This window comes from Microbispora sp. NPDC004025 (assembly GCF_053604425.1).
On sequence record NZ_JBSGHN010000003.1, the window covers coordinates 238,406 to 294,747 of the forward strand.

Sequence of the window (56,342 nt, forward strand, 5' to 3'; positions counted from 1 at the left end):
CGCCTTCGGCTCGGAGCCGGGCCGTGCCGGAGGCGCGCAGGTCAGCACCTCGCCAGGCACTGTGCTTATTGATGCGCTCGCTACGCTCGCTCATGCGAAGGACCTCGCCATCCGCCCGGCGGCCGTGTAGGCCAGCGCCAGCGCGCCCCAGCCCAGCAGCGCGAGGAACGTCACCCGCGCGTCGAACAGCGCGGCCGTTACCGAGATCAGCGCCATCCGCTCTCCGATCGGCAGCACGATCATCTTCTTCGCCCAGTACGCCACGCCCCTCACGCCGCTCAGCGCGTCGAGCCGCCGCGACAGCGCCAGCACCGAACCGGTGCCCTTGGCGGCCGCCGCCGCGGGCGCCTCGTCCCACGGCACGGCCATCGAACGCGGGGCGGCCGCCCGCAGGCCCGCCGCCCTGGCCCGGTCGGCCACCGCTCCCGCGTAGGAGAAGTCGACCATGTGGCGGATCGTCTGCAGGACCATCGCGGCCACGGCCAGGCCCCAGATCTCCCACGCCCTGTCCGGCACGGTCACGTATCCGGCCGCCAGCCCCACGTACACCAGGTATTCCTTGAGCCGGTCGCAGATCGCGTCGAGCCAGCCCCCGAGCGGGGAGAACCGGCGCGTGTACCGGGCGAGCTGGCCGTCCAGGCAGTCGAGCACGAACGACAGGTAGAGCGCGACGGCGCCGACCACGAGCCCCGCCCGGTTGCCGTCGGAGAACCAGATCGCGGCGATGGCGGCGAACCCGACCGAGATGCCGGTGACCGTGTTCGGGGTCAGCCCGAGGCGGGCGGCCGGGCGGATGAGGTGACGCGACCACGAGCTGACGCAGTGGGTGGTGAAGAAGCCGTCGCCGCTCTTCACCGCGGCGTCGAGCCTGGCCTGCGCCTCGTCGACGTCGGCGAGCTCGCGCACCGCGCGCTCGGCGGCCGGGCGGGTGCCGGCCCGCCCGCAGTGCAGGGTGCCCAGGGTGACGGCGTGCACCTGCACGCCGGCCCGCACCAGGCCGGTGAGCAGCAGCTCGGCCACCTCGCCGTCGCCGACCCGCCCGAGATGACGGCGCTGGGCCAGGTCGGCCAGGTCCTCGGCGATGTCGGCCAGCCCGGCGAGGTGGGACTCCCCCACCTGCAGGACGCCGCGGAAGGTGCCGTTGGCCCACTCGACCTCGTGGAATGACGTGCCCGCCGACACGACGCGGCCCCACTCGGTCCGTACGGGCGGCCGCAGCGGGGCCGGGTCACCGCTGGCGACGATCGCGCCGGTCGGGCGCGCGGGATGGTCGAGCAGCAGCGACAGCGCCTCGGTGTGCGCGACCACGTCGGCCGCCAGCACGGCGACCGGGGAGGTCGAGGCCCGGGCCGTCTTGGCCACGATCCGCAGGTCCTCGGCGAGCCCGTCGCTGACGCAGATCTGGTGCCGCGGGCCGCTCTCCGCGCCCTTCTCCCACCCTCCTGTCTGCGCGTCCTGGCTCCGCACCACGACCAGCACCTCGCGGACCGGAAGCGTGCGGAGCTGGGCGGTGAGCCGCTCCAGGAGGCTGCCCTCGGACCGGGCGCCGTCGGACCAGGGCAGCCCGGCGGCCGGGGAGGTCGCGAGGACGACCGCCACCGTCTCTGTGTCCCGTGACGTACCGGGCTTGCTCGGATCCGCCCCCATATGGAAACCCGCTTCACGTTGACCCGCACGTGCTCACCTCGCAAAGTAACCGAGTGATCACTAGGTGGCAATCACCTTCTCCGGCTTCCGGCACGGGTATGGTCTCCTCCGGGGAGGACATCATGATCGCCGAATCGCGTCTGCGCAGGGTGGGGGTGGTGCTGGCCGGCGGCGTCGGTCAGCGCGTGGGCCTCAACACCCCGAAACAGCTTCTGAAGATCGCCGGGAAGACGATCCTGGAGCACACCCTCGACGTGTTCGACGGCCATCCGGAGATCGACGAGGTCGTCGTCCTGATGGCCCCCGGCTTCGTCGCCGAGGCCGAGGAGCTCGTCAGGAGGAACGGCTACACCAAGGTCGGCCGGGTGCTCGAAGGAGGCGCGAGCCGTACCGAGACGACCTGGCGGGCGCTGTGCGCGCTGGGCGAGCAGGAGTGCGACGTGCTGCTGCACGACGCGGTGCGGCCGCTGATCGAGCCGCGCATCATCGGCGAGTGCGTGGCCGCCCTCGAACGCTACGAGGCGGTCGAGGTGGCCATCCCGTCCTCCGACACGATCGTGGTGGCCGCGCCGGGCCCGCGTGGCGACATCATCCGCGACATCCCCGACCGCTCGCGCCTGCGCCGCGGGCAGACCCCGCAGTGCTTCCGGCTGTCGGTGATCCGGGCGGCGTACGAGCGCGCCCTGGCCGACCCCGAGTTCCCCTCGCTGCCCACGACGGACGACTGCGGCGTCGTGCTGCGGTACCTGCCCGACGTGCCGATCTACATCGTGCCCGGCAGCGAGCACAACATGAAGGTCACCCATCCGGTCGACGTCTTCATCGCCGACAAGCTCTTCCAGCTCGCCGAGAACACGGCGCCCGCGCTGGACGAGGAGGCCTACCGGGCCGGGCTCGCGGGCCGCACGCTCGTGGTCTTCGGCGGCAGCTACGGCATCGGGGCGGACATCGTCGCGCTGGCCAGGGGCTACGGCGCGAGCGTCCACTCGTTCTCCCGCAGCCAGAACGGCGTGCGCGTCGAGGACGTCGCCGCCGTGGAGGACGCGCTGGCCCGCGTGTACGCCGAGACCGGCCGGATCGACTACGTCGTCAACACCGCGGGCGTGCTGCACATGGGCAAACTCGGCGAGTCCGGGCAGCACACGATCGAGGAGACTATCGGGGTGAACTACCTCGGGCCGGTCAACATCGCCCGCGCGTCCGTGAAATACCTGATGGAGACCCGCGGCCACCTCCTGCTCTACACCTCCTCGTCCTACACCCGGGGCCGGGCCGACTACAGCCTCTACTCCTCCACGAAGGCCGCCGTCGTCAACCTCACCCAGGCCCTCGCCGACGAGTGGGCCTGCCAGGGTGTCCGCGTCAACTGCGTCAACCCCGAGCGCACCGCCACCCCCATGCGGCTGCGCGCGTTCGGCGACGAACCCGCCGGAACGCTTCTCTCCCCCGCCGCCGTCGCCCGCACCAGCCTCGACGTGCTGCTGTCCCGCCTCACGGGACAGGTCGTGGACGTACGGCTCAGCCGATGACCGCAACCATCTACGGAGGGACGGGCGCCCGCCCATGGGGGGAAACATCAGGGGGCGCAGGGCCCCGAACGCACTGGTCAGGCTGGTCCGTCGACCGGCGCTGAGAGGCATGACCGGTGGGCGCAGGGGCGCGTTCACCGCGCTCACGCTCGCGTCGTACCCGGCCATGCTCGCGGCCGCCGTGTGGCCGCTGCCCGCGACCTTCGCGGTGCTCGTGCCGCTGTCGTACGCCGCGGAGATCGCGCTGCCCGGCAGGGCGGCGGGGACGCTCAGCCGGGCCCATCTCGGGGCCACGGTCCGCTTCCTGTCGCGGGAGACGGCCGTCGTCGTGCTGCTGGCGCGGCTGGCCCCGGGGCGGCCGTGGTGGTTCGCGGCGTTCGCGGCCGGGCTGTTCCTCTTCCACGGCCTGCGGGCGGCGCAGACGTGGCTCGCCGAGCACGTCGACCGCCGGCACAACCACATGCCGGTGATGACCCGCAACATCGACCTGCCCGCGCTGCGGATCCCGCCCGCGCCGCCCCGCGCGCTGCTCACCTGGCGGGGCGCCAAGCTGCTCTACCTCGACGCGCTCGCGGTCGTGCCGGCCGCGGCCGGGGCGTCGGCGGGGCTGGGCTGGACGGGCGCGGCGGGCGCCGCCGTGGCCCTGGCGCTGGAGGTCGTCGCGATGGCCGCGCTGCTGGCGCACGCGCGGCGGGCCAGGCACCTGGGCGACCGGCGCCGGGTCCTCGCGGTCGTGGACGAGTGGGTCGCCGCCTACCGGCCCGAGGTCGTCATGTACTTCTCCGGGCCCGTCACGGCGGCCTACCAGGCCACGATGTGGCTCGGGACGCTGGAGCGGATCACGCCGAGGACGCTGGTGGTGCTGCGCGAGCGGGCGCTGGTCACGGCCCTCGGGTCGACGACGCTGCCGGTGGTGTGCGTCCCCGCCTCCGTCGATCTCATGAACTTCCGCGCGCTCGACGGCGTGCGGGTCGCGCTGTTCCCCGCCAACGTCGGCAACAACATCCACATGCTCCGGGTGCCGGGCGTGCGGAGCGTGTTCATCGGCCACGGCGACAGCGACAAGGAGGCGTCCTTCAACCCGTACACCAAGGTGTACGACGAGGTCTGGGTGGCCGGGCCCGCCGGGCGGGACCGCTACCTGCGCGCCCAGGTGGGCGTGCGGGACGAGGCCGTCGAGGAGGTCGGCCGCCCCCAGCTCGCCGGGGTGCGGCGCACCAGCCCGTACGCCGAGGGAGCGGCGCCGTACCGGACCGTCCTGTACGCGCCCACGTGGGAGGGCTGGAGCGACGACCTGTTCCACAGCTCGCTCGTCGCCATGGGCCCCGCGATCGTGCGCGCCCTGCTGAACCGGCCGGTGCGGGTGATCTACAAGCCGCACCCGCTGACCGGCCACCGCTCGCCGGCCGCCCGCCTGGCGCACCGGAAGATCATGACTTTGCTGCAGGAGAGCACCGGCATGCCGCATCTCGTCGTGACCGGCCGCGAGCCGTCGCTGTACGAGTGCTTCAACGAGGCGGACGTGCTGATCTCCGACATCTCCAGCGTGGTGTCGGACTTCGTGGCCAGCGGCAAGCCGTACGTCGTGGCGAACGTGGCGGGCCTGCCGGAGGACCGGTTCCGCGAGCGCTACCCGGCCGCGGGCGCGGCGTACCTGCTCGGCGCCGACCTGGCCGAGCTGCCGGACATCCTGCGCCGTCTCGACGCCCCGGGGGACGACGACATGGCCGCCGCCCGGCGCGCCCTGCGGGCCTACCTGCTCGGCGCCGACCATCCGGACCCGCTGGCCCGCTTCGAGGAGGCCGTACGGCGTGCCGCCGCCCGCGCCGAGGCCCGCGCCCGCTCCCTCGGCCTCGAAGCCCTCGCCCCTGCCGCCCGCGACTGAAATACTGGGCGTATCAACTCAGCGTATCGACGCGGACACGAAGGGATGCACACCCATGGTCGCGACTTCACGCAAGCCCCACGGCCCCGCTCTGGCACCCGTACCCGAGCGGCCACTGCCCGGCACTCCTCGTGAGCTGTTCGATTCGCTGCCCCCACTTCCGGGTCTGCGGACCGAGATCATCGACGGGAGACTGATAGTGAGCCCTGTGGGCACCCCCGAACACGCCCGAGCGGCCATGCACCTGTTCCGCGCGTTCATCCCCCTCATCGACGAGCGAGGGTGGGAGGGTTTCAGCGGCAACGTGGACGTGTGTATCGACGGCAGCCGGGACCCGGTCGAGCCGGACTTCGTCCTCGCCCCCAAGGATTGCCCGCGCTGGGGCAATCGGGAGCTTTTCTCTTCCGGTCTGATGCTGGTCGCCGAGGTGGTGTCGAAGGGGAGCGCGGAGGACGACCGCATCAAGAAGCCGGCGATCTACGCTGGGGGCGGGGTCCCGGTGATGCTCCTCGTGGACCCGCTGACGAGGCCCGCGTCGGTCACGGTCTACAGCGACCCCAAGGAGGGTCAGTACCAGGTGATCTCGACGGTGCCGTTCGGGCGGGAGATCCACGTCCCCCGCCCGATCGGCTTCACGCTGGACACCTCAGTCTTCGAAGAGGTCCTCTAGGCTCGCCCGTTCGGGCTTGGGACGGGGCTTGCTGAGCTTCGGGGGGCTGGTCAGGAAGCCCGTCCCCCACGAGACGTGCATGGTGGCGTACACCAGCGGCAGGCGTACGAGCGCGGCGCCGGACAGCCCGCGGCCGGTGAGCACCGAGCCCGCGAGGATCGCCGCGAGGTAGCCGCCGGGGATGATCAGGCCGGGCCAGAAGAACGGCGAGACCACCAGGCCCAGCGCCATCGCCGCCACCGCGGCGGGCGGGGCCAGGTAGCGCAGGTTGATCGTGCCCTGGTGGGTGCGGGAGACGACCCGCCGCCAGCGGCCGTAGTGGAAGTACTGCTTGGCCAGGGCGCGCACGTTGGGCCGGGGACGGTAGGTGACTCGCATCCTCGGCTGGAACCACACCAGCCCGCCGGTCTCCCGGATGCGGTGGTTCATCTCCCAGTCCTGCGCGCGCAGGAAGTGCTCGTCGTAGCCGCCCACCCGGTCGAGGGCGCTGCGGCGGAAGACGCCCAGGTAGACGGTGTCGGCCGGGCCGGCCTCCCCGCCCGTGTGGAACCGCGCGTTGCCCACACCGATCTTCGAGGTCATGGCGCAGGCCACCGCCTGCTCGAACGGCGTGATCCCCTCGGCGGCCATGATGCCGCCGACGTTGTCGGCCCCGGTCTGCTCCAGCGTCTCCACGGCCGTACGCAGGTAGTCGCGGGGCAGGATGGCGTGCCCGTCGACCCGCGCGATGATGGGGTTGCGGGACGCGGCGATGGCGGCGTTCAGGGCGTTGGGGGTGCGGCCGGTGGGATTCGGCACGACGACGACGCGGGGGTCCGCTGCCGCGATCGCGTCGGCCACCTCCTGCGTGCGGTCGTGGGAGGGGCCCACGCTGATGACGACCTCGAGCGGGCCCTCGTAGTCCTGTTCGAGAACCTGCCGCACGGCGTCGCGCAGGTGCCGTTCCTCGTTGAGCACCGGCATGATCACCGAGATCGGGGGCCAGTTCCGCGCGGGATTCTGGCTCGCCTGTCGCGAGTCGGGAAAGGGCTTCATGGCGGCGCTCACGCTACTGTACGGAGGGGTGGAGAAGGCAACCGGAGGACGGGAATGCCCGGCGACGATGGGGAGGACTCCGGCGTCCGCATAGGGGGCGACGGGTACGGCGGGGTGAAGCTGACGGCGCAACGCGCCCGCCAGCGGAGGTCGAACCTCCGATCGCTGGTCATTTCGGGCTCGCTGTCCGGAGTCGTGCTGATCGGTTCCGGCGTCGCATGGCTGGTGCCGAACTACGCGCTCAACCGGATCGAGTCGGTGGACGCGGGCACGAGCGACGCCGGGTCCCGGGGCGCGATGAACATCCTGCTCGTGGGCGTGGACCGGCGCGACAACCTGAGCAGGCGCCAGCAGAACCAGCTCCACCTCGGCCGCGACGTCGGCGAGCGCACCGACACCATGATGGTGATCCACCTGTCGGAGGACCACGGCAAGGTGACCGTCGTCAGCCTGCCGCGGGACACCTGGACGACGGTTCCCGGCAAGGGCGAGCACAAGATCAACGCCGCGTACCAGTTCGGCGGCGCCAAGCTGGCGGTCAAGACGGTGGAGCAGGCGACGGGGCTGCGCATCAACCACTACGTCGAGGTCAACGTGCTCGGGTTCATCGGCGTGGTGGAGTCGCTGGGCGGGGTGACCGTCTGCACGCCGGTGACCATCGACGACCCGAAAACCAAGCTGAACCTGCAGCCGGGGACGTACACGCTGGACGGCGTCAACGCGCTCGCCTACGCCCGCACGAGGGCCACCGCGCGCTCCGACCTCGACCGCATCGACCGGCAGCAGCAGGTCATCTCCGCGCTGCTCAACAAGGCGCTCAGCGGCGGCACGCTGGCCAACCCGATCAGGCTCAAGGGGTTCCTCGACTCCACCTTCAGGACGATCAAGGTGGACCCGGATCTGCAGAAGAACCTGCTCGGCATGATCGACCAGTTCAAGGCCGTCTCGACCGACGACGTGTCGTTCGCGACCGTGCCGCTGTCCGACGTGAACTACCAGGCGCCGACCGGCGAGTCGGCGGTGCTGTGGGACAAGGCCGCCGCCCGCGACCTGTTCCGGCGGATCGACGCCGACCAGCCCCTCGTCAAGCCGTCGGCGAAGGCCTCGGCGTCTCCTTCGGGCAGCCCCGCGGCCTCGGCGACCCCCACGACCTCGCCGACGGCGCTCACGATCCCGCCCGGCCGGATCTCGGTCAAGGTGCTCAACGGGACGTCCGTCAACGGCCTCGGCGCGACCACTAAGGCCCGCCTCGTCGAAGCGGGCTTCATGGTGCCCTCGACTCCCGGCAACACGGCCCGGCGCGACTTCGCCACCACCGTCGTCCGCTACCCGCCCGGGCGCGAGGACTCGGCGCGTACGGTGGCCGCCGCCATCCCGGGCGCGGAGTTGCGCGAGCAAGCGGACGTGACCGGCATCGAGGTCGTCGTGGGCCAGCAGAACCACGACGTGAAGAAGGTGACCGTGGCCGCGCCGGAGGGCTCCGCGACGCCAGCGGCGCCCTCGCCGCAGGCGACCCCCACCGCCCGCACCGCCACGCAGAACATCTGCAAGAGCTGACCGTCCGGACGCCCGGCCGGCGGTAGGGCGTGCGGCACCACCGCAAGGCGGAGGTGCGGCCGGCCCGAGCGAGCGGTCGTCAGCCGCCGTAGATCTCGTCGAGACCGATGAGACGCAGGCGGTCGTCCGAGGCGGCCGAGGCCCGCAACTCGGCGGTGAAGCCCGCACCGCCGTAGCACGCGAGGATCGTGTCGCGGGTGTCGTAGCCCTTTGCGGCGAGGAAATCGCGGGCCCGGGCGAGCCGCCCCACGTGGTGGTGGCTCATCGTCTCCCCCCACTTCGCCTCCCCCAGGGACAGCAGCCTGCCCGCCCGGCCTCCATCAGGGGGAGAGAAGACCGCCACGTCAATCTCTATCTGGGTGCGGTTCTCCGGGTCGTTCACGGTGCCCGCGCCCACCGTGGCGGGGAAGCCCCCGAACACTTCCTCGCCGGCGCCCATGGCGTAGTCGCGGCACAGAGCCTCGAAGTGCGGGCCCACGATTTGGGCCAGGAAGGTCTCACGTACCGATCCCCACACCGTCTCGCCGCGGTACGCCTCCAGTTCCGGCCAGCGCCGCCGCATCACACCCTCGTAGAAGGTGATCAGGGGCTCGACGATGCGGTAGCGGGAACGGCCCTGGCGGAAGACGTCCGGCTCACGGGCGACCAGCGCGCAGTCCTCGAGGACGTTGAGCGGATGGGTGATCTGATCGGACCTGCGGCCTATGTAGCTCGCGATGCCACCGTTCGTGGTGTTTCCACTCGCGATGGCGGCCAGCACCGAGTGGTACAGCGCCGGATCGCGGATGTCCGATTCCTCCGCGAGGAGATACCGGGCCTCGCGGAAGAGAGGCTTCTGCGGGTTGAGAACGCTCCTGACCACCCAGGCATCGAAATCCGCCAGGCCGGCGGGCGCGTCACCTTGTGTGAACTCGTACCGGTACGCGGGAGTGCCCCCGACGATCGAGTGCACGAGCACGGCCAGGCGCGGATCCGTCAGCCCCCAGAACCGCGCGGCGTCGCGGTAGCCGAAGGGCTGCACGACCAGTTCGAGCCCGGCTCGCCCCCGCAGCGGCGCCTGCCCCGCGAGCAGCCCGCCCATGACCGCCAAGGCGGAGCCGCAGAGGATCAGTCGCGCGGAGCTGTCCCGCCCGCTGCCGCCCGGGCCGAGTTCGCGTTGGATGAGGAGGGAAGGCTCGGCGTGACCCTGGACAGGAAGGGAAACTCGTCCACGACCACCAGGGTCGGCCGGCTCCGGAACCTGCGGAACAGCTCCGCGATCGCGTCGTTCCAGTCGCGGAACGGACGCTCCGGCACCTCCCGCGTATGCCGTACGAGCGCATCCGCGAAGAGCCGGAGCGACTCCGCCTCCGTGGCCTCCGTTGCGGCGAAGTACAGGCCACCGGTCTCCTCCGCCAGGGCCCGCAGGAGGAAGCTCTTGCCTTGCCTGTGTCGTCCGCTGACGATCCCGAGCGTGGCCCCGCTCATCGCACTCCCCGACACGAACGAGGCGAGTCCCTGCCACTCCCGCACTCGGTCGAACATCCGCTCGGGCTTCGGGACCACAGGCACCTCCGGCACAGAAGTGCAGTTCACGGAACCATACTTCTGTGAGACTCATCCGCTGGTTCGCCTCGATGTCGCGGGGGAACCCCTTGTCGATCCTGGACGTGTCAGCGCCGCCAGTGCCCGATGAGCCAGGCGCAGATCTCCGGCTCGGTCATCTCGGGAAACTCCTCGGCGAGCGTGGCGAGCGCGCGCAGCGCCTCGTCCCGGTCCATGCCCCGCGCCGCCGCCTCCTTGAGGTATTCCTGGCGCGCGGCGGTGGGACGTCCGCCGCCGGTACCACGGCCCGGCAGACCGTTGCGCCACTCGGTGATCTCCGTCAGCCGGTCGGGGCGCCAGCCGGGGGTCCCGTCGATCTCGACATCGGGCTCGGGGAACGGGTGCGCCGATTCGGCGGGATAGCGCGAGCGCCACTTGTGCACCGCGTGCCGGCTCACGCCCAGCGCCTCGCCGATGCCGAGAACGCCGAGGTACCGCTCGGTCATGGTTGCACCAACTCTGTCTTCGTGGCTGCGTCTGTACGGCCTCCTCCGCGGGTCCCATTACTACCACGCCCGTCCCGGATCGATGTCCGGCACCTGGGGCCTCACTCGCGGGACGGACGCTCGACCGGCGGGGGCTCTCCCGGCAGGCGGAGGGTGCGGTGGACCATTCGATGCAGGTGCCTGCGGAAGTGCCACAGCGCTCCCGGATGGTCGTGGCCGTAACGCCGGCCCGACCGGTCGTACACGCCGCTCTGCACGAAGCTGTGGACGCACCAGATGACCGAGTTGATCATGTAGTCCACGTCCACGTCCCGGGCGGTCACCAGGGGAGCGATGCTGTCGCTTACGAACTGCGCCGCCGGCGCGGCGTACATCGGCTCCGGCTCGGGGACGTCGCTGGCGTCGGAGAGCCATCTGAAGGTGTAGAGCGCCGGATACTCCGGGTATCGGCAGCAGAAGTCGACATACAGGTCGAGGAGCGCGTGCAGGGCGGCGATCTTGCGTTCGGGCGGTGCGCTGACGAGGTCCTTGACGCCCTTCTCCAGGACGGCGTTGTGGTAGCGGTTCATCCGATCCATGACCGCGAGGTAGAGCGTCCGTTTGTCGCTGAAGTGCCGCTTGAGCATCGTCACGTCGACGCCCGCGGCGTCGGCGATCTGCCGCATGTCCGTACCGTCGTAGCCCAGCCCGGCGAACAGGCGGGTCGCCACCTGGATGATGAGGTCGGACAGGGCCTCGTCGCCCGTACCCGTCATGCGGTAGTCGGTTCCCGCCCGGCCCTCCGCTAATCACGCACGGCCTTCGCGATGACGGAACCCGCCTTCCTCCCTGCGGTGTCCGGGACTGTTCCGGACGCTCACGCACCTTGTGGGAGCCCACACGGACGGCGATCTTCGTTGTGCTTTCCTCAGACGCTCCTCCCGAGACGCCTACGGAGGTCCTTTCGTGCATCGATCACTCGGCTGGGAACCGCCGTCCGCCTCCTCGGGCCCGCGGAGGGCGGGATGAACCTCCGGTTCCGGTTGCTGGGCCCGATCGAGGTCAGGAGGGACGACAGGCCGGTCCCGCTCGGCTCACCCAAGCAGCGCGCCCTGCTGACCGCGCTGCTGCTCGAACCCAACCGGGTCGTGTCGATCGACCGGCTGGTCATGGCCGTGTGGGATGAGGAGCCGCCCCGCTCCGCCGTCGCCAACGTCCGCACCTACGTCAACCGGCTGCGTCGCGCGCTCGAAGACGGCGATCGGCTGACGGCCCGGCCGCCCGGCTACGTCCTCGCCGTGCGGGCCGGCGAGCTCGACGTGACCGACTTCGCCGATGCCCTGCGCCAGGGCAAGAAGGCGCTGTCCGCCGGGCGGCCGGAGGCGGCGCTGCGGCACCTGTCGGCGGCCCTCACGTGCTGGCGGGGCGCGCCGGCCGAGGACGTGCCCAGGACGGCGGCGCTCGGCCCGCGCCTGGACGCGCTCGCCGAGCAGCGCTGCCTGGCCCTGGAAGCGCGGGCCGAGGCCCGTCTCACGCTGGGCGAACACGCCGACGCCGTGCCGGAGCTCCGCGAGATGGTGGCCGCCCATCCCACCAGGGAGCGGTTGTGGGGCACCCTCATGCTCGCGCTGTACCGCACCGGGGACTCCGCGGCGGCGTTGTCCGCCTACGGGCAGGCGCGCACGTTCCTGGCGGAGGAGCTGGGCGTCGAGCCCGGGCCGGAGCTGGCCGGGCTGCACCGGAGCGTACTCAACCGGGACCCGGCGCTCCTGGCGGTCCCCGTGGCTCCCGCTCGCGATCCGTCCCAGCCCGTGCCCGTGCCCAAGGCGGCGCCGGCCTCGGGTCCGGGATGTCTCGTGGGCCGGGACCCGGAGCTGGAGGAGCTCGTGGCCGCGATCGCCGCCTCTCCCCCGCGGCCCGTCGCCGTACACGGCCCCGCGGGAGTGGGGAAGTCGGCCCTGGCCCTGCACGCCGTCCGGGCGGCGGCGCCGGACTTCCCCGGCGGCGTGCTCCACGTCGACCTGCGGTCCCTGCCCAGGCCCGGCGCGTACGAGACGCTGGCGCGGCTGCTGAGCCTGCTGGGACTGCCGGGCGACCGGATCGCCCCGGACCTCGACGACGCGGTGCTCCAGTTCAGGACCGCCACGGAGGCCAAGCGCGTGCTGGTCCTCATCGACAACGCGACCGGCGAAGGGCAGCTGCGCCCTTTGATCGGCGCGTGTCCCGGGTGCCAGTTCGTGATCACCAGCAGGGCCGTGCTCGCGGCGCTCGACGAGGTCGTCCACCTGCCCCTCGCTCCCCTGACCGACGACGCGGCGTACGAGCTGCTGTCCGGGCTCTGCGGCCGGGACCGGGTCGACGCCGAGCAGGTGCGGAGAGTGGCCAGGCTCTGCGACAACCTGCCGCTCGCGCTGCGGATCGCGGGCAAGCGACTGGCTGTGCGGCGGGAGTGGACCCTGGCGGCGTTCGCCGACATGCTGGCCGACGAGGAGCACCGGCTCGACCTGCTGACCTGCGGTGACCTCTCCGTGCGGGGCGCCCTCGACCTCGACTACCAGGCCCTGCGGCAGTGCGAGGGGACGGCGGACGGCAGCGCGCTCGCCCTGTTCCACCGGCTCGGCGAGCGAGGCGTGGCCGACTGCCGGTCGGCGATCGCGGCGGAGCTGCTCGGCTGCGACCGGCGTACGGCGTGGGCGGCGCTCGGCAGACTGGCCGATCTCCGCCTGATGAAGCCGGTGGCCCCCGACCATTATCGGATGAACGATCTCACCCGCCTGTACGCCATGGAGATCGCCCGAACCACCGCGGCCTTCATTTGAGGGGATGAGGGAGGGCGGAGCGCCCCGATTTCACAGGGCGCTCCGCCGTGCTCGTCTAGCAGAGGTACTGCCACGTAGTGCAGTAGCGGCCGCCGGGAATCTCCGACCCGGTGCAGCAGTAGCGCCGGACGCAGGTCGAACCCTCGTACCAGCAGTTGATCGCCTCGGCGCGGGTCGCCGGGACCAGCCGGGCGACCATCCGGTCCGCCAGCCGCTGAATCGTCCGTGTCATTCAGTTCCTCCTTCTTGAAGAACTCCGTTGCCCGGCCGACATTAGGAGCGGCTGCGATCACGGACATACCACTGCGATACATGGAGTCCTGTATTCGGCTCATCTGAATTCCGTGTGCAGCCGCCTGATCACGACACCCGCGATTCTGCTTTCGGGGAGGAGACCCCACTGCCGGGAATCGGTGCTGCGCGACGGGTTGTCCCCGAGGACGAGCAGCCGTCCCGGCGGCACGCGGGCCTCTCCCGATCCCTCGAACTCCGGCGGAACCGGGTCCCCGGCCACGGCCGCGGCCCGCTTGATCACCAGATTCGTGCCGCCGTCGAGCGTGAAGCCCTCTCCCGGGCCCACACGGGAGATGACGACGACGTCCCCGCGCCGGACGCGCCGTCCGGGCCGCAGCCTCCGTACGAGGACCCGGTCACCGGACCGCAGGGCCGGTTCCATGCTCTCCCCATGCACCTCGACGACGTGCAGGGTCCGCCGGATCGCCGTCACGGCGGCGGCCGGGAGCCCCGCCGCGAGAAGGACGAGCAGGACCGGTGTCATCGCGCCCCCGAGAGCCGGTCGTGCGGGGCGCCCGCGTCCCGGTCCTCCGGCTGCCGGTATCCCTCCGCCTGCAGGGTGAACAGGTGGGCGTATATGCCGCCACGCCCCAGCAGCTCGGCGTGCGCGCCCTGCTCGGCGACCTGTCCGCCGTCGAGGACCACGATGTGGTCCGCGTCGCGCACCGCGCCGAGACGATGACTGATCAGCACGCTCGTGCGCCCGCGGCGGTGCTCCCTCAGGCCCTGGTGGATCTCGTGCTCCGCCTCGGCGTCGAGGCCGGAGCTGGGCTCGTCCAGGATCAGCAGGTCCCGCTCGCCCCGCAGGTAAGCGCGGGCGAGGGCGAGCCGCTGCCACTGCCCGCCCGACAGGTGGACGCCCGTCGCGGCACCGCCGTCCTCCGCACCGCCGTCCTCCGCACCGCCGTCCTCCGCACCGCCGTCCTCCACGCCGCCGTCTTCTGCGCCGGCGTCTTCTGCGTCGGCGTCCGGGGGAACGGCGAAGACCCGCGACAGCATGGTGTCGTACCCCCGGGGCAGGCCGCTCACGGCGCCGTGCGCGCCCGCCCGCCGCGCGGCCGCCTCGATCCTCCCCCGGTCGTCGAGCGCGGCGAGATCGCCGAGGCCGATGTTCTCGGCCGCGGTCATGTCGTACTCCATGTAGTCCTGGAACACCGCCCCGATCCGGGCGCGAAGCTCAACCGGGTCCATCTCCCTGAGATCGACCCCGTCCCAGCGAATCGAGCCGCGTTCGGGGTCGTACATCCGGCACAGGAGCTTGACCACGGTGCTCTTGCCCGCGCCGTTCCTCCCGACGAGCGCCACCGCCGTGCCGTACGGGATGGTCAGGTTCACGCCGCGCAGGGCCCAGGGGTGGCCGGGCGAGTAACGGAACCACACGTCGTCCAGCTCGATCCCCCGGCGCAGCGGGCCGCCCCGCCGGGGCCGGACCGGGACCGGCAGGTCCGGCTCGGCGTCCAGGACGGCGAGGTAGTGGCCGAACAGCAGCACCTGCTGGTGCGCGGTGACGAGTTCGACGACGAGACCGCTCACCGCCGCCTGGACTCCGGCGACGGCCGCGACGAACAGCGCCACGTCGCCGACCCCGCCCGTGCCGTTCGCGGCGGAGACGAGAACCCACAGCAGGCCGCCCCCGGCCGCCAGCGCCGCCGTGGTCCCAGTGACGGCCTGGACGCCGAGCTCGCGCCGGTCGGTACGGCTCCGCTCGGCGTTCGCGGCCCGCCTCTGGGCGTTCATCAGCCCGCGCAGGTGCGCCCCGATGCCGAAGAGCCTCAGCTCCTTGGCCGCCCGGACGTTGACGAGAAGCTCGCCGAAGAAGAACTCGCGGCGCTCGACCGGGCCGATGCCCCACAGCATCGCGGCACGCCGCCGGGACAGCCAGAGCTCCGCGGCCAGGGACGGCACCGCCGCCCCCACCACCAGGACGGCCATCCACGGATTTATCGTCACAAGGGAGACGAGGAACCCGGCACCGGTCAGCACCGTCCTGGCGCCGCCCAGGGCGGCGGAGACCACCATGCCCGGGGTCGCTCCGCCGTACTGCTGCGCCATCCGGATCCGGTCGAGGAACGCGGGGTCCTCGAACCTGGAGAGGCCGACGAACCGCTCGGTGGCCCGGAAGAGACGGTCCTGGGCGACGAGGCCGACCCTGCGCCCGCTCTCGTCCCTGACGTACTGGACGACCTGCGGCCCGAGCGCCGTCAGCACCCCGCACCCGGCGAGCGCGGCGCCCAGGGCCGCGGTCACGCCGGTCTCGGCCTGGCCGCCGGCGATCTCGTCGAGCACCAGCTTGGTGCACCACGCGATCGTCACCGGCAGGGCGGCCATGAGCATGCTGAGGACGGCGAAGGCGGTGGTCAGCCCCCTGCTCGCCCGCCAGGCCATGCCGAGAGCGGTGACCACCGCCCGCGCTCCGGCATAGCCCCGCGCCCGCGCCTTCACGCGTGCGCGGGAATCTTGCCGAGGTCGTCGACAGTGGTCCCGCTCGCGACGACCCTCTTGTGCTCGTCGACCAGGGCGAGGGACGGGAAGCCCTTCACCTGCAACGCCCCGGTCAGGCCGGTGCCGTACTCCTCGATCAGCACCAGGGCGACCGGCTCCAGCGTCCGCCGCTGGTCCGCGACCTCCTCCTCCGTGCCGACGAGCACGGCGAGCACGTTGCCGCGTCCTCCCGGGTAGGTCCGCGCGTGCTCGGCGAACTGCGGCAGGCGGTCGTGGCAGGCGGAGCAGTCGGGTGAGAAGACGCCGACGAGGACCGGCTCGGTCAACGTCTCGTCGGAGACGTGGACGCCGTCGGTGCTCACGGCGGAGAAGCCGCCGATCGTCGCACCGGGCGGGAGCACGATCGGCGGGGACGCCACCGGCCGCGCCGACAGCATCGCCTGGTGCTCCCGCAACCGCCGGATCACCCCGACCGTCAGCACCAGGTCGATCAGGCACAGGACGCCGACGCCCAGCACGAGCGCTGTCAGGAACGGCATGAGGGGGTACCTCCGTCAGGGTGTACTGGTGAACAGACCGGCGATCTCACCGGTCGCCGACAGCAGGACCGCCGTGGCTCCGGCCGCGAGCGCGACCGCGGCGAGCCCCGCCGGCCCGATGTCCGTGAGGACGGTTCCGCTCCCGCCCACGACCGCCTCGGTCGCGGACAGGACCGCTCCGGCCGCGGCCGCGACGACGAGCACGGCGTTGCGTGCGAGATGACCGGGACCGACCGGAACGGCGGAGGCGCCGAAGCAGCGGCAGGGGACCCGTCGGCCGCGCCGCAGCGCGACGAGGATGGCCACGCTGAAGGCCGCGAGCAGCCCCAGTGCGACGCAGAAGCCGGCGAGCACGGTGGGCCCCCAGGCCAGCAGCGGCGCGACGGCGGCCTCGGCGGCGGCGACGAGCGCCGCGACGGGCCTGACGCGCCGGGCCGGCAGGCGCGTGAGCGCGCGGGTGGCCGCCGTGAACTCCTCGTACGCCGTCCGCCCACGCAACTTGCTCACGGCGGACATGAGGAAGACGATCCCCGTGAGCAGCCGGCAGAAGGCGAAGAGATAGGCCACGGACGTCCTCATCCCCGGTCGGTCGGGCGGGTCGCCCTCCACGCTAGGAACCGCCGCCGGACGTGGGATATACGACGGCTACACGCCGCGATGTATCGGCCCGCGCGGACTGCCGTTGTCTCCTGCGTGCTTGTGGCCTGGAGCGTTGCGCCGGGCGGAGGGGACGGTGGTCATGGCGTCCACCCCAGGAACGCCTCGCCGGCCGAGAGGCCGCCCACCCATGCGCCGACACCGAGGAGGGGCACCGCCAGGCCCCATGCCGAGCGCCTGCGCACGGCCCACACGGCCACGCCCAGCAGCCCCGCCCACACCACGAGAAGAACGACGATCGCCCAGAGGGGCGCGACCAGCCCGCTCGACAAGTAGAACGGCAACAGGAACAGCTGACCGACCAGTCCCAGCCAGCTGACCACTCGGGATACCAACGCCACCTCCGGCAGCCGGACGCCGTCGCGACTCACCCACCGTACCGATGATCCGGGTGGCAACCGGCGCCACGGCGGAAGTGGCGACCAGCGTGATCCGGCGGGCGAAATTCACCGGCAGGGCACGCGCATGCCGATTTCCGGCGATACCCCCATCCGGAATGCCGCGCGATTCCTGGCGGTTGTCCGCGCTTCGTCGTTTCGACGATGATTCAGAATCGCATCAGGTGTTTGAGGGGGCAACGATGAAGGGGATTCTGGTTTTCCTGGGCATCGCGGCGGTGGGCGCGTTCGCCGCGGTTCTGCTGTTGTTACGTCCGGACGGCGCAGGCGAGCAACCCGTGGCCGCCGGTGCCACCGCCGCGGCATCGAGTTCCACCGCCGTGACCTCCGCTTCCACCGTGGCCTCCGCTTCCGCCGTGGCCTCCGCTTCCGCCGTGGCCCGCAAAAGCGTGCTGCTGGACGCCGAGGGCGTCGTCATCGAGGAGTTGTCCGGCGACTGCGCGGACAGCGGATATCCCTACCTCTGCCGGTACGTCACAAAGCGGCTTCTCGCCGAGGATCCGCGACTGCTCACCCGCGACGGCCTGACGATCCGGACGACGATCGACCGGCGGCTCCAGCGGGCCGCGCAGCGGGCCGTGGACGCCCACGTTCACCGCGAGGACGCACAGATCGCCGCCCAAGTCATGATCGCGCCGGGTGAAGGCGCCATCAGGGCCATGGCCGCCAGCCGCGACCCTGTCGACGGGCCGGGATTCCAACAGGGCACGACGGCGATGCCCTACACCCTGGCCGCCGCGCTCGCCGCCGGCTTCCGATTTGACGACGGCTTCCACGTCGGCGACGAACACCGCGCCCAGAGCCTTTCGAGGTTCAAAGACTGTGCGGGCAACGCTGTCGGCGATACGCATGTCGCCGTCCATAACCGGAAGAAGGGCGGAAACCGGCTCGTCACCCTGCGATCCGGCACCCGAGACGCGGTGAACACCTTCTACATGAAATTGGAGGAGCAGGTCGGCCTGTGTGAGACCGTCAAGATGGCCCAGCGGCTCGGGTTGCGGAGCGCCGATGGGAAGCCATTTCGTGAGTTCGAGACGTTCACGATCGGCATCACCGAGGCCGATCCCGTCTCGGTGGCCAACTCCTACGCGAGCCTCGCCGCCCGCGGCCGCTACTGCGAGCCAGGCGTGATCACGGAGATCCGGGACGGGTCGGGCGTCCTGCGCACCTTCCCCCCGCACTGCGAGCAGGTCCTCGACCCGGCGGTCGCCGACGCGGTCACCGCAGTGCTGTCGGACGTCCTGGCGAAGAGCACGCTCAAGGGCATCGGCCGCGACGCGGCGGGCATGCCCGGCGAGGGGGACGCCCACCGAACCGCCTGGTACGCCGGTTACACCCCTGACCTGGCCTCGGCCGTCAGCCTCGGCGACACGCGCGGCGCGCCCCGGCACCCGATGATCGACGTCACCATCGGCGGCCGTCACTACGCCCGCGTGGGCGGAACGTCGATTCCCGGCCTCATCTGGAAAAAGGCGATGACCGAGGCGGTGCGGGGGACGCAGGAGAGCCGCTTCACCCCACCGGACACCGGGCGCTTCGGCGGCTGCCACGACGCCTGCCCGAACTGACCGCGTCCCAGACATCGCGGAAATACCGCCGCCGGCGTTTCGGCCGTTGAAGCCAGCGAATCACGGCGGCGGAGTTTTCGCAGCGATCTTGGCAAAGCGCGAAAAATTCGCAGAAGATGGCATTCTTGTCCGCGAGCGTGAGGAGCATGCGGTGGCCGACCGTTTCCGGCCTTCCGAGGACAGGCCCGTACGCATTCACGCCATCGGAATCGGCGAACGGTCTCCCGCCCCGGGCGGTTGGGGTGCGGTGCTGACGTACGGCAGACACAAACGGGAGCTCCACGGTTCCGAGATGGAGACCACACAGGACCGCATGGACCTTCTCGCGGCCGTCCAGGCATTGGAATGCCTCACCCGGCCCGTGCCCGTCCAGCTGGTCGTCGACGACGATCTGCGGCAGCGGGTCGCCCGCTGGTCCCCGCACTGGCGGCGCGACGGATGGACGCCGCCGGAGGAGGCCCCGGACCGTGAGTTGTGGACGCGCCTCGCGGCGGCGAGCCGTCGCCACCGGATCGCCTGGCACGAGCTGGACGGCGAGATCGTCGATCCCGACGGCGACCTCGCCCATGAGCTGGCGGCGAAAGGGCTGGACGACGCCGAGGAACAGCGCGCGCGGCGCGAACGCGAGCGCGAGGAGGAGGCCCGCAACGCTCCCTGCGACGGACCCTCGATCGACAGCGTTCTCACGGAGTTCCTCACGGACCGCCGTGAGCTTTGCTCCCCCCGCTCCTTCAGGCAGTACGAGAAAACGGTCGGCACACTCCGGTGGAGCATCGGCTGGTACGGCGACAGGAACATCGGCTCCATTCCGGCCAGGGAGATCGCCCGGCAACTTCCCGGCCTTTTCGAGACCCTTGTGCACAAGAAATTCGCGAGCGCCGACGAGCTGGGGAAGGTCAGGAGGGCCCTGCCGGAGCTGCTCGGATGGTTTCAGGCTCAGGGCCACATCGACGCCGAGGAAGCGGCGGCAGAGGTCGCCTACCACACCCGCAGGATCGACGGCTATATCGCGGTTCGGAAATTCGTGAACGTGCTCAAGGCGTACGCCGAGGACGAACCACTCCTCGACGCGCAGTCTGTCGACGAACGGGTGCAGGACGAATACCTGGAAATCATCGAAGTGTCCGGGGAGTCGATCACCTTCCGGCATCCGGACGAGTCGCAGGTTGTTTCCATCGCCGTTCCTCCCGATGTCGCCCGGATGGCCCGCCCGGGCTGGGAGATCCTCCTTACGGCCGTTCGTCACGAGGGCCGGTGGCACGTCGAGCACGTCGTCAACGGCGAACCATGAGCCGCTTCCGGCGGAGCAGGCGCCGGCCTCAGCCGCGCATGCTCTCGTCGCTCAGCTCGTTCAGCGGGGTCAGCGCGGCCGAGGCCTCGTCGTGACCCATCCCGGTCGCCTCCAGGAGGTCGACGGCGATGGAGCGCAGCTGCGCGAGGATGACGTTCGCCGAGAAGCCCAGGTTCTTGGGCCGCTCCCGTGCGGCGACGGCGAGCAGCGCCTGCCTGGCCAGCATCGGTTCGCGCCCGGCCCCCAGTTCGAGCTGGAGCAGCAGCGCCGCCTCCGAGACTTCGCGCAGCACCTCGGCCAGCGCGACCGGCGGCGGGCTGGGCTCCCCCATCGCCGCGAGCGTACGGCGGACCAGCACCCGTGCGTTGCGCAGCGCCAGGTCCACCGGTACGGCGGCGGTCTGATACCCGGCCAGCCTGGCCCGGTGATGCCACCGCAGCGGTGAGATCCTGATGATCTCCTTGCTGTTCTCCAGCGCCGCCGCGAACTCCTCGACCGCGGTCTGGGTCCTGCGTCCGCACTCCAGTGCCTCGGCGGCCAGGTCCGCATCGCCCTTCTCGATCGCCTCAGCCGCCTGTTCCAGCACGGTGGAGAACGCGTCCAGCACGCCGGACAGGTGTTTGCCCGCGATGGTGAGCGGGCTGGCGGGCAACAGGGCGACCGCGACGATGCCGACGATGCCGCCGGTGAGCGCGTCGGCCATCCGGTCGAGCCCGCCGACGTCCGCGCCCGGCACCAGCATGGCGACCAGCACCGCGGACGAGCCGACCTGCGACACGAACAGTTCGCTGCTGTTCAACAGCCACGCGACCGTCATCGCCAGCGCGATCACGAGCGCCAGCTGCCAGGGGCCCGAGCCGATCCAGGACACCAGCAGGTCGCCGACGCCCACGCCCAGGCTGACGCCGATCACCAGCTCGGCCAGCCTGCGCAGCCGCTGACCGAGCCCTATGCCGACACAGATCATCACGGAGATGGGCGCGAAGAGGGGGTGGGCGTGGCCGAGCAGATGAACGGCGACGAGCCAGGCCAGCGCGGCGCCCACGGCGCACTGCGCGATGGAGGGCCCGATCAGATTGAACGTGCCCAGCCGTTTCCTCACCTGATCACCGAGCCACGTTCGCACTCCTCCCACGATGGCGGATCTTTATGACATTGGGATCACATTTGCCCCGGATTCTTCTGATTCGGCCCGGTTCGGCCGAGATCGAGCAGCGACGCCGCATAGGCACCCGCGAGCCGATCGATCAGGAGTGCCGGCCGACGACGAGACGGCCGGGCTTATAGCGGACGAAGGCGGCCCCGCCGAGGTTCAGCGACAGAGCGGAGCGCTGCAGGACGGCGGGCTCGGCGACGTCACCCCAGCGGCCGGTCGTGACCCGCCTGTCGATCGCCCGCACACCCGCGACGATCTCCGCGGTGGTGAAGGCGCAGTGGCCCTGGCGCGCGACGTACGCCTGCCGGAGCAGCCGATCGTCACCTGCCGCCCGGACCCGTTCGGCGAACGCCGCCTCCTGCTGCACCGGGACGAGCTCGTCGGCGATGGTGTGCAGGTTGAGCAGCGGCACCGCGAGGCTCTGACCGGCGGTGGAGGACGCCTGCAGCCTGCGCCGCGCCCCCGGGTCGGCGCGCAGGCGAGCGCCGCGGGTCAGGGTGGCCAGGTCGGCGCGCAGGTCGAGGCCGGCCTTGCGATACAGCGCCCGCACCTGGCCGGCGTGCTCGGAGTCGCGCAGCAGCGCCGCGTAGTCGAGCCCGGCGTTCCAGGACGTGTTGCCCCCGGCGGACTGCTCGATCGACCAGCGGCCGTGCTCGATGAACCCCAGCACCCCTTGGGAGAGCCAGGCGAACTGCTGGGCTTCCTGCCCCTCAGGATCGCCGGCCGCCGGCGGGTCCTGGCCGGGCGCCCAGTCGCTCTGGTTGAGATAGGCGGCGGCGAGCGCGATCCTGGCCCGTCCCTGTGGGGTGGCCTGCGCGGCGATAACGGCGTCGGTCAGCCGCTGCGCCGTCGCGGCGGCGTCCGCGGCGTCGGCGAACCCGGTGAGCCGTACGTCCTGGCCCGGCAGCAGCAGCGAGGCGATCGTGTACTCGGCGTCGTACTGGTAGTCGTCCAGGTCGACGCCCCCCGCGACAAGGGCGCACAGCCCGAGGGCCCCGTCGACGCGGCCGGCTCCGTCGCGGGCGATCTGGGCGTTGACCAGGCCGCCCATGGACAGCCCGACCGACAGGGTGCGGGACGGCCGGCGGACCGTACGGGCGAAGGCGTCGAGGGTGGCGAACTGGTCGCGTTCGGCGCTGTTCAGCGCCCACCACGAGCCCTGGGGGTCGAACGAGGAACCGGCGAGCGCGTAACCCTCCGCGAGGAGGGCCGTACGGGCCTCGTCGGAGGGCGCGTTCTGCGCGACGAGCGGACCATAGCCGTGGCTGAACAGCAGGAGCGTGCCGTTCCAGTCGGCGGGCACGTCGGCGATCCAGGTGGCGCCGTCCGCGAGGGTGCCGGACAGGTGCGAGGGGGTGGCGGCCGCAGCGGTGGTGCCGGTCCGAGTGTCCGTCGCGGCCCCGGCGGGTCCGGTCAGCGTGGCCGCAACGAGGGCGAGAGAGCCGGCGACGGCGGCGGGAATGCGAAGGAGGCGTCGAGGCACGAAGGCGCTCCGTTCCCGGGAAAGGAGGGTGTCCCTGTGAGTGCGGAACCCCCTGAAACTAGGGCAATATTTTGACCACCGTCAAGAGCATGCCGAACGTCCGTTGAAGTTGAGCGGATTGGGTGAACCGCACCAAGTTTCGGCCGCCCCGGAGAATACGGACGGCACCGACCTACCCAATCGGAAGGGCCTTTTCCTACTGAAAGGTCCGTGGCCGATGGGGGTGAGCGGTGGGTGCGCAGCCGCGCACACCTATGCCAGGCGTCGGCGATTCGGCCAATTAATTGGAGGTTTTCTCGCTCACCGATTTCCCACTTCTCCGCGCCTCGCCGCGCAAGCACACAAGGGACTTCGGCTGGAAATAGCAGTAGCACTGTTTATGCGATTAATGTGACATTAGCGTCCCTCTTCGGTATGCGAATCAGGAGAGGCCTATGACAGAGCGGGAAGATCTCCTGCAAGCGCTACAGGAGCGGCTGCAACGGGTCACCGCCAGACGGAGCCTGTCTCCGGTGCTGGAAAAGGCCGCTGTCGCGCAGGCCGAGCAACTCGTCGCGACCCTCCGCGGCGACGCGACCGATCTGCAGGCGATGCATCTGCTCGGCTGGCTGAACTGGTACCGCTACCTGGCCCTGCCCAAAGGACGGGAGCGTGCGGCTCTGGAGGCCTCGATCGATCTGTTCACCCCTTGCTTCATGAACGGTATCGAGACGTTCGCTCCCCGATTCAGGCACGGCAGCGAACTCCTGCCCGAACCGCTGCTGCCCATCCTGGCCGAACAAGCGGTTCCCACCGCGACAGAACTCCTCGGGTGGGTACGCGGCACGACTGATCCGGAAATGCTGTCGGCCACGATTCAGCTATGGCGGCGCATCCTGAGCGCCACTCCCGCCGATCACTCCAATCGTGCCGTGCGCGTATCCAATCTGGGGATCGCGCTGCAAATTCGGTTCGAGTGCACCGGAGCCGTCACGGACCTGAACGAGGCGATTCAGTATCTCCAGCAGGCGGTCCGAAGCACCCCCGTCGACCACCCCGTCCGCGCCATGTACCTGTTCAACCTGGGGACCATGCTGCAGACCCGGTTCGAGCGCACCGGAGCGATGACGGACCTGGACGAGGCGATCCGACGACTCCAGCAGGCGGTCCGAACCGCCACCGCCGACGATCCCAACCGCACCACCTACTTGGACAACCTGGGAACGGCGCTGCAGACCCGGTACGAGCGCACCGGAGACATCACCGATCTGGACGAGGCGATCCGACAACGCCGGCAGGCCGAGCAGGCCATCCCCGCCGACCACCCCGACCGCGCCACGTACCTGCACGCCCTGGGAAACATGCTGCAGATTCGATTCGAGCGCACCGGAGCGTTCTCCGACCTGGAGGAGGCGATCCGATGGGGGCACCAAGCCGTTCAGGCCGCCCCCGCCGACCACCCCGCCCGTGCCGCGATACTCAACGATCTGGGGATCGCGCTACGGCTCCGGTTTGACCGCACCGGAGTGATGGCGGACCTGGACGAGGTGATCCGACAACTCCGGCAGGCGGTCCGGACCATCCCCGCCGACCACCCCGGCAGCGCCATGTACCTGTCCAATCTGGGGGGCGCGCTGCAGAGTCGGTTCGAACGCACCGGAACGACGGCGGACCTGGACGAGGCGATCCAACTACTCCGGCAGGCGGTCCGGATCACCCCCGCCGACCACCCCAGCCGCCGCATATATCTGAACAATCTGGACACTGTGCTGCAGATCCGGCGGGAGATCTGAGTCCGCTGGTGCTGATACGCCTCCCGTGCCCGACGACCACTCAGTCCGCCGAGAACCCCGCCCGCCGAATCGGTCAGGCGAGGTTCTCGCACGTCAGGGGTTACTTGAGGAGCTGGCGCGCCATGACCATGCGCTGGATCTGGTTGGTGCCCTCGTAGATCTGGGTGATCTTGGCGTCGCGCATCATGCGCTCGACCGGGAACTCGCGCGTGTACCCGTACCCGCCGAGGAGCTGGACGGCGTCGACGGTGATCTCCATGGCGGCGTCGGAGGCGGCGCACTTGGCGGCGCTGGAGAAGAACGTGAGGTCCTTGACCGGGGTGCCGTTCATGGCGAGCTCCGACTTGGCCGCGGCGGCGTAGGTGAGCTGCCGTGCGGCCTCCAGCTTCATGGCCATGTCGGCGAGCATGAACTGCAGGCCCTGGAAGTCGGCGATCGGCTTGCCGAACTGCTTGCGCTCCTTGACGTACCCGACCGCGTAGTCGAGCGCGCCCTGGGCGATGCCGAGCGCCTGCGCGGCGATCGTGACGCGGGTGTGGTCGAGCGTGGCCAGCGCGGTTTTGAACCCGGTGCCCGGCTCGCCGATCATCCGCGAGGCCGGGATGCGGACGTTCTCGAGGATGACCTGACGGGTGGGCGAGCCCTTGATGCCCAGCTTCTTCTCCTTGGGGCCGAACGACACGCCCTCGTCGTCCTTCTCCACCACGAACGCGGAGATGCCCCGGGCGCCGGCCGAGGGGTCGGTCACGGCCATGACCGTGTAGTACTCCGACACGCCGGCGTTGGTGATCCACATCTTGGTGCCGTTGAGCACGTAGTGGTCGCCGTCGCGCTGGGCCCTCGTCTTCATCGAGGCGGCGTCCGAGCCCGCCTCCGGCTCGCTCAGGGCGTAGGAGAACATGGCCTCCCCGCGCGCGACCGGCGTCAGGTAGCGCTGCTTGAGCTCCTCGGACGCCGACAGCAGCAGGGGGACGGTGCCCAGCTTGTTGACGGCCGGGATCAGCGACGACGAGGCGCACGCGCGGGCGACCTCCTCGATCACGATCACGGTCGCGAGCGCGTCCGCACCCGCCCCGCCGTACGCCTCGGGGATGTGGACGGCATGCAGGTCGGCGGCGACGAGGTCCTTGTAGACCTCCCAGGGGAACTCCTCGTTCTCGTCGGCCGCCGCGGCACGCGGGGCGATCTTCTCGTCGGCGAGGGCCCGGACCGTCTCGCGGAGCATGTCGTGCTCCTCAGCGGGCGCGTAGAGAGGGAAGCTCATAGCGCGATACTAGGACGTCCGACTAGAAAGTTACCAGTCAGTACGGCAGCCTTCCTGACAGAACTCCCTGACAGGGGCGGGGAACCGGATCGCCTGGCGTCGACCGGGCGAGCCGAGAGCCGTACCGTGGGGGCCAAGGCGCCGGTTTGCCCAGGTGGCTCACAGGGCAGTTGACTGGGCCGGTACCATGCCAGATCACAAAGAGTCGGTAAGAGGGGAGCATGCCGTGCCGTACCGCCTCACTGTGCTGGGGACCGGATACCTGGGTGCTACGCACGCGGCGTGCATGGCCGAACTGGGCTTCGAAGTGCTCGGTCTGGATGTGGACCAGAGCAAGGTCGAACGGCTGCAGCGCGGTGAGCTGCCGATCCACGAGCCCGGCCTTGAGGAGCTGCTCCGCCGCAACCTCGACTCGGGCAGGCTGCGCTTCACCAACTCGTACGAGGAGGCGGCGAGGTTCGGCGACGTCCACTTCATCTGTGTGGGCACTCCCCAGAAGAAGGGCGAGTACGCCGCCGACGTCTCCTACCTCGACGCGGTGGTCGAGTCGCTGGCCCCCTACCTCGACCGCGAGTGCTTGGTCGTGGGCAAGTCCACGGTGCCCGTCGGCACCGCCGAGCGCCTCGCGGACAAGCTCGTACGGCTCTCGCCCGCCGGCATGCAGGTGGAGCTGGCCTGGAACCCCGAGTTCCTGCGTGAGGGCTTCGCGGTGCAGGACACGCTCCGCCCCGACCGGATCGTCCTCGGGGTCGCCTCCGAGCGGGCCGAGAAGGTGCTGCGGGACGTCTACGCGCCCCTGGGCGAGGTCCCGATCGTGGTGACCGACTTCGCCACGGCCGAGCTGGTGAAGTCGGCCGCCAACGCGTTCCTGGCCACGAAGATCTCGTTCATCAACGCCATGGCCGAGGTCTGCGAGGCCGCCGGCGGCGACGTCACGCAGCTGGCGCAGGCGCTGTCGTACGACGAGCGGATCGGTGGCAGGTACCTCGCCCCCGGCCTCGGCTTCGGCGGCGGCTGCCTGCCGAAGGACATCAGGGCGTTCACGGCCAGAGCCGACGAGCTGGGCGCCGCGCAGGCGCTCGCCTTCCTCCGCGAGGTCGACGAGATCAACCTGCGGCGCCGCACCCGGACGGTCGACCTCACCCGGGAGGTCCTGGGTGGGGCGTTCGACGGCCGCAGGGTCGCGGTGCTGGGAGCGGCGTTCAAGCCCAACTCCGACGACATCCGCGACTCGCCGGCGCTCGACGTGGCCGTGAAGATCGCCGAGCAGGGCGGGCAGGTCACGGTCTACGACCCGGTGGCCCTGCCGAACGCGCGGGCGGCCCATCCCCACCTCGGGTACACCGAATCGGCCATGGAGGCCGCCCGGGGGGCCGAGGTCGTGCTCCTGCTCACCGAGTGGCAGGAGTTCGTCAGCCTCGACCCCGAGGAGCTGGGAGCGATTGTCGCGGCACGCGTCGTGGTCGACGGCCGCAACGCGCTCGACGCGGAGACCTGGCGGGACGCCGGCTGGGAATACCGCGCCCTCGGCCGCCCCTGACCGAGTCCCCCTACTGACTGACCCCGGGCCGCCTACCGGCCGCGCCGCCTACCGACCGAGCTGGGCCGCCTCGGCGCGCAGCCGCTCGCCCTTGGCGTGCGCCTGGTCCCGGAGGGCGGCCTGGAACTCCTCCATCCGCCGCCGCAACCCCTCGTCCGACGCCGCCAGGATCCGTACGGCGAGCAGTCCCGCGTTGCGGGCCCCGCCGACGGCGACGGTGGCCACGGGCACCCCGGCCGGCATCTGGACGATCGACAGCAGCGAGTCCATGCCGTCCAGGTATTTGAGCGGCACCGGGACGCCGATCACGGGCAGCGGAGTGACCGAGGCCAGCATGCCCGGCAGGTGGGCCGCGCCGCCCGCGCCCGCGATGATCACCTTCAGCCCGCGACCGGCGGCGCGGGAGCCGTACTCGATCATTTCGGCGGGCATGCGGTGCGCCGACACCACGTCGGCCTCGAAGGACACGCCGAACTCCGCGACCGCCTCGGCCGCCTGACGCATCACCGGCCAGTCCGAGTCGCTCCCCATGACGATCCCGACGTCAGGCATCCTCAGGTCCTCTCAGGCAGGTGACGGCGTGGTGAGCGCGGGCCCGCACCTCGTCGAGGTCGGTCCCGAGGGCGGTGACGTGCCCGATCTTGCGGCCGGGCCGGACGTCCTTGCCGTAGAAATGGATCTTGATGCCCGGGTCGTTGGCCATCACGTGCTCGTACCGGGAGTACACGTCAGGGTCGGGTCCGCCGAGCAGGTTGGCCATGACGACGACCGGCGCGGCCATCGACGGCGACCCGAGTGGCAGGTTGAGCACGGCCCGCAGGTGCTGCTCGAACTGCGAGGTGCGGGCGCCCTCGATCGTCCAGTGGCCGCTGTTGTGCGGGCGCATGGCCAGTTCGTTGACGATGAGCCCGGTTTTCGTGACGAACATCTCGACCGCGAGCAGCCCGGTCACGCCGAGGTCGCGGGCGATCGTGAGCGCTACGCGCTGGGCGTCGGCCGCCTCCTCCTCGCTCATGTCCGGCGCGGGCGCGATGACCTCGACGCAGATGCCGTCCTTCTGGACGGTCTCGACCACGGGATAGCTGACGCCCTGACCGTGCGGGGACCGGGCGACCAGCACGGCGACCTCACGCTCGAACGGGACGAACGCCTCGGCCAGCATCTCGACACCGGTGGCGAGCGCCTCGCGCGCCTCCTCGGGCGAGGCGCAGACCCACACGCCCCGGCCGTCGTAGCCGCCGCGTACGGCCTTCAGCACCACCGGCCAGCCGTGCTCCGCGGCGAACGCCTCGACGCCGGCCACGTCGCTCACCCGGGCCCAGGCCGGGCAGGGCGCGCCGATCGCGGTGAGCCGCTCCCGCATGACCGCCTTGTCCTGCGCGTGGACCAGGGCGTCGGCCCCGGGATGCACGGCGTACCCGTCGGCGGCCAGGGCCCGGATGTGCTCGGTCGGCACGTGCTCGTGGTCGAAGGTGACGGCGTCGCACCCCTTGGCGAACTCCCGGAGGTCGGCCAGGTCGCGGTAGTCGCCGAGCCGGGTGTCCACGATCACCTTGGCGGCGCTCTCGTCACGGGTGTTCGCGAGCACGCGCAGGTCGACGCCGAGCGCGATGGCCGCCTGCTGCGTCATCCTCGCGAGCTGGCCCGCGCCGACCATGCCCACCACGGGCGCGGTCACGGGCTTCGAAGGGGGAACGTTCGGGCTGTTCACGACACGTCAGCCTACCTATTGTGCGCGAAGAACCGTCAGCCGGAGCCTCCCTCGCGAATCGAACCCTCGTCGGCCACACTGACTCCATGGAATACGTCGGCCGGGTGCCCGCGCCGCCGCTCGACCGGTTCATCGACGACATCTACTGCCTGAGCGGGGTGCCGCGACACCGCCTGATGAACGTCCCGCCGATGCCGTCGGCACACCTGTTCGTCAATCTGGGCGTACCCGTCCGCCTGTGGGATTCCGACCCTTCGGTGCCGCCGGCAGTGCTCACCGACGGGTGGTTCATGGGCGTATGGACTAGACGTTTCCTCTTCGAGTACCCCACACGGGTGCGGCTCGTCGGGGTGCATTTCAAGCCATGGGGGATGTCCCCGTTCATCGGCATGCCGGCGATCGAGCTGCGGAACCGGTGGGTGCCGGTCGACGCCGTCTGGCAACGGTCCGTGGACCGGATTCGCAACCAGGTCGGCGACATCGCATCGGCCACCGAGACACTGCGGGTCGTGGAGGAGGAGCTGCGATCGCGATTCGCCGAGGCGCCATGGGGCGGTCTCGACCTGGTCCAGCGGACAGGCGAGCGTTTGGCGACCTCCCACGGCGCGGTCCCGGTCGGCGCGCTGGCCGATGCCGCGGGGGTGAGCGGCAACCACCTGGCCACGCAGTTCAAGTCTCACGTCGGGGTCACCCCGAAGCGGGTGGCGCGGATCTATCGCTTCGCGCGGCTGATCCTGTCCGTAGACGCCCTGCGTCCGGTCGACTGGTCACAGCTCGCCCAGACGGCGGGCTATTTCGACCAGGCCCACTTCAGCAGGGAGTTCAAGGACTTCACCGGACACACCCCGACGGGATACCTGGCCCTGCGGCGCCGGTTCCCCCCCGAGCAGGCGTTTCCCCCGGACAACGGTCCGATGCCGGCTGATTGATTTTCTACAAGCCCGGTCGCCCCCGGGGCGGCAAGATCGGGGGAACGCGCAGGGCGACTCCAGGAGAACTCATGGGTACGGTGATCATGCACGACGTGGTGTCGGTGGACGGCTTCATCGCCGACAAGAACGACGACGTCGGACCACTGCACGATTGGTACTTCAACGGGGACACCCCGATCACCGAAGGCGGCGACCGGCAGTACGACCATTCCGGAGGAGCCGGAAGCGGCTTCAAGGTCTCACGTGCGTCGGCGGAGTACGTCCGGTCGACGTGGGAGGCGATCGGCACTGTCGTGATGGGCCGCCACCTGTTCGACCTGGTGAACGGCTGGGAGGGGCAGCCGCCCGCGGGTGACCACGTGGTCGTGGTGTCCCACCGGCCCAAGCCCGAGGGCTGGCACCCCGAGGCGTCGTACCATTTCGTCGACGGCGTGACGGCCGCGATCGACAAGGCCCAGGAGCTCGCCGGAGAGCGCATCGTCGCTGTGAACGCCGGCGAAGTGGGCAGCCAGATCCTCGCGGCCGGTCTCGTGGACGAGGTGGCGATGGACGTGGTGCCGGTGGTGTTCGGGTCGGGCAAACGCTACTTCGGCGACATTTACGGTCAGCATCTGCTGGAGGATCCCCACGTGGTCATCCAGGGCGACGGAGTGCTACATCTGAGGTTCAAGGTACGCCGCTAGCTGGAGCCCTCGGCGAGATCGGCGAGGACCCGCCGCATGCCGACCGTCGTCATCGTGTTGTCCTTCGCCACCTTGGTGGCCAGCACGAGGATCTCACTGCCAGTGACGGACGTGGACGTGCCGCCCGTGAAGGCGCGTACGTCGGCGCTCCGATAGCGGGGATGGGCCAGGGAGGAACGGCCGGAGCCGGGCTTCTGCGTGAAGACGACGCGCAACGCGTGGAACACCAGCGACCCGCCGCCGGGCAGCGCGAGCGCGCGGGCCGGCCCCTCGATGCGCACGTCCGTGGACAGGTGATCGGGGCGGACCCTGCCGGGGGCCCGGACCAGTTCCGCGAGCAGGCCGCGCATGGGGTCGCCGGAGGCGAAGCGCACCCCGCTGACCCCCTTTCCGCTCACCCCCGCGGGATCGGTCAGGAACGCCACGTGCCGGGTGGGCGCGAGCCGCGCGCCGACGGCCGCGTCCGGGTCGGCTATGGCGTCGGTCACCTCGCCCTCGACGCCGTCCTCCACCACCTGGGGAGCCTTCCCCACGACCGGGATCGGCCCGGCGCCGAGCCGCCATCGGCCGTCCGCCCGGACGAAGACCAGGTAGACGGGCTGGGGCTTCCTGGCGAGCACGGCGAACCAGGCGCCGTCCTCGCCGTCCTGCCGGGCGGGCAGCAGGAACTCCGGATCCCGGTAGCCGGGCGGACCGGGCACGGCGAGGCCCTCGCGCGCGGCCGCGCAGACACGGCCGCCGATGGTGCTCTCCACGCCGGTCGTGAGGTGCTCGATCTTGGCGCAGTCCTCGTCCTTCCAGGCCTCGGACAGGTCGCCGAGGCCGTCGAAGGCCGCCTGCGCCTCGGCCATGGTGACCTCGACGGTCGCCGGAGACGTGTCACCGGGCACGGCCGGGGTCTCGCGCACGCCCTCGGTCCCACACCCCGCGAGCAGGACGAGGCCGAGACCGAGGGTCGTGATTGTCCGCAACACGATGAAAGGCCACCCCTCCAGAACGCGCGCGCCCCCGAACGAAGTGATCCTGGTCGGGCGAGAGCGTAGTGCGAAGAGCGCCCAGTCATCCCAGATAGCAGGATTTTTCTTGAAATGTTCTTTGGTGACCTGGGACGAAGCGGGCCACGGTTGCGGCAAGACCCCGATTTGTGCCTCCTACCGGTAGCCTGAGAAGACCTCGCCGCCGACCATGGCCGCTGAACAGGAAGGACCGTACGGGACGTGCAGTTTCTTCGAAGCGCCTACGAGCGGTTCGCCGCGCTCATCCACGAGTTGCTCAAGTTCGGCATGGTGGGCGCGATCGCGTTCGTCATCGACTTCGGCGGCACCAACCTGCTGCGGTTCGGCGTCGGCCTGGGCCCGCTGTCGTCGAAGGTCGTGGCCACGATCGTCGCCGCCACGTTCGCGTACATGGGCAACCGCTTTTGGACCTACCGCCATCGGGAGCAGAGCGGCCTGGCGCGCGAGTACGTGCTGTTCTTCCTGCTGAACGGCATCGGGCTGCTGCCCCCGCTGCTCACCATCGGCTTCGTGACGTACTCGCTGGGCCTGCACGACGCGCTGAGCTACAACATCGCCCAGTTCGTCGGCATCGGGTTGGGCACGTTGTTCCGCTTCTGGTCCTACAAGAAGTGGGTGTTCCTGGCCGCCCCCGCGCTGGCGGACGAGAGCGTGGGGAGGGCCGGCGTCCGGCCCCACCCCGAGGTGAAGGCACAGGCCGACCCCCTCACCACCCGCTGAAACCCCGTCACGCGGGGCCGCTCACCACCCGGTGACGGTCGTTGTCGCGGGTGTGCCGTAAGAAGATGGCGAAGGTCGCCGGGCGGCGCTTGACGAGCTCCAGCCGCCCGCCGTCGGCCGCGACCAGCGCGCGGGCGAGGGTGAGCCCCAGGCCCGTGCCGCCTCCTCCGCTCACGCTCCGCTCGAACACCCGGTGGCCGAGGGCCTCCGGGATGCCCGGGCCCTCGTCGGCCACCTCGATCACCACAGACCTGCCCGTACTCGATGTGTTGATCGTCAGTACGCCGTCGCCGTGCTTGAGGGAGTTCTCCAGCAGGGTGGACAGCACCTGGCTGAGCCCGCCGGTCGTGCCGAGGGCGCGCAGGCCGCGGTCGCCCGCGAGCACCAGCGACCGATGGGCCCGGCGGAACGCGGGCTCCCACTCGACGATCTGCTGCCCCACCACGTCGTCCACGTCGATCGGCTCCGCCTGGGCGTGCCGCTGCCTGCGGGCGGCGGCCAGCAGTTCGTCGATCACCGCCGTCAGCCGCTCGACCTGCACCACGGCCGCCTCGCCCTCCTCGCGGACCACCTCGGGCTGGTCGGCCGCCGCGACGATCTCCTCCAGGCGCATGCTCAGCCCGGTCAGCGGCGTACGCAGCTGGTGGGAGGCGTCGGTCGCGAACTCGCGCTCCCGCGCGAGCAGGTCGGAGATCCGCAGCGCGCTGCGGTCCAGCACCTCGGCAACGAGATCCAGCTCCGGGATGCCGTAGCGGTGCCTGCTCGGCCTGGCGTCGCCCGAGCCCAGCCGCTCCGCGATCCTGGTGAGATCTTGGAGCGGCAGGCTCAGGCGACGCGAGGTGACGGTGGCCAGACCGATCGCGGCCCCGAGGGCCACGACGGCGAGCGCCATGATGAGCACCAGCCGTGCCTGGGTGTCCTGTTGAATCTGGGCCGCGTCACGGCTGACGCGTACGTATCCGTTCTCGGAACGCGCCTCCTCGGTCAGGTCGCGGCCAGCCGGAGGAGGCGCCCCCACGACGATCGGCGGGTTCCCGCGGACGAACACCTGGAGGTACCGGTCCGGGTAGTTCCGCGCGAGCTGGTCGGGACTGATCTCCTGCCGCTGGCTGACGGAGTACTCCACTCCGAGCAGCAGCCGGTTCGCGTCCGTCCTGAGCTCCTGGGCGACCTCGTCGTTGATCAGACGCACGACGACCACGCCCAGGGGCACGCCTAACAGCAGTACCGCGATGACCGCGACGAGCAGCATGGAGGAAAGCAGGCGCCGGCGCACGTGCTAGCCCCTCCCCCGCAACCGCCCCACGGCGGCTACTCGCGCTCGAAACGGAAGCCGACCCCTCGGACTGTCGTTATGTACCGCGGCTTCGCCGCGTCGTCGCCGAGCTTGCGGCGCAGCCACGAGATGTGCATGTCCAGTGTCTTCGTCGACCCCCACCAGTTCGTGTCCCACACCTCGCGCATGATCTGCTCACGGGTGACGACCTTGCCGGCGTCCCGTACGAGCACGCGCAGCAGGTCGAACTCCTTGGTGGTCAGGTGCAGTTCCTTGTCTCCCATCCAGGCCCGGCGCGAGTCGGCGTCGATGCGGACGCCTTGCACCACCGGGGTCTCCGAGGTTCCGCGCCGGAGCAGGGCCCGCACGCGGGCGAGCAACTCCGCCAGGCGGAACGGCTTGGTCACGTAGTCGTCGGCCCCGGCATCGAGACCGACGACGGTGTCGACTTCGTCGACGCGGGCGGTGAGGATCAGGACCGGAGTCCCGTGCCCCTCCGCGCGAATGCGGCGCGCGACCTCCAGCCCGTCCATCTCTGGAAGGCCGAGGTCGAGAACAATCAGGTCGACGCCCCCCGACAAGGCCCTCTCCAGGGCCTGCGGGCCATCCGGGCTCACCTCCACCTGATAGCCCTCCCGGCGCAGGGCACGCGCCAGTGGCTCGGATATCGAGGTGTCATCCTCGGCGAGAAGTACGCAGGTCATGGTGCGATCGTAGGACCTTAAGCGATCGTTTCCCGGCTACAGCGCGCCTTTTGACTTGTCGTTGACCCATCAATTGACCTGGGCAAACACTGATAAATCCGGGATAGTCAGCACGCAAGCGACGCGATCTTCTACCCTATTCTCGACCATTTAGAACATCGTCGCAGGAAATCGGATGAGGGTATGAAAAACGCCCGCCGAAACGATGACGGCGGGCGTTGTCCATCTGAATTCCCGTGCAGCCCCGGGTATGACGGCTCAGGAGGACGACGGCGGCTCGGCGTACCGCTGAAGGTACAGCTGCTCGCCCAGGCTCTCCAGGAGGCCGAGCTCGGTCTCCAGATAGTCGATGTGGTGCTCCTCGTCGGCCAGGATGCGCTCGAAGAGCGCCGCCGAGGTGATGTCTCCCCGCTCCCGCATGAGGGCGCTCCCCGGCCGCAGCCGCCTGACCACGCCCAGCTCCAGCTCGAGGTCCGCCTCAAGCTGCTCCCTGACCGTCTGGCCGATGTGCAGGGTGTTGAGCTTCTGGTAGTTCGGCAGACCCTCCAGGAACAGAATCCGGTCGGTGAGTTCCTCCGCGTGCCGCATCTCGTCGATGGACTCCGCCCGCGTGATGGCGGCGAGCTTCGTATATCCCCAGTTCTCCTGCAGCTTCGCGTGCAGGAAGTACTGGTTGATGGCGGTCAGCTCGGAGGTGAGCTGCTCGTTGAGCAGCGCGATGATCTCTTTGTCGCCCTGCATAAGCTTCCTCGATCTATGCGCTGGTTACCAGGTCCTCTGACCGTTTCAGGATCGCACAGATCTTCCGGACACAAGACGCGCAGTCCCCCCCTGCCCCTGTGGCATCCCGCACCTGGCGGGCCGTCCTCGCCCCGTCGGCGATGCAGTCGTGCACCTCGCTCTCGGTGACGGCGCGGCAGATGCAGACGTACATGGGTCGCCTCTCAGAGGATCATTAGGAAGGTTAGGCATACCTAAGATAACTCACTTTGGTAAGGCTTGCCTACGTGACCCGGAGCACAAAAAGAGGGCGGCGCCGCTCCACACGGCACCGCCCCCTTCCGGGACCGGCTCCCCCGGAACCCGATCAGAGCACCACGACCGACCGCAGCACCTCCCCGCGGTGCATCTTGCCGAAGGCCTCCTCGACCTGGTCGAGGCCGATGGTCTCGGTGACGAACCCGTCGAGGTCGAGCCGGCCCTGCAGATAGAGGTCGATCAGCATGGGGAAGTCCCGGCTGGGCAGGCAGTCGCCGTACCAGGAGGACTTCAGCGCTCCGCCGCGCCCGAAGACGTCGAGCAGCGGCAGTTCGAGCTGCATCTCCGGGGTCGGCACGCCGACCAGCACGACCGTCCCGGCGAGGTCGCGCGCGTAGAAGGCCTGCTTGTAGGTCTCGGGGCGGCCCACCGCCTCGATCACGACGTCCGCGCCGAACCCGCCGGTCAGGTCGCGGATCGCCTCCACCGGGTCGGTGTCCCGGGAGTTGACGGTGTGCGTGGCGCCGAAGCCGCGGGCCCAGTCGAGCTTGCGTTCGTCCACGTCCACGGCGATGATCGTCCGCGCTCCGGCGAGGTGCGCGCCCGCGATGGCCGCGTTGCCGACGCCGCCGCAGCCGATCACCGCGACCGTGTCGCCCCGTGTGACACCGCCGGTGTTGATCGCGGCCCCGAGGCCGGCCATCACGCCGCAGCCGAGCAGGCCGGCGACGGCCGGCTTGGCCGCCGGGTTGACCTTCGTGCACTGCCCGGCCGCCACGAGGGTCTTCTCCAGGAAGGCCCCGATGCCGAGCGCCGGGCTGAGCGCGGTGCCGTCGGCCAGGGTCATCTTCTGCGCGGCGTTGTGGGTGTTGAAGCAGTACCACGGCCGGCCACGCAGGCAGGCGCGGCACTGCCCGCACACCGCCCGCCAGTTCAGGATCACGTAGTCGCCGGGCTCGACCTCGGTCACGCCCTCGCCGACCGCCTCGACGACTCCCGCGGCCTCGTGGCCGAGCAGGAACGGGAAGTCGTCGTTGATGCCGCCCTCCCGGTAGTGGAGGTCGGTGTGGCAGACGCCGCAGGCCTGCACGTTGACGACCGCCTCGCCGGGTCCGGGGTCCGGCACGACGACCGTCTCCAGCGTCACCGCCTCTCCCTTGCCGCGCGCCACGACGCCCTGGACTTCGTACGGCATGTCCCGCACCTCAACTTTCTCGGCTGGATCTCCTCAGAACATACGGCTCCACCACGCCGAGCCCGCGCGCGGGACGGCGGCGGAGTTTGACCAGGTCGACGCCGGACGCCCCGGCGAGGCCCGCGGCCAGCTCGCTGTCGGCCAGGATCGTGCCCGGCCGCGCGATGGCCGTCAGCCGCGCCGCCAGGTTGACCGTCGTGCCGAACACGTCACCCATGGCCGGCAGCACCGGCCCGTACGCCAGCCCGACCCGCACGTCCGGCCCCTCGGCGTCCCGTTTGAGCTCGTCGAGCAGGTCGAGCGCGATGAGGGCCGCGGTCCGCGGGTCGCCGGCGGTGAAGAGCACCTCGTCGCCGAGTGTCTTGACCAGCCGCCCGTCGTGCGCCGCGATCACGTCGGAGGCCCGCGACTCGAACCCCTCGACCAGGTCGGCCAGTGCCAGCTCGTCCAGCTCGCGCGACACGCGGGTGAAGGCGACGAGGTCGGCGAACCCGACGGCGAGCCTCGGGCGGGTCGGCGAGACGTCCTCGCCGGGCTCGGCCAGGGAGACCAGCCGGCTCGCGGTCGCGGCGAGCTGGGAGCGCCATACGTGCACCAGCGTCTGCTCGAAGTCCGGCAGCAGGCGGCTGACGGTGTCCATCACCTGCCGCAGCGCGTCCTCCCCCGGCCTCGCGCCGGGCTCCATCAGCGCGTCCACCATGATCTCGGCCTGCCACTGGGCGAGGCGCGCGGTCGTACGGCCGAGGGCCCGCGCCATGCGGATGACGGTCCGCTCGTCCAGCATCTCCGCGTCGAGCAGGTCGCGGATGCGGTGCAGGGCCGCCAGGTCGGCCTCGGTGAACGCGACGGCCTCGTCGGCGAACGTGGCGAAGCCGAGGGCCCGCCAGATCCGCGCCGCCAGGTCCTGCGGAATGCCGGCCGCTTCGGCCACCTGCCGTCGCGTGTAGGCCGGCGGCGGCCCCAGGAACAGCCGCCGCATGTCGTCGGCGCCGGGGCGCCCCCCTGTCTCCACGTCCCCCTCCCCCGTGTCCTGCCTGTCTGTCTCGTCCGAGCCCGCTACGCCGGCCCGTGGGCCGCGCCGCACTCAGTCCCCGTCGATGTTCCCGTCCGCGGCGTCCTCCACCAGCCGGAACAGCTCGTGCCGTACGCGCTGGATCTGGGGGATGTCCCGGTAGTCGATGTCGCCCTTCTCCGACGCCGACTCGACCCGGAGCGTGCCGCAGCCGAGGATTCGCTCCATGAGCCGCTGGTCGGAGCTCACGCTGCTGACCTTGGCCAGCGGGATGTCGTCCTCCGACTTGTTCAGCACGCCCGTGCTGATCGCGAAGCGGTGCGAGGTCAGCGTGTAGGAGGTCGTCACCCAGCGCAGGTAGGGGATGAGCGTCCACAGGACCAGCGCCACGAAGGCGACCACGGCCACCGTGCCGCGGGCGTACCCCGCGTACTCGTAGTCGCCGGGGATGAAGACGAAGGCCGCGACGACGGCGGCGAGCACGACGAGGAAGGCGAGGAACGGCAGGATCAGCCGCTTCCAGTGTGGATGGAACGATAGAACGATCCGCTCGCCGTCGGCCAGGTATTGATCAGGGAGACCCATGGCGCAAATCGTGACACGATCGCCGGTCGATTGCATGCGTTGAGAGTGTCTGACGAATGCTGCCCGTCGCGAGCATGGATCCAGGTGGATGCATCGCAAGGCGGAGGAGCTCGGAGCGGAGCCTCCGGCCCACGACGACAACGCGGCGAGGCGCCGCCTGGGCCACGCGCAGCAGGGCCATGATTTGTCGGGCACGACCTTGGGTCAGCCCGCGGCGCGGTTCCCCCCGGAGGTGTCACTGTTCTCCCCGGAAGTGTCACGGCTCCCCCCGGACGTGTCGCGGCGGACGTGGACGACGTCGCCCGCGCTGAGCGCTTGGTCCCCGTCCTTGCCGCGTACGAGCAGGTGACCGGACGCGTCGACGCCGGTCGCGAGGCCGGTCAGCACCCGTTCGCCGGGCAGCTCGACCCTGACCTCCTGCCCCACGGTGGACGACCAGGCGAGGTAGGCGGAACGCAGGCCCGAGGCGTCCGGGTCGCCGTCGGCGGCCACCCAGTCGCGGTAGTGCGACTCGATCTCCCGCAGGATCGCACGCAGCAGCGGGTCGCGGTCGGTGCAGGCGGCGTCCTCGATCGCGAGGGACGTGGCCCGGTCCACGGGCAGTTCCTCCCGCCGCAGTGAGACGTTGAGCCCCATGCCGACGACCACCGCGTGGTCGACCCGCTCGGCCAGGATGCCGGCGAGCTTGCGCTCCCCCACCATCAGGTCGTTGGGCCACTTGAGCCGCACGTCGACCTCCGCGAGCCGCCGTACCGCCGAGGCGGCGGCGAGGCCGACCAGCAGCGCCAGCCAGCCCTGCCGGGCGAGCGGCACCTCCGGCCGCAGCAGCATCGAGAACGTCAGTCCCGAGCGCGACGGCGCGGTCCACGGCCGCCCGAGCCTGCCCCGGCCGGCCGCCTGCTCCTCCGCGACCAGCACGGCGCCCTCGGCCGGATTCTCGCGCACGGTCCTGGCCAGGTCGGCGTTGGTGGAGCCGGTCCGCTCGACGACGCGTACGGACGACCACAGCGAGCCGGGGCGCACCAGCGCCCTGGTCAGCGCGGTCTCGGACAGCGGAGGACGGTCGAGATCGGCGTACGGCGAGTTGGGCACCCGCCCAGGCTATCGGCCTCCGGGGCCGCCTCCGCCGCTGCCCGGTGCCCGTTCTCATCGGCCGGGCTGGGCCGCTGTGGCGGACTCCAGCGCGCGCATGCGCCGGAGCCGGGCGGCGAGCCGGGGTCCGCATGTCCCGGTCCGCCCGCCATGGCCAGGCCGGCTGCCGCGGTCCGCCGGCAGGTAGCCGAAGACGGCCATCTCGGGGGCGGCGACCTCGGCGACGAGCGCGGCCTCGGCCGGAGTGAGCACGCCGCGCCACAGGTCGCGCCGCTCCGGCGTCACCGGTTCGAGCGCGCGGGCCTTCCACCACTCCCAGGGGTGCACGATCGGCGGCGGCGGTCTGTTTCCCGCCGGTCCGGCCGGTCCGGCGGGCGGTACGCCGAGGAAGTCCGCGAGCCGGGCACGGCAGGCGGCCGGATCGGCGACGAGGTCCTCGTATCGCACCACCAGGCATCGCCGTGGCCCGAGCCGGTGCCGGGCCGCGCGCAGCGACCGCTGGTCGAAGGCCCACTCCTCGGCGAGCTCGCCCGGGTCGCGGATCCCCCAGGGCACACCCCGGTGCGAGGCGGCCACGGCACGCGGGTCACGCACCACCCCGACGATCTTCAGGGCGGGGTCGGCCGACGTCGCGGCCCGCCACCACAGCAGGTGTTCCGGCGTCTTCTCGCCGTACCGCACGGGGGGTGGGCCCGCTGGACACGGAGGACACAGTGCCACGACAAGCGCGGAGAACAGGTCGATCAGACGATCGCAGCGCGGCCCGATCAGATCGGACATCCGGCCGCGATCCAGGCGCAGGCCCGTCGAGGTGGGCAGCGCCTCGAACCGGCTCAGCTCGTCCGCGACCTCCGGCCATGTGAGAGGGAAACTGCGTCTGGCCAGCAGGCCGGGCGCGAACAGGTGCAGGAAGTGGGTCTCGGGCGGCATCACCACGCCCGGCAGTTCGCAGCACAGCCGCTGGGTCACGGTGGTGCCCGACCTCGGGGTGCCGACCACGAGGAACGACAGACGCGGCGCCGTGTCCCGTGTCGCGATCCGCGCCGTCTCCCGCGTCGCGTCCCGCACCGGTGCCGGCGCCTCGGGCCGCAGCACGTCCGGCACGGTGTCCGGCACGGTGTCCGGCACGGTGTCCGGCACGGTGTCCGGCACGGTGTCCGGCGTCGCGGCCAGCACCGTGCCCGGCGGGGTGGTCGGCGTCGCGGTCGGCACCGTGCCCGGCGGGGTAGTCGGCGCGGGGTGAGGCACCGTGATCACCGCAGCGCTCTCGCGGGCGACGGCACCGCCGTCCGCCGGGCCCGGTCCCTCCACCGGCTCATTGCGCGTCCCGCGTCCCCGCCGGGGTCCGCCACCAGGGGCCGCCGCGCTCGTCGGCCAGGCGCAACGCCTCGGCGGCGACCTGCTCCGGAGGGATGTCGAGGCAGTCGAGGGCGAAGGGACAGGCGAACTGGCGGCAGGGGGAGCACGCCGTGGGCACCGTGAGGATCGAGGCCGGGCCGAACCGCGGCCGGTACTGCTCCACCTGCTCGGTGCCGGCGAACAGCACGACCACGGGCGTGCCGAGCGCGCTGGCCAGATGCGCCCCGCCGCTGTTGTTGCACACGACCACGTCGACGGCGTCGATGAGCGCCGCCAGGACCGGCACGTCGAGCCTGCCGGGCAACAGGAGCGCGCCGGGCACGCCGGCGCCGGTGAGCTCGACGAGCGGCCTCTCCCTGGCCGTGCCCGCCACGACGACCCGAAGCCCCGCGGCGGTGAGCAGCCCGGCCACCCGGGCGAACCGGTCGGCCGGGTACCGCCGCGCGGAGCAGGATGCCCCGGGCAGGATCAGCGCGCAGGGTCGCCTCCCGCGGCCGTCGCGGTGACCGCGGCCGTCCCCGTCACCGCGGCCGTCCTTGTGACCGTCCCCGGCGGACCGGCCGCCCGCGGCGGCGCCGAGCAGGCGGCGGGCCGTGCGGGCCGCCTCCGCGGGCACCCGCACGCGCAGCCTGCCCTCGACCGGAGGGACACCCGCCCGTTCGAGCAGGTGCAGCGCGCGATCCACCTGGTGGGTCTCGTCCGGCGGTGACGGCACCCAGTGGGTCAGCCCCGCCCCGCCGAACTCCTTGGACATGCCGACTCGTACGGGCACCCCGGCGAGCCGGCAGAAGTACGCGGCCGGCCAGGGGGCCTGGGAGAACGAGGTCAGGATCACCGCCGCCTCGTAGCCGCCCCACCCGATCCGCTCGACGAGGTCCAGGTCGTCGGTGACCGGGACGTCCTCTCCGCCGGTCTTCTGCCACGAGACCGAGGCCGTGAGCACGCCGTCGACCTCGGGAAGCAGCGCGGCGGCGGCGGCGCCGGCGGGGGCCGCCAGCAGGTCCAGCCGGGCCCGGGGAGCGGCCCGCCGGAGCGCCCGCAGCGCCGGGCCCGCCATCACGACGTCGCCGAGGTTGTCGGGGCGGATCACGAGCACGCGGGCGAGCCCCCGCCACGGGACCGGCGGGCCAGCGAGCGCCGCGGGATGCTCCATTTCCTGCGCGTACCCCCCGAAAAAGGCGCATAAAGCCCCATAAATGCATGGTTTGCCACGAAAGTCCCTCGGGCACCTTCCCGAGCGCCGCGGCCGCCGGCCGTGGCAGGGCGCACGCATGCGGGGTGGGCAGGGCGCCCTCTTCAGCGGGACCGGACGCCGGGGTCGTGGACGCGCGGACACGACGTCGCCGCGACAGGCTCCGGCCTCCCACAACGACTCGTGAGCCGCCGGTCGCCCCGGCGAGCCTGACCTGGCCCACGCCGAGCCGGTACCTGCCGCGGTTGCTGTCCTGCTCGACCAGATCGAGGCTCTTCAGCATCGCCACCAGGGGGAAGACAGCCGACGAGGGGAGGCGGCCGTGACGGAGGGTGGCCGGATCCGCGTCGCCATGGTCCATGGTCCCGGGCACGCCGATCACGACGGCGTCGGCGACTACGTCGAACGGCTCGTCGGCGCGCTCGGCGAGGCCGGGGTCGAGGCGGTGGGGGTGCCCGTGGGATCACCGGAGGCCCGCTCCCCCCGGCACTGGCTGCCCGCCACGCTCGACGCCGCCCGGCGAGTGCGACGGCTGCGCCCCGACGTGGTCCATGTGCAGTTCGCCCCGTCCGCCTACCGGTTCTCGGGGCTGCCCGGGCTGCTGCCGCCCCTGCTGCCGCCCGGCGCGCCGCTGGTGACCACCCTGCACGAGTACGGCTGGTGGGCGGCCCCCGGCTGGGTGCCCGGCCCCGTCTGGCGGCCCCTGGAACGCGCCCGCCTGTGGGACCGGGAGACCGGGCGGCTGGTGCCCGCCAGCGCCCTCGTGGTCGTGACCAACGCCTCCCATGCCCGGCAGGTCCGAAAGCGCGTCGGGACGGCCGCCGTGGAGGTGCCCCTGGCGCCGAACGTCGTGGATCACGGCGGCGGACGGCAGGCGCGCGTGCGGGTGCGAGACACGCTCGGCCTGGGCCCGGACGATCCGCTGCTCGCCTTCTTCGGGTTCGTGCATCCCGTGAAGGGCGTGCGGCAGCTCGTCGAGGCGCTGCCCGCGCTGCGCGCGGCCCGCCCCCGCCTGCGGCTGCTGGTCGTGGGCGGCTTCACCTCCCAGGCGCTGCCGGAGGCCGAGGCCCGGGCCTTCCGCGCGGAGCTCGGGGCACTGGCCGCGCGGCACGGGGTCGCGGACGCGGTGACGTTCACCGGGCACCTGCCCGCCGCCCGGGTGTCGGAGCTCCTGCACGCGGCGGACGTGGGCGTCCTGCCCTTCACGGCCGGGGTGACGACCAAGAGCGGCGCCCTGCTGACGATGCTGGCCCACGGACTGCCGACCGCGGTCACCGTGCCGGACGAGCCCGACCCCCGCCTTCCGCTCGGGGAGGCCGTCGCCGTGATCGGGGCCCGCCGCGACCCCGCCGCCATCGCGGACGCCGTCGGGCCGCTGCTCGGCGACCGTGAGGCGCGGCGGCGCCTCGGCGCGGCCGCCCGGCGGCTCGCCGCCCGGCACTCCTGGTCGCGGGTCGCCTCCGCCCACCGGGCGCTGTACGAGACCCTGGCCGGCCCTGGCCGGCCGCTCGGCCGCCGGGATGCGTGAGCCGTACCGGGAGATCCTGGTCGTCGACCTGCTCGGCGGGATCGGCGACCTGGTCATGCTCCTGCCCGCCGTGCACGGCCTGGCCCTGCGCAACCCGGGCGCGTCGCTGCGCGTGCTCACCCATGAGCCCGGCGCCGCCCTCCTGCGCGGCGACCCCGCCGTCGCACGGGTGCTCACCCCCCGCCACGGCGGCGCGGGCGCCGAGCGGGAGGCCGTGGCCGAAGCACTGGCCGCCCGCCGCCCGGACCTCGCGATCACCACCACCCGCTATGACGGCATCCCCGATCTCCTCGCCGCGTCGGGCGCGCGGTGCGTCACCGACCTGTGGCGCCGTCCGCCCCCGGACGAGCCGGTCGGCGAGCGCTACCTGCGCATCCTGGTCGCCGAGGGGCTGCTCCGGCCCGAGGACGCCCTCGCCCGTCCGGCCGTGCGCCTGACGCCGGACGAGATCGCGTACGGCGAGAGCGCGCTCGCCCGCCGCCTCCCGGCCGTCACCCCGGCAGGTACGGCGCGGCCCCCGGTCGTGCTGGTCGCCGACGCGGGCATGGACGTGAAGCGGTGGCCCGCCGGGCGCTGGCGCGAACTCGCCGCGCTGCTGGCCCGGCGCGGCCATCCCCTGCTCACGCCCGACGCGCCGCCCAAGCGCGCCGGCGCCGCGCACTCGGCGTTCGGCCCGGAGGTGGCGGCGCTGCCGCGGTGCGGCCTGCGCGGGCTCGCCGCGTGCTTCGCCGCCGTGGCGCGGCGCGGCGGTGTGGTCGTCGGCGGCGACACCGGGCCGTTGCGGGTGGCCGCCGCGGCCGGAGCGGCCACCGTCGGGCTTTTCGGCCCCACCTGGGCCCGCAGGTACGGCATCGGCGCCTCCGCGGGCCCAGGCGGCGCCGTCGACCTGCAGGGACAGCCCGGATGCCCGCACCGCCGGCCCACCGCCATCACCGAGCAACCGTGCTGGTGGACGGCCGAATGCCCGCTGTCTCCGGCGGGGGCCGCCTGCATGACCGACATCGGCGTGTCCTCCGTCGCCCGCGCCGTGACGCGCCTGTGCGCCGATTCCTCCGCGCGCCACCCGGCGGACGACGCCTGAGACGCGGCGTGGCAGGCTGCGTACCGGAAACAACGGCAGCCATGCCCTGGAGGAGACGGCACATGGAACGGGACGGCGCGGCGCGGCCCACGGCTCGGCTGGGGCCCGTCACACGCGCACGCGTCCGGAGGGTGTCCGGGTCGTCCGTACGCGACCGGCGGGACGATCTCGCCACCGAGGAGCCGCTGGAGATCCGGCTCCTCGCCGGCGGCGAGAGCCGTACGGTGGCGATCACGATGCGGACGCCGGGCGCGGACTTCGAGCTCGCGGCGGGCTTCCTGCACGGCGAGGGGATCACCGGTCCCGGCGACATCGCCGCCATCGGCTACTGCACCGACGAGGACCTGGACCCCGAGGCGCGCTACAACACCGTGACCGTGCGGCTCACCACCCCGCACCTGCCCGACCTCGGCGCCCGGGCGCGCAACTTCCTCACGTCGAGCGCGTGCGGCGTCTGCGGCACGGCGAGCCTCGACGCGTTGCGCGACCGGTGCGCCGTGCCGGCCGTGCGCCCGCCGGTCGGCGTGTCCGCCACGACCCTGTACGGCCTGCCGGACCGGCTGCGGGAGGCCCAGGGGGTCTTCGGCAGGACGGGCGGGCTGCACGCCGCCGGGCTGTTCACCCCCGACGGCACGCCCGTGGCCGTACGGGAGGACGTGGGGCGGCACAACGCCGTCGACAAGCTGGTCGGCTGGGCGCTGCTCGGCGGCCGGAGCCCCCTCGACCGGCACGTCCTGCTGGTGAGCGGCCGGGTCAGCTACGAGATCATGCAGAAGGCGGCGAGCGCGGGCATCCAGATCGTGTGCGCCGTGTCCGCGCCCTCCTCGCTCGCCGTCGACCTGGCGCGGGAGTTCGGCATCACGCTGGTGGGGTTCCTGCGCGAGGAGCGCTTCAACATCTACGCCTGCCCGGAACGCGTCGACGTCGGACAGCCCTGAAAGTGCCCGGCCGGGCGCCCGGAGCCCGGGCGTCCGGCCGGTGCGCTCGCGGCGTCAGCCGGTGTTCTGCAGGCCGGCCGCCACGCCGTTCACGCTGAGCAGCAGCAGGGTGGACAGGCGCTCGCGCTCCTTGTCCGAAAGGTCGCCCGACGTCCGCAGCGCCGTCAGCGCCCGCAGCTGCAGGTGGCTGAGCGCGTCCACGTAGGGGTCGCGCAGCTGCACGGCCCGCGACAGGACCCGCCTGTTCTCCAGCAGCCGGGTGTGCCCGGTCACCTCCAGCACCAGCCGCCTCGTCAGGTCGTACTCCTCCAGGACCTGCTCGGCGAAGTCGGCCCGGCCGCCCAGGGCCAGGTAGCGGGACGCGATGGACCGGTCGGTCTTGGCCAGCGACATCTCGGCGTTGTCCAGCATCGCGGCGAACAACGCCCACTCCTGGTACGCCGACCGCAGTTCGGCCATGCCGCCGTCGGTGACCACGGCCGCCAGGCCGCTGCCCAGGCCGTACCAGCCGGGGAGGTTGACCCGCGTCTGGGCCCACGAGAACACCCACGGGATGGCCCGCAGGTCGTCCAGCGAGCGGGGCGCGCCGAGGCCGCGCCGCGCCGGCCGGGAGCCGAGCCGCAGCGAGCCGAGCTCCTCCAGCGGGCTGACCAGCGCGAACCACTCGGGGAAGCCCTGAGCCTCGGTCAGCGCCCGGTAGGCGCGCTCGGAGGCCGCCGCCACGGTGTCGGCCAGCCGGCGGAACTTCTCCGCCGCCGCGGCGGTGCCCGACTCCACAGCGGAGGTGGACGCGAGCAGCACGGCGTTGGTGACCTGCTCGATGTGCCGCTTGGCGATCGCCGAGTGGCCGTACCGCGCGAAGATGACCTCGCCCTGCTCGGTGACCTTGAACCGGCCGGCGACCGAGCCGGGGGCCTGGGCGAGCACGGCGCGGTTGGCCGGTCCGCCGCCCCGGCCGAGCGCGCCGCCGCGGCCGTGGAAGAGCGTGAGCGTGATGTCGTTGGCCGCGGCCCACGCGGTCAGCGCGGCCTGCGCGTCGTACAGCCGCAGGGTGGCCGCCGCCGGGCCGAGTTCCTTGGCCGAGTCGGAGTAGCCGAGCATGACCTCCATGCGCCGCCCGTTCGCGGCGAGCCGCCGGCGCACGGGCTCTAGCTTGCTCATGCCCTCCAGCACGGCGGAGGAGTTGTCCAGGTCCTCGCCCGACTCGAACAGGGGGACCACGTCGAGCACCGGGGCGCGCTCGCCCAGGGCGTGCCTGGCCAGCTCGTACACCGCCGCGATGTCGTCGGCGGAGCGGGTGAACGAGACGACGTACCGGGAGCAGGCGGTCACGCCGAAGCGCTCCTGGATCCAGGCGATCACCCGGATCGTGGCCAGGACCTCCTCGGTGCGCTCCGACAGCGCGCCGGAGGCGATCTCCTCGAGCGCCGCCGCGTGGACCGCGGAGTGCTGGCGCACCTCCAGCTCGGCCAGGTGGAAGCCGAAGGTCTCGACCTGCCAGATCAGGTGCTGCAGCTCGCCGTAGGCCTGCCGTACGGCGCCGGCGCCGCGCAGGGAGTCCTGCGCTAGCCGCAGGTCGGTCAGCAGCTCCGACGGCGCGCGGTAGGCGAGGTCGAGGTCGCGGCGGCGGGTCGCGGCGATCCTGGCCGCCACGAACATCAGCCACTGGCGGTGCGGCTCCCGCGGCGATCGGGTGGCCATCTCCGACACCAGGTCGGGGTGGTCGTGCTCGGCCTGCGCGAGCGCGGAGCGCAGCTCGGCGGACGGCGGGGTGAAGACCTCGGCCAGGGTGAGCGACCTGCCGATTCGGGTGGTCGCGTTCTCCAGGGCGATCAGCACGTGCTCGGCCTGGATCTGCATGGCCTCCCTGGTCACCCTGGCGGTGACGTTGGGGTTGCCGTCGCGGTCCCCGCCGATCCAGCTGCCGTAGCGGATGTACGCCTTGGCGAGCGGCTCCCGCGTGCCGGTGCCGGGGCCGAGCGCCGCGTCGAGCGACCGGTAGATCTGCGGCACCGTGCGGAACAGCGTCTCGTCGAAGGCCGCCATCGCCGTACGGACCTCGTCCAGCGGGTCGAGCTTCGTGTGGCGGAGCTGATTGGCCCGCCAGAGGATGTCGATCTCCTCCAGCAGCCGCCGATGGGCCTCCTCGCGCTCGGCCGCGCCTCGCCCGGGGGCGTTGTAGGCGTCGAGCTGGGCGCTGATCCGCTGGATGGCGGTGACGATCGCACGCCGCCGCGCCTCCGTGGGATGGGCGGTCAGCACGGGCCGGAACTCCAGCCCGTCGATCAGTTCCTGGAGCCGGTCGTCCCCGCGCAGCCCCTGCACGGCCTCGGCCAGGGACTCGCGCAGTGGCACGTCGTCCTTGTCACGCTGCCGCAGGGTGCGGATCCGGTAGTGCTCCTCGGCGAGGTTGGCGAGATGGAAGTAGCAGGTGAAGGCCCGGGCGATCTGCACTGCGCGGTCGACGGGCCACTCGGCCACCAAGGCCGCGACCTCGTCGGCCGTCGTCTCCTGACGCCGGGCCGCGATCACCGCCTTGCGGAGCCGTTCCACGTCGGCGAGGAGGTCGGGACCGCCGTGTTCGGCGATCACCTGACCCAGGAGTCCACCCAATAGGCGCACGTCAGCGCGGAGTTCGTCCGGCATCTCCGCTACGGCGTTGTGTCGTTCGGCAGGAGCGATGGCGGCCATGCTTCGAAGGCTAGCGAATCCCGCTCGGTGGCCCGAGGGCGGTCTCACCAATTGGACTAGACCACTGATCCATGCAGCTCAGGCCGGTCGTGCGTCCGTGGTCCCGAGCGCCTCCGCCCGGGTCGCGGGGAGCGCCCTGAAACGGCGGGTGAGGTACTGGGCGAGCAGGCCGTGCGCCACGACGATCGCGCCGAACCCGACGAGCAGCATGGAGATCGTCGTCAACTGGCTGTCGTCGGCCAGCAGGATGGTCTTCGCGTCGCCGAGCCCCGTCGCCGCGACCTGCTGCCCCGCCACCAGGGCGGTCACCCAGCGACCGGCGCGCATGATCACCGGACGTGCGGTCGCGGTCACCGCGGCGGGCAGGGCCAGCACGCCGAAGGCGACGATGATGATCGCCGTGCCCGCCGGGGAGATGTCGGTCGGCCCTTCGATGGCCAGTTTGATCCCGCGCATCAGGAGGCGCGCCAGCGCTCCGATGACCAGGCCGCTCAGCGCCGCCGCGACCAGCGGCGCCCAGATCGCACGGCCCGTCAGGCCACGTTCGCGCATATCGCCTCTCCCTTTTAAGAACGGTCCAAACGGTTATAGAGCCGGGCCGAATCGCCCGCAACGCCGCATGGACTTCGGGACCGCTCTGTTACCTCTCAGGAGGGGCGGGAGACGGCGGCGAGGAGTTCGGGGAGGCGGGCGAAGCCGATGCCGGCGGCGATGCGGCGTCCCGCCCAGGCGACCGCCATGCCGTACGGCACGGCGAGCACGGCCCACCAGGTCAGGCCGAGGAGGACCGGCAGCACGATCGGCAGGGCGAGCACGCCGGTGACGAGCATCGTGGCGAAGGAGGCGGCGAACGCCTGCCCGCCCTGCCCGGGGGCGGCGCCGGTGAAGGCGTTCATCCGGTCGGGATAGGTGTACGGGGCGGTCACGCTGGTGATCGAGCCGATTCCCATGGCGGTGCCGAGCACGCCCCACGCGGTGAGCGCGGCGACGACGGCCCACGCGGCGTTCCCCGCCACGAGGGCGGCGGCCAGCGACGCCAGCGCCAGCAGCGGCACCGCGACGACCGCCATGGCCAGGTGCCGCCCGGCCAGGTCGGTGCGCAGGTCGCGCGGGGTCGCGACGGCCACCGCGTTCATCCACAGCGACCTGCCGTCGATGCCGAAGGAGTTGGCCGCCTGCAGCCCGATCACCACGGCCGCCAGGCAGGCGGGACCGATCGCCGTCCACTGTCCCGTCGAGCCGCCGGGACCCCGCAGGGAGAACATGACGACCGCGCTCACGAAGATCGCGCTGATCCAGTTCACCCGGGCCCGCGGTTCCCGCCTCGCGTACTTCAGCTCCTTGGCGACGACGGCGCCGAGCATGCCGCCGGGCAGGAACCGGCCTGTCCGGGAACGGCCTGTCCGGGAACGGCGGACGGAGCCGCCACCCCGGTTGGAGGAGTCGGGCCGCACCAGCGCGTACCGCAGCGCCGCGATCCACAGCCATCCCATGACGACCACCGACATCGCGACGACGACCAGTTCGGCGACGCCGATGAGCCCGCCGTCGGCGATCGCGTGCGCGGCCAGCCCCGGCGGCGTCCACCGCAGGACGTCCCCGGCGGACGCCAGGATCCGCGTGGGGTCGCCCGTCAGCCCGCGGTTCAGCAGCAGGTTCGGCACCTGGACGAGCAGCACGCCGATGATCGCGACCACCGCGAGCAGGTCACGTCCCCTGCGCGTGCGCAGCACCCCGGACAACGCGGTGGTCACCAGGCGGGAGGCCGTGAGACAGAAGGCGAACTGGAGGACCACCGCGGGCACCCCGATGAGCACCCCGCCGGGTCCGTGGGCGAGCGCGACCACCCCTCCGCACAGCGCGGCCAGCGAGGCCATCGGCCACGGCCCGGCGGCCGACGCCGCGAACATGCCGGTCGCGAGCTGCCGGGTGGTGAGCGGGAACAGGGCGAGCCGGGCCGGGTCGAGCGTCTCGTCCAGCCCGAAGGCCATGAGCGGCACGACGACCCACCCGGCGGCGAACATCGCGAACGCCGCCGACACGAGGTCGAGGCCGACGTCGGCCGGCGCGAGCCGGATGAGGGACAGCAGCCCGAACCCCGCGACGGCGGTGAGGAACGCGGCGGCCAGCGAGAAGGCGAAGCCGGCCTGCTTGCCCACGCTCCCGCGCAGGCCCCCGCGGACCAGGCTGAGCTTGAGCCGGACGAACAGCCACGTCATCGTCACGGCGTGCTCCCGGAGCCGAGCCACGACAGCCCCTCGTCCCCGTTGCCGCGCACGCCGACCAGGTCGAGGAACGCCTCGTTGAGCGTGCGGCCCCGCCGTACGTCGTCGAGCGGGCCCTGCGCGACGACGAGGCCGCGGTTCATCACCGACACCCAGTCGCACAGCCGCTCGACCAGGTCCATCACGTGGCTGGAGAACACGACGGTGGAGCCCGAGGCGGTGAACCTGCGCAGCACCTCGGTCAGCGTGTTGGCGGAGACGGGGTCGACGCCCTCGAACGGCTCGTCGAGGAACAGCACGCGCGGGTTGTGCAGCAGCGCCGCCGCGAGGCCGATCTTCTTGCGCATGCCGGTGGAGTAGTCGACCACCAGCTTGTCCTGCGCCTCGACCAGGTCCATGACCTTGAGCAGTTCGTCGGCGCGCCGGCCGACCTCGTCCAGGGGGATGCCGCGCAACTGGCCGCCGTACATGAGCAGCTCACGGCCGGACAGCCGTTCGAACAGCCGCAGGCCCTCGGGCAGCACGCCGATGTGCGCCTTGACGCTGACCGGGTCGGCCCACACGTCGTGGCCGTCGATCTCGATCCGCCCGCCGTCCGGGCGCAGCAGCCCGGTGGCCATGCTCAGGGTCGTCGTCTTGCCGGCGCCGTTGGGACCGACCAGGCCGGCGAAGCTGCCTCTCGGCACGACCAGATCGACCCCGCCGACCGCCACCTGCTGTCCGAAGCGCTTGTACAACCCCTGCGTGCGTACGGCGTCCGTCATGGAGCCCCCATCTGTCTCAAGCCGTCGTCGATTCGAACGAACGGGACGTGAACCCCGTTCCTCACCTGATGCAAGGAGCAGCCCGGTGAGCGCGACCCGGCGCGACCGGGCGGCCCCCGGCTGGTTAACCTGTCGACCATGGATTCGACGCGACCCGGAGCGGCGTTCGGGACCCGAGGGCCGCTGAGCATACGAGGAACGGTGAGCGGGCGATGAGCGCCGAACGCGTCCCCGAGATCGACATCCACACCACCGCCGGCAAGATCGCGGACCTGGAGCGCCGCCGGAGCGAGGCGGCCCACGCCGGGTCCCAGCGAGCGGTGGAGAAGCAGCACGCCAAGGGCAAGATGACGGCCCGCGAGCGGCTGGCGGCCTTCCTCGACGAGGGCTCATTCGTGGAGTTCGACGAGCTGGCCCGGCACCGGGCGACCGCCTTCGGCCTCGACCGCGAGCGCCCGTACGGCGACGGGGTCGTGACCGGGTACGGCACGGTGGACGGCCGGCCGGTCGCGGTGTTCGCGCAGGACTTCACCGTGTTCGGCGGCTCGCTGGGCGAGGTCTTCGGCGAGAAGATCGTGAAGGTCATGGACCACGCGCTCAAGACCGGCTGCCCGGTGATCGGCATCAACGACTCGGGCGGGGCGCGCATCCAGGAGGGCGTGGTCTCCCTCGGCCTCTACGCCGAGATCTTCAAGCGCAACGTGCACGCCTCCGGCGTCGTGCCGCAGATCTCGCTGATCATGGGCCCGTGCGCGGGCGGCGCCGTGTACTCCCCCGCGCTGACCGACTTCGTCCTGATGGTGCAGGAGAAGTCGCACATGTTCATCACCGGGCCCGATGTCATCAAGACCGTGACCGGCGAGGAGGTGACGTTCGAGGAGCTGGGCGGCGCGCACACGCACAACTCGAAGAGCGGCGTCGCCCACTACGAGGCGTCCGACGAGCAGGACTGCCTCGACTTCGCCAGGGCGCTGCTGTCGTACCTGCCGTCCAACAACATGGACGACCCGCCCGCCTTCGACGTCGAGGCGGACCTGGAGACGACCGACGAGGACCGCGAGCTCGACACGCTGATCCCCGACTCGGCCAACCAGCCGTACGACATGCACACGGTCATCGAGCACGTCCTCGACGACGGCGAGTTCCTGGAGATCCACGCGGGCTTCGCGCCGAACATCCTCGTGGGCTTCGGCCGGGTCGAGGGGCGTTCTGTGGGCGTCGTCGCCAACCAGCCGTTGAGCTTCGCCGGCACGCTCGACATCGCCGCGAGTGAGAAGGCCGCCCGGTTCGTGCGCACCTGCGACGCCTTCAACATTCCGGTGCTGACCTTCGTCGACGTGCCGGGCTTCCTCCCGGGCACCGACCAGGAGTGGAACGGCATCATCCGGCGCGGCGCCAAGCTGCTGTACGCCTACGCCGAGGCGACCGTGCCGCTGGTCACCGTCATCACCCGTAAGGCGTACGGCGGCGCGTACGACGTCATGGGGTCCAAGCACCTCGGCGCGGACATCAACCTGGCCTGGCCCACCGCCCAGATCGCCGTCATGGGGGCGCAGGGCGCGGTCAACATCCTCTACCGCCGCGAGCTGGCCGCCGCCGACGACCCGGACGCCGCGCGGGCCCGTTTCGTCGGCGAGTACGAGGACACGCTGGCCAATCCGTATCTCGCGGCCGAGCGCGGCTACGTCGACGCGGTCATCCGGCCCTCGGACACCCGGGTCCAGGTCGTCCGCGCGCTGCGCGCCCTCCGCTCCAAGCGGGCCGCGCTGCCGCCGAAGAAGCATGGGAACATCCCGCTGTGAGCAGCAGCGAGCCGTATCTCAGCATCGTCCGGGGGGACGCCACCCCCGAGGAGACCGTCGCCCTCGTCGCCGCGCTGGCGGCCCAGATGGCGGCAGGGTCGGCGGCAGGGGCGACGGCCGGCGGCGCCCGGCCCACGCCGCCGCCGGCGACGGGAAACTGGAGGAACCCGGCGCATCGGCTGCGCCCGGGGCTCCCGCACGGACCGGGAGCCTGGCGCCGGGCCTTCTTCCCCGGCGGCTGACGCCGTCTACCCTGCCATCCGCGACGACCACGGTCCGATTACATCGACGGAACAGGGTGTCAACTGGCTCAAGAGTTGGGACTATCTAGAAAGCGGGGGAATATAGTCAGCCGATCATCTAGTGACGAGTCCAGGAGGACACCATGGCCATCCCGGACTTCAGCGCACATGGCATTTCCGCCAAGTATGCCGTTCTCGTGGACGTCGGTTACCTTTACGCGGCCGCCGGTGAGGTTCTCTTAGGCGCCAAGGAGCGTAAGGAGTACCGCGTCGCCGCGGACGAGCTGATCCAGGCGCTGCAGAAGCACGCGGTCGACCGCATCCAGGGCGAGTTGTTGCGCGTCTACTGGTACGACGCCGCCCGGGACCGTGTGCCCACCGTGGACCAGCGGGTGATCGCCCAGCTGCCCTGGGTCAAGGTCAGGCTGGGCAACCTGAACGCCCGTGGCCAGCAGAAGGGCGTGGACGCGCAGATCCGCAGCGATCTCGAGGCCCTGGCCCGGCACCACGCCGTGAGCGACACCGTGCTGATCGCCGGAGATGAGGACATGGTGCCCGCCGTGGAGGCCGCGCAGGCGTACGGCGTGCGCGTCCACCTGTGGGGGGTCGAGCCGCCGTTCGGCACCAACCAGGCCGAACGGCTCGTCTGGGAGTCGGACACTGTCGAGATCCTGAGCGCCGACTTCCTGCGTCCGTTCTTCACCCGCGCCCCGGTGCCCGTTCCCGTGCCGCCCACGCCGTCGCCCGCCCAGGTCTTCGCGGGCCGTACGGTCAAGCCGATGCCGCCGAAGGCGCCCGCCGGTCAGGTCGCCAAGCTCGGCCCGGGCCGGCCCCGGGTGGAGGAGGTCGGCGAACACGTGGCGCAGAAGTGGATACTGACCCGCGGCCGGGACAACATCCGCGACCTGCTGCCGGGCCCGCTGCTGCCCACGGTGATCGACACCGAGCTGCTCATCGAGGCCGAGAAGGAGCTCGGCCACTCTCTCCGGCCCTATCCGGAGGCACGCGTGTGGCTGCGCGACGGCTTCTGGGCCCGGGTCTACCGGGAGTTCGACCTCGGGGTCGGCATCTCCAGCAAGTGACGCCGGCGCCCGAACCCGCGCGGGCGCACTCCCGGCTCACGCGAGGCACTTCGCTCAGCGCCCGGTCCGGCGCGAGGCACTCCCGGCGTCAGCGCCCGGCTCGCGCGAAGCCGCCGCGACGGCGGCGTCCGATTTCCGCCAGCCCGCCGCGGTGGCCAGCGCATAACGTCATGTGCGTGACCAGACGACAGCTCGACTTCGACGCGTGCTACCTCGCCGTGTCCGCACGGGACTCCCGCTTCGACGGGCGTTTCTACACGGCTGTCACCACCACCGGCATCTACTGCCGCCCGATCTGCCCCGCCCGCACCCCCGCGCGGTCCAACGTGCGCTTCTACCGCCACGCCGCCGCGGCCGAGGCGGCCGGGTTCCGTCCCTGCCGCCGCTGCCGTCCGGAGCTCAGCCCCGGCGACCCCGGCTGGGACGTCCGGGCCGACCTGGTCGGACGCGCGCTGCGGCTGATCGACGACGGGGTGGCCGACGAGTCCGGCGTCGCCGGGCTGGCCCGCCGGCTGCACGTGACCGAGCGGCACCTGCACCGCCTGTTCGCCGCCGAACTCGGCACCGGCCCGCTCGCCGTCGCCCGCACCCGGCGGCTGCTGCTCGCCAAGCAACTGCTCACCGAGACCACCCTGCCGATCACGGACGTCGCGTTCGCCGCCGGGTTCGGCAGCGTGCGGCAGTTCAACGCGGCCATGAAGGAGTCGTACGGCTTCGCCCCGGGTGAGCTGCGCAGGGCCGGCGGGCCGGTGCGGGGGGCGCACGGTCCGGTCGCCCTCACGACCGGCCTCACCCTGCGGCTCGGTCACCGGGAGCCCTACGACGCGCAGGCGGTGCTGCGTTTCCTCGCCGCCCGGGCGATCCCCTCGGTGGAGGCCGTCTGCCGGTCGGGGCCCGACGTGACGGCCTACACGCGCGCCGTCCCCGGCGGCTCGATCACGCTGCGGCCCGCCGCCGGGCACATCCGGCTCACCGTGCGGACCACCGAGACGCACCGGCTCTCCCGGCTGGTGGCGCGCTGCCGCCGCCTGCTCGATCTCGACGCCGACCCCGGGGCGGTGCGGGAGATCCTCGGCGGGACGTCGCTCGCGCCGCTGGTCGCCGCCCGTCCCGGGCTGCGGGTTCCGGGGGCGTACGACGGGTTCGAGCTGGCGGTCCGGGCGGTGGTCGGGCAGCAGATCTCGGTCGCCGGGGCCCGCACCCTGCTCGGCCGCATCGCCGCCCGGGCCGGTCTGCCCGCCGTTCCGGACGGGGCGGGCGGCGACCGCGCACCCGAGGCGGACCAGGTGCCGTTGCTGTTCCCCACGGCCGACCGGCTCGCCGCCGCCGACCTCGACGGGCTCGGGCTCACCACCCGCAGGGTCGCCACGATCAGGGCGCTGGCCGAGGCCGTGGCCTCCGGCGCGATCGACCTCGACGGCGCCGGCGACCCCGCCGACACCGTCGCCGGGCTGCTGGAGATCCCCGGCATCGGCCCGTGGACGGCCGGTTACATCGCGCTGCGCGCGCTGCGCGACCCGGACGCGTGGCCCGAGGGCGATCTCGTGCTGCGCAAGACCATGGAACGGCTCGGCATCGCCCCGGACGAGACCGAGCGGTGGCGGCCCTGGCGCGCGTACGCCGCGCTGCACCTGTGGAGCCACGCATCTGACACTTCGGAAGGACGCGACAAATCATGATTGTCACGCAGACCCTGCCCACCCCCGTGGGTCCCCTCGCCATCCTCGCCCGTGACGGCGTGCTCGTCGCCGCCGGCTTCACCGCCGACCCCCGGGAGATGTTCGCCCGGCTCTCGCCGTCCCTGCGGGCGCTTCCCCTGCGGGAGGGAGACCTCGGCGACGTGGCCGAGGCCGTACGGGACTACCTCGACGGGAAGGTCGACGCGCTCGACCGGATCCCGGCCGAGCAGCCCGGCACCCCGACGAGGCAGCGCCTGTACGAGGCGCTGCGCGCCGTGCCCGCCGGGACGACCGTGTCGT

52 protein-coding genes (1 of these 52 cut by a window edge) are annotated in these 56,342 nt (G+C 71.8%); 20 read left to right on the forward strand and 32 right to left on the reverse strand.

Annotation, left to right across the window (positions count from 1 at the left end; translation table 11 throughout):
* Positions 1 to 90 precede the first annotated feature (90 nt).
* Positions 91 to 1,599 (reverse strand): CDP-alcohol phosphatidyltransferase family protein, encoded by a 1,509-nt coding sequence (locus ACWEQG_RS09280; RefSeq protein ID WP_452283230.1) that lies wholly within the window; start codon positions 1,597 to 1,599, stop codon positions 91 to 93.
* A gap of 170 nt (positions 1,600 to 1,769) precedes the next feature.
* Between ACWEQG_RS09280 and ACWEQG_RS09285 the strand changes: the two genes are divergently transcribed.
* From ACWEQG_RS09285 to ACWEQG_RS09295, 3 genes are all read left to right on the forward strand, one after another.
* Positions 1,770 to 3,176, forward strand: a complete 1,407-nt coding sequence (locus ACWEQG_RS09285) for a bifunctional cytidylyltransferase/SDR family oxidoreductase (protein WP_363464385.1) — start codon at positions 1,770 to 1,772, stop codon at positions 3,174 to 3,176.
* Positions 3,177 to 3,285: 109 nt separating this feature from the next.
* On the forward strand, positions 3,286 to 5,061 hold the full coding sequence (locus tag ACWEQG_RS09290) for a CDP-glycerol glycerophosphotransferase family protein (RefSeq protein WP_452283232.1): 1,776 nt from the start codon (positions 3,286 to 3,288) through the stop codon (positions 5,059 to 5,061).
* A gap of 55 nt (positions 5,062 to 5,116) precedes the next feature.
* A complete protein-coding gene (locus ACWEQG_RS09295) occupies positions 5,117 to 5,731 on the forward strand; it encodes a Uma2 family endonuclease (protein ID WP_452283234.1) in 615 nt (204 codons plus the stop codon).
* Here the strand turns inward: ACWEQG_RS09295 and ACWEQG_RS09300 are convergent.
* Entirely contained in the window at positions 5,708 to 6,766 is a 1,059-nt protein-coding gene (locus tag ACWEQG_RS09300) for an ExoA family glycosyltransferase (RefSeq protein ID WP_452283236.1), read from the reverse strand. The genes ACWEQG_RS09295 and ACWEQG_RS09300 overlap by 24 nt on opposite strands.
* Before the next feature lie 54 nt (positions 6,767 to 6,820).
* On the opposite strand from ACWEQG_RS09300, the gene ACWEQG_RS09305 reads away from it, so the two are divergent.
* Positions 6,821 to 8,323: an LCP family protein gene (locus ACWEQG_RS09305; RefSeq protein WP_452283238.1), complete on the forward strand. Its 1,503-nt coding sequence runs from the start codon at positions 6,821 to 6,823 to the stop codon at positions 8,321 to 8,323.
* Between the two features lie 79 nt (positions 8,324 to 8,402).
* Here the strand turns inward: ACWEQG_RS09305 and ACWEQG_RS09310 are convergent, their stop codons facing one another.
* The 4 genes from ACWEQG_RS09310 to ACWEQG_RS09325 all read right to left on the reverse strand — a co-directional run bounded on the left by ACWEQG_RS09310 (position 8,403) and on the right by ACWEQG_RS09325 (position 11,108).
* A complete protein-coding gene (locus ACWEQG_RS09310; protein WP_452283240.1) occupies positions 8,403 to 9,404 on the reverse strand; it encodes an AAA family ATPase in 1,002 nt (333 codons plus the stop codon).
* A 26-nt stretch (positions 9,405 to 9,430) separates the two neighbouring features.
* Entirely contained in the window at positions 9,431 to 9,898 is a 468-nt protein-coding gene (locus ACWEQG_RS09315) for an AAA family ATPase (RefSeq protein ID WP_452283242.1), read from the reverse strand.
* A gap of 77 nt (positions 9,899 to 9,975) precedes the next feature.
* Positions 9,976 to 10,353, reverse strand: a complete 378-nt coding sequence (locus tag ACWEQG_RS09320; RefSeq protein ID WP_363464405.1) for a hypothetical protein — start codon at positions 10,351 to 10,353, stop codon at positions 9,976 to 9,978.
* Between the two features lie 101 nt (positions 10,354 to 10,454).
* Positions 10,455 to 11,108 carry a TetR/AcrR family transcriptional regulator gene (locus ACWEQG_RS09325; protein WP_452283244.1) on the reverse strand — a complete coding sequence of 218 codons (654 nt, stop codon included), beginning with the start codon at positions 11,106 to 11,108 and terminating at the stop codon, positions 10,455 to 10,457.
* Positions 11,109 to 11,357: 249 nt separating this feature from the next.
* Here ACWEQG_RS09325 and ACWEQG_RS09330 point away from each other — a divergent pair, with 249 nt between their 5' ends.
* Positions 11,358 to 13,151 carry a BTAD domain-containing putative transcriptional regulator gene (locus ACWEQG_RS09330; RefSeq protein WP_452283246.1) on the forward strand — a complete coding sequence of 598 codons (1,794 nt, stop codon included), beginning with the start codon at positions 11,358 to 11,360 and terminating at the stop codon, positions 13,149 to 13,151.
* Between the two features lie 55 nt (positions 13,152 to 13,206).
* Here ACWEQG_RS09330 and ACWEQG_RS09335 read toward each other — a convergent pair whose 3' ends face one another.
* From ACWEQG_RS09335 to ACWEQG_RS09360, 6 genes are all read right to left on the reverse strand, one after another.
* Entirely contained in the window at positions 13,207 to 13,383 is a 177-nt protein-coding gene (locus ACWEQG_RS09335) for a hypothetical protein (RefSeq protein ID WP_363464411.1), read from the reverse strand.
* 99 nt (positions 13,384 to 13,482) lie between these two features.
* Positions 13,483 to 13,929 (reverse strand): S26 family signal peptidase, encoded by a 447-nt coding sequence (locus ACWEQG_RS09340; RefSeq protein ID WP_452283248.1) that lies wholly within the window; start codon positions 13,927 to 13,929, stop codon positions 13,483 to 13,485.
* A complete protein-coding gene (locus tag ACWEQG_RS09345; RefSeq protein ID WP_452283250.1) occupies positions 13,926 to 15,887 on the reverse strand; it encodes an ABC transporter ATP-binding protein in 1,962 nt (653 codons plus the stop codon). The genes ACWEQG_RS09340 and ACWEQG_RS09345 overlap by 4 nt, the downstream gene beginning before the upstream one ends.
* Positions 15,884 to 16,426, reverse strand: coding sequence for a hypothetical protein (locus tag ACWEQG_RS09350; protein ID WP_452283252.1), 543 nt, complete (start codon positions 16,424 to 16,426; stop codon positions 15,884 to 15,886). The genes ACWEQG_RS09345 and ACWEQG_RS09350 overlap by 4 nt, the downstream gene beginning before the upstream one ends.
* A gap of 15 nt (positions 16,427 to 16,441) precedes the next feature.
* Entirely contained in the window at positions 16,442 to 17,005 is a 564-nt protein-coding gene (locus ACWEQG_RS09355) for a MauE/DoxX family redox-associated membrane protein (protein WP_452283254.1), read from the reverse strand.
* Positions 17,006 to 17,163: 158 nt separating this feature from the next.
* Entirely contained in the window at positions 17,164 to 17,454 is a 291-nt protein-coding gene (locus tag ACWEQG_RS09360) for a hypothetical protein (protein WP_452283256.1), read from the reverse strand.
* An 11-nt stretch (positions 17,455 to 17,465) separates the two neighbouring features.
* Here ACWEQG_RS09360 and ACWEQG_RS09365 point away from each other — a divergent pair, with 11 nt between their 5' ends.
* Complete coding sequence (locus ACWEQG_RS09365) at positions 17,466 to 19,049, forward strand: penicillin-binding transpeptidase domain-containing protein (RefSeq protein WP_452283258.1); 1,584 nt, start codon at positions 17,466 to 17,468, stop codon at positions 19,047 to 19,049.
* Positions 19,050 to 19,137: 88 nt separating this feature from the next.
* Positions 19,138 to 20,340, forward strand: coding sequence for an RNase H family protein (locus ACWEQG_RS09370; protein ID WP_452283260.1), 1,203 nt, complete (start codon positions 19,138 to 19,140; stop codon positions 20,338 to 20,340).
* A gap of 28 nt (positions 20,341 to 20,368) precedes the next feature.
* Here ACWEQG_RS09370 and ACWEQG_RS09375 read toward each other — a convergent pair whose 3' ends face one another.
* Both ACWEQG_RS09375 and ACWEQG_RS09380 read right to left on the reverse strand, forming a co-directional pair.
* Positions 20,369 to 21,442, reverse strand: coding sequence for an FUSC family protein (locus ACWEQG_RS09375; protein WP_452283262.1), 1,074 nt, complete (start codon positions 21,440 to 21,442; stop codon positions 20,369 to 20,371).
* 145 nt (positions 21,443 to 21,587) lie between these two features.
* Positions 21,588 to 22,979, reverse strand: a complete 1,392-nt coding sequence (locus ACWEQG_RS09380) for a hypothetical protein (RefSeq protein WP_452283264.1) — start codon at positions 22,977 to 22,979, stop codon at positions 21,588 to 21,590.
* Between the two features lie 434 nt (positions 22,980 to 23,413).
* Between ACWEQG_RS09380 and ACWEQG_RS09385 the strand changes: the two genes are divergently transcribed.
* On the forward strand, positions 23,414 to 24,751 hold the full coding sequence (locus ACWEQG_RS09385; protein WP_452283266.1) for a tetratricopeptide repeat protein: 1,338 nt from the start codon (positions 23,414 to 23,416) through the stop codon (positions 24,749 to 24,751).
* A gap of 100 nt (positions 24,752 to 24,851) precedes the next feature.
* Here the strand turns inward: ACWEQG_RS09385 and ACWEQG_RS09390 are convergent, their stop codons facing one another.
* Complete coding sequence (locus ACWEQG_RS09390; protein WP_363464428.1) at positions 24,852 to 26,015, reverse strand: acyl-CoA dehydrogenase family protein; 1,164 nt, start codon at positions 26,013 to 26,015, stop codon at positions 24,852 to 24,854.
* Between the two features lie 226 nt (positions 26,016 to 26,241).
* Here ACWEQG_RS09390 and ACWEQG_RS09395 point away from each other — a divergent pair, with 226 nt between their 5' ends.
* The gene (locus tag ACWEQG_RS09395) at positions 26,242 to 27,555 is read left to right on the forward strand and encodes a UDP-glucose dehydrogenase family protein (RefSeq protein ID WP_452283268.1); all 1,314 of its coding nucleotides are present in this window, start codon (positions 26,242 to 26,244) and stop codon (positions 27,553 to 27,555) included.
* 48 nt (positions 27,556 to 27,603) lie between these two features.
* On the opposite strand, the gene purE is transcribed toward ACWEQG_RS09395, so the two are convergent.
* Together purE and ACWEQG_RS09405 are read right to left on the reverse strand one after the other, a co-directional pair.
* Positions 27,604 to 28,107 carry a 5-(carboxyamino)imidazole ribonucleotide mutase gene (gene purE / locus ACWEQG_RS09400; protein ID WP_189181336.1) on the reverse strand — a complete coding sequence of 168 codons (504 nt, stop codon included), beginning with the start codon at positions 28,105 to 28,107 and terminating at the stop codon, positions 27,604 to 27,606.
* On the reverse strand, positions 28,100 to 29,212 hold the full coding sequence (locus tag ACWEQG_RS09405; protein ID WP_452283919.1) for a 5-(carboxyamino)imidazole ribonucleotide synthase: 1,113 nt from the start codon (positions 29,210 to 29,212) through the stop codon (positions 28,100 to 28,102). The genes purE and ACWEQG_RS09405 overlap by 8 nt, the downstream gene beginning before the upstream one ends.
* Before the next feature lie 140 nt (positions 29,213 to 29,352).
* Here ACWEQG_RS09405 and ACWEQG_RS09410 point away from each other — a divergent pair, with 140 nt between their 5' ends.
* Complete coding sequence (locus ACWEQG_RS09410) at positions 29,353 to 30,195, forward strand: helix-turn-helix domain-containing protein (RefSeq protein ID WP_452283270.1); 843 nt, start codon at positions 29,353 to 29,355, stop codon at positions 30,193 to 30,195.
* Positions 30,196 to 30,266: 71 nt separating this feature from the next.
* Positions 30,267 to 30,881: a dihydrofolate reductase family protein gene (locus ACWEQG_RS09415; RefSeq protein WP_452283272.1), complete on the forward strand. Its 615-nt coding sequence runs from the start codon at positions 30,267 to 30,269 to the stop codon at positions 30,879 to 30,881.
* On the opposite strand, the gene ACWEQG_RS09420 is transcribed toward ACWEQG_RS09415, so the two are convergent.
* Positions 30,878 to 31,855, reverse strand: a complete 978-nt coding sequence (locus ACWEQG_RS09420) for a hypothetical protein (protein ID WP_452283273.1) — start codon at positions 31,853 to 31,855, stop codon at positions 30,878 to 30,880. The two genes, ACWEQG_RS09415 and ACWEQG_RS09420, sit on opposite strands and share 4 nt — an antisense overlap.
* 243 nt (positions 31,856 to 32,098) lie before the next feature.
* On the opposite strand from ACWEQG_RS09420, the gene ACWEQG_RS09425 reads away from it, so the two are divergent.
* Complete coding sequence (locus ACWEQG_RS09425; RefSeq protein WP_452283275.1) at positions 32,099 to 32,617, forward strand: GtrA family protein; 519 nt, start codon at positions 32,099 to 32,101, stop codon at positions 32,615 to 32,617.
* A gap of 7 nt (positions 32,618 to 32,624) precedes the next feature.
* Here ACWEQG_RS09425 and ACWEQG_RS09430 read toward each other — a convergent pair whose 3' ends face one another.
* From ACWEQG_RS09430 to ACWEQG_RS09475, 10 genes are all read right to left on the reverse strand, one after another.
* A complete protein-coding gene (locus ACWEQG_RS09430; RefSeq protein WP_182906054.1) occupies positions 32,625 to 33,893 on the reverse strand; it encodes a HAMP domain-containing histidine kinase in 1,269 nt (422 codons plus the stop codon).
* 35 nt (positions 33,894 to 33,928) lie between these two features.
* Entirely contained in the window at positions 33,929 to 34,597 is a 669-nt protein-coding gene (locus tag ACWEQG_RS09435; RefSeq protein WP_030451323.1) for a response regulator transcription factor, read from the reverse strand.
* Between the two features lie 258 nt (positions 34,598 to 34,855).
* Positions 34,856 to 35,338 (reverse strand): bacterioferritin, encoded by a 483-nt coding sequence (gene bfr, locus ACWEQG_RS09440; protein ID WP_452283277.1) that lies wholly within the window; start codon positions 35,336 to 35,338, stop codon positions 34,856 to 34,858.
* A 13-nt stretch (positions 35,339 to 35,351) separates the two neighbouring features.
* Positions 35,352 to 35,531, reverse strand: a complete 180-nt coding sequence (locus ACWEQG_RS09445; protein ID WP_142616586.1) for a (2Fe-2S)-binding protein — start codon at positions 35,529 to 35,531, stop codon at positions 35,352 to 35,354.
* Positions 35,532 to 35,684: 153 nt separating this feature from the next.
* Positions 35,685 to 36,770: an S-(hydroxymethyl)mycothiol dehydrogenase gene (locus ACWEQG_RS09450; protein WP_452283279.1), complete on the reverse strand. Its 1,086-nt coding sequence runs from the start codon at positions 36,768 to 36,770 to the stop codon at positions 35,685 to 35,687.
* 10 nt (positions 36,771 to 36,780) lie between these two features.
* Complete coding sequence (locus ACWEQG_RS09455; RefSeq protein ID WP_452283281.1) at positions 36,781 to 37,782, reverse strand: adenylate/guanylate cyclase domain-containing protein; 1,002 nt, start codon at positions 37,780 to 37,782, stop codon at positions 36,781 to 36,783.
* A 72-nt stretch (positions 37,783 to 37,854) separates the two neighbouring features.
* Entirely contained in the window at positions 37,855 to 38,367 is a 513-nt protein-coding gene (locus tag ACWEQG_RS09460; protein ID WP_452283283.1) for a PH domain-containing protein, read from the reverse strand.
* 204 nt (positions 38,368 to 38,571) lie between these two features.
* Positions 38,572 to 39,459: a biotin--[acetyl-CoA-carboxylase] ligase gene (locus tag ACWEQG_RS09465; protein WP_452283285.1), complete on the reverse strand. Its 888-nt coding sequence runs from the start codon at positions 39,457 to 39,459 to the stop codon at positions 38,572 to 38,574.
* Between the two features lie 54 nt (positions 39,460 to 39,513).
* The gene (locus ACWEQG_RS09470) at positions 39,514 to 40,716 is read right to left on the reverse strand and encodes a sulfotransferase family protein (protein ID WP_452283287.1); all 1,203 of its coding nucleotides are present in this window, start codon (positions 40,714 to 40,716) and stop codon (positions 39,514 to 39,516) included.
* A gap of 58 nt (positions 40,717 to 40,774) precedes the next feature.
* Positions 40,775 to 41,971, reverse strand: coding sequence for a glycosyltransferase family 9 protein (locus ACWEQG_RS09475; protein ID WP_452283289.1), 1,197 nt, complete (start codon positions 41,969 to 41,971; stop codon positions 40,775 to 40,777).
* A 361-nt stretch (positions 41,972 to 42,332) separates the two neighbouring features.
* Here ACWEQG_RS09475 and ACWEQG_RS09480 point away from each other — a divergent pair, with 361 nt between their 5' ends.
* The 3 genes from ACWEQG_RS09480 to fdhD all read left to right on the forward strand — a co-directional run bounded on the left by ACWEQG_RS09480 (position 42,333) and on the right by fdhD (position 45,557).
* A complete protein-coding gene (locus ACWEQG_RS09480) occupies positions 42,333 to 43,538 on the forward strand; it encodes a glycosyltransferase (RefSeq protein WP_452283291.1) in 1,206 nt (401 codons plus the stop codon).
* The gene (locus tag ACWEQG_RS09485) at positions 43,531 to 44,619 is read left to right on the forward strand and encodes a glycosyltransferase family 9 protein (RefSeq protein ID WP_452283293.1); all 1,089 of its coding nucleotides are present in this window, start codon (positions 43,531 to 43,533) and stop codon (positions 44,617 to 44,619) included. Before ACWEQG_RS09480 ends, ACWEQG_RS09485 begins: the two co-directional genes overlap by 8 nt.
* A 62-nt stretch (positions 44,620 to 44,681) precedes the next feature.
* On the forward strand, positions 44,682 to 45,557 hold the full coding sequence (gene fdhD, locus ACWEQG_RS09490) for a formate dehydrogenase accessory sulfurtransferase FdhD (protein ID WP_452283295.1): 876 nt from the start codon (positions 44,682 to 44,684) through the stop codon (positions 45,555 to 45,557).
* A gap of 54 nt (positions 45,558 to 45,611) precedes the next feature.
* Here the strand turns inward: fdhD and ACWEQG_RS09495 are convergent, their stop codons facing one another.
* From ACWEQG_RS09495 to ACWEQG_RS09510, 4 genes are all read right to left on the reverse strand, one after another.
* On the reverse strand, positions 45,612 to 48,248 hold the full coding sequence (locus tag ACWEQG_RS09495) for a phosphoenolpyruvate carboxylase (protein ID WP_363468723.1): 2,637 nt from the start codon (positions 48,246 to 48,248) through the stop codon (positions 45,612 to 45,614).
* A 78-nt stretch (positions 48,249 to 48,326) separates the two neighbouring features.
* Positions 48,327 to 48,800: a hypothetical protein gene (locus ACWEQG_RS09500; protein WP_452283297.1), complete on the reverse strand. Its 474-nt coding sequence runs from the start codon at positions 48,798 to 48,800 to the stop codon at positions 48,327 to 48,329.
* 95 nt (positions 48,801 to 48,895) lie between these two features.
* On the reverse strand, positions 48,896 to 50,497 hold the full coding sequence (locus tag ACWEQG_RS09505) for a hypothetical protein (RefSeq protein ID WP_452283299.1): 1,602 nt from the start codon (positions 50,495 to 50,497) through the stop codon (positions 48,896 to 48,898).
* A complete protein-coding gene (locus ACWEQG_RS09510) occupies positions 50,470 to 51,237 on the reverse strand; it encodes an ABC transporter ATP-binding protein (protein ID WP_452283301.1) in 768 nt (255 codons plus the stop codon). The genes ACWEQG_RS09505 and ACWEQG_RS09510 overlap by 28 nt, the downstream gene beginning before the upstream one ends.
* A 212-nt stretch (positions 51,238 to 51,449) precedes the next feature.
* On the opposite strand from ACWEQG_RS09510, the gene ACWEQG_RS09515 reads away from it, so the two are divergent.
* From ACWEQG_RS09515 to ACWEQG_RS09535, 5 genes are all read left to right on the forward strand, one after another.
* Positions 51,450 to 53,039 carry an acyl-CoA carboxylase subunit beta gene (locus ACWEQG_RS09515; RefSeq protein WP_452283303.1) on the forward strand — a complete coding sequence of 530 codons (1,590 nt, stop codon included), beginning with the start codon at positions 51,450 to 51,452 and terminating at the stop codon, positions 53,037 to 53,039.
* Positions 53,036 to 53,281 carry an acyl-CoA carboxylase epsilon subunit gene (locus tag ACWEQG_RS09520; protein ID WP_452283305.1) on the forward strand — a complete coding sequence of 82 codons (246 nt, stop codon included), beginning with the start codon at positions 53,036 to 53,038 and terminating at the stop codon, positions 53,279 to 53,281. Before ACWEQG_RS09515 ends, ACWEQG_RS09520 begins: the two co-directional genes overlap by 4 nt.
* 143 nt (positions 53,282 to 53,424) lie before the next feature.
* Positions 53,425 to 54,363, forward strand: coding sequence for an NYN domain-containing protein (locus ACWEQG_RS09525; RefSeq protein ID WP_169986141.1), 939 nt, complete (start codon positions 53,425 to 53,427; stop codon positions 54,361 to 54,363).
* A 176-nt stretch (positions 54,364 to 54,539) separates the two neighbouring features.
* Entirely contained in the window at positions 54,540 to 56,042 is a 1,503-nt protein-coding gene (locus tag ACWEQG_RS09530) for an Ada metal-binding domain-containing protein (RefSeq protein ID WP_452283307.1), read from the forward strand.
* A protein-coding gene (locus tag ACWEQG_RS09535; RefSeq protein WP_363468736.1) for a methylated-DNA--[protein]-cysteine S-methyltransferase crosses the window boundary here: on the forward strand, positions 56,039 to 56,342 show its 5' portion. 191 nt of this gene lie beyond the right edge of the window; the window shows 304 of its 495 coding nt (coding positions 1–304); its start codon is at positions 56,039 to 56,041; its stop codon lies beyond the right edge, outside the window. Before ACWEQG_RS09530 ends, ACWEQG_RS09535 begins: the two co-directional genes overlap by 4 nt.

Bases quoted from the DNA above. Each gene is read 5' to 3' on its own strand.
- ACWEQG_RS09285 (WP_363464385.1), top strand. From the start codon at position 1,770: ATGATCGCCGAATCGCGTCTGCGCAGGGTGGGGGTGGTGCTGGCCGGC.
- ACWEQG_RS09290 (WP_452283232.1), top strand. From the start codon at position 3,286: ATGACCGGTGGGCGCAGGGGCGCGTTCACCGCGCTCACGCTCGCGTCG.
- ACWEQG_RS09295 (WP_452283234.1), top strand. From the start codon at position 5,117: ATGGTCGCGACTTCACGCAAGCCCCACGGCCCCGCTCTGGCACCCGTA.
- ACWEQG_RS09300 (WP_452283236.1), bottom strand. From the start codon at position 6,766: ATGAAGCCCTTTCCCGACTCGCGACAGGCGAGCCAGAATCCCGCGCGG.
- ACWEQG_RS09305 (WP_452283238.1), top strand. From the start codon at position 6,821: ATGCCCGGCGACGATGGGGAGGACTCCGGCGTCCGCATAGGGGGCGAC.
- ACWEQG_RS09310 (WP_452283240.1), bottom strand. From the start codon at position 9,404: ATGGGCGGGCTGCTCGCGGGGCAGGCGCCGCTGCGGGGGCGAGCCGGG.
- ACWEQG_RS09320 (WP_363464405.1), bottom strand. From the start codon at position 10,353: ATGACCGAGCGGTACCTCGGCGTTCTCGGCATCGGCGAGGCGCTGGGC.
- ACWEQG_RS09325 (WP_452283244.1), bottom strand. From the start codon at position 11,108: ATGACGGGTACGGGCGACGAGGCCCTGTCCGACCTCATCATCCAGGTG.
- ACWEQG_RS09330 (WP_452283246.1), top strand. From the start codon at position 11,358: ATGAACCTCCGGTTCCGGTTGCTGGGCCCGATCGAGGTCAGGAGGGAC.
- ACWEQG_RS09335 (WP_363464411.1), bottom strand. From the start codon at position 13,383: ATGACACGGACGATTCAGCGGCTGGCGGACCGGATGGTCGCCCGGCTG.
- ACWEQG_RS09340 (WP_452283248.1), bottom strand. From the start codon at position 13,929: ATGACACCGGTCCTGCTCGTCCTTCTCGCGGCGGGGCTCCCGGCCGCC.
- ACWEQG_RS09350 (WP_452283252.1), bottom strand. From the start codon at position 16,426: ATGCCGTTCCTGACAGCGCTCGTGCTGGGCGTCGGCGTCCTGTGCCTG.
- ACWEQG_RS09355 (WP_452283254.1), bottom strand. From the start codon at position 17,005: ATGAGGACGTCCGTGGCCTATCTCTTCGCCTTCTGCCGGCTGCTCACG.
- ACWEQG_RS09365 (WP_452283258.1), top strand. From the start codon at position 17,466: ATGATCCGGGTGGCAACCGGCGCCACGGCGGAAGTGGCGACCAGCGTG.
- ACWEQG_RS09385 (WP_452283266.1), top strand. From the start codon at position 23,414: ATGACAGAGCGGGAAGATCTCCTGCAAGCGCTACAGGAGCGGCTGCAA.
- ACWEQG_RS09390 (WP_363464428.1), bottom strand. From the start codon at position 26,015: ATGAGCTTCCCTCTCTACGCGCCCGCTGAGGAGCACGACATGCTCCGC.
- purE (WP_189181336.1), bottom strand. From the start codon at position 28,107: ATGCCTGACGTCGGGATCGTCATGGGGAGCGACTCGGACTGGCCGGTG.
- ACWEQG_RS09405 (WP_452283919.1), bottom strand. From the start codon at position 29,212: ATGGTCGGCGCGGGCCAGCTCGCGAGGATGACGCAGCAGGCGGCCATC.
- ACWEQG_RS09410 (WP_452283270.1), top strand. From the start codon at position 29,353: ATGGAATACGTCGGCCGGGTGCCCGCGCCGCCGCTCGACCGGTTCATC.
- ACWEQG_RS09415 (WP_452283272.1), top strand. From the start codon at position 30,267: ATGGGTACGGTGATCATGCACGACGTGGTGTCGGTGGACGGCTTCATC.
- ACWEQG_RS09435 (WP_030451323.1), bottom strand. From the start codon at position 34,597: ATGACCTGCGTACTTCTCGCCGAGGATGACACCTCGATATCCGAGCCA.
- bfr (WP_452283277.1), bottom strand. From the start codon at position 35,338: ATGCAGGGCGACAAAGAGATCATCGCGCTGCTCAACGAGCAGCTCACC.
- ACWEQG_RS09445 (WP_142616586.1), bottom strand. From the start codon at position 35,531: ATGTACGTCTGCATCTGCCGCGCCGTCACCGAGAGCGAGGTGCACGAC.
- ACWEQG_RS09450 (WP_452283279.1), bottom strand. From the start codon at position 36,770: ATGCCGTACGAAGTCCAGGGCGTCGTGGCGCGCGGCAAGGGAGAGGCG.
- ACWEQG_RS09460 (WP_452283283.1), bottom strand. From the start codon at position 38,367: ATGGGTCTCCCTGATCAATACCTGGCCGACGGCGAGCGGATCGTTCTA.
- ACWEQG_RS09475 (WP_452283289.1), bottom strand. From the start codon at position 41,971: ATGGAGCATCCCGCGGCGCTCGCTGGCCCGCCGGTCCCGTGGCGGGGG.
- ACWEQG_RS09485 (WP_452283293.1), top strand. From the start codon at position 43,531: ATGCGTGAGCCGTACCGGGAGATCCTGGTCGTCGACCTGCTCGGCGGG.
- fdhD (WP_452283295.1), top strand. From the start codon at position 44,682: ATGGAACGGGACGGCGCGGCGCGGCCCACGGCTCGGCTGGGGCCCGTC.
- ACWEQG_RS09495 (WP_363468723.1), bottom strand. From the start codon at position 48,248: ATGGCCGCCATCGCTCCTGCCGAACGACACAACGCCGTAGCGGAGATG.
- ACWEQG_RS09500 (WP_452283297.1), bottom strand. From the start codon at position 48,800: ATGCGCGAACGTGGCCTGACGGGCCGTGCGATCTGGGCGCCGCTGGTC.
- ACWEQG_RS09510 (WP_452283301.1), bottom strand. From the start codon at position 51,237: ATGACGGACGCCGTACGCACGCAGGGGTTGTACAAGCGCTTCGGACAG.
- ACWEQG_RS09515 (WP_452283303.1), top strand. From the start codon at position 51,450: ATGAGCGCCGAACGCGTCCCCGAGATCGACATCCACACCACCGCCGGC.
- ACWEQG_RS09525 (WP_169986141.1), top strand. From the start codon at position 53,425: ATGGCCATCCCGGACTTCAGCGCACATGGCATTTCCGCCAAGTATGCC.